73 protein-coding genes and 1 tRNA gene (1 of these 74 only partly in view) are annotated in these 52,152 nt (G+C 60.0%); 15 read left to right on the top strand and 59 right to left on the bottom strand.

The window, feature by feature from the left end; genetic code table 11:
- Nucleotides 1–1,181 carry the 3' portion of an O-antigen ligase family protein gene (locus tag JYP46_RS19460; RefSeq protein WP_206549064.1) on the top strand. Its footprint begins 97 nt before the window's first position, so only the last 1,181 of its 1,278 coding nucleotides appear in the window; its start codon lies beyond the left edge, outside the window; the stop codon is at nt 1,179–1,181.
- Here the strand turns inward: JYP46_RS19460 and JYP46_RS19455 are convergent.
- The 4 genes from JYP46_RS19455 to JYP46_RS19440 form a co-directional block, all read right to left on the bottom strand.
- The gene (locus tag JYP46_RS19455) at nt 1,154–2,404 is read right to left on the bottom strand and encodes an efflux RND transporter periplasmic adaptor subunit (RefSeq protein WP_206549063.1); all 1,251 of its coding nucleotides are present in this window, start codon (nt 2,402–2,404) and stop codon (nt 1,154–1,156) included. The two genes, JYP46_RS19460 and JYP46_RS19455, sit on opposite strands and share 28 nt — an antisense overlap.
- On the bottom strand, nt 2,401–4,764 hold the full coding sequence (locus JYP46_RS19450) for an ABC transporter permease (protein WP_206549062.1): 2,364 nt from the start codon (nt 4,762–4,764) through the stop codon (nt 2,401–2,403). Before JYP46_RS19450 ends, JYP46_RS19455 begins: the two co-directional genes overlap by 4 nt.
- On the bottom strand, nt 4,764–5,489 hold the full coding sequence (locus JYP46_RS19445; RefSeq protein ID WP_113156254.1) for an ABC transporter ATP-binding protein: 726 nt from the start codon (nt 5,487–5,489) through the stop codon (nt 4,764–4,766). Before JYP46_RS19445 ends, JYP46_RS19450 begins: the two co-directional genes overlap by 1 nt.
- A gap of 105 nt (nt 5,490–5,594) precedes the next feature.
- Nucleotides 5,595–6,212 carry a L,D-transpeptidase gene (locus tag JYP46_RS19440; RefSeq protein ID WP_113154917.1) on the bottom strand — a complete coding sequence of 206 codons (618 nt, stop codon included), beginning with the start codon at nt 6,210–6,212 and terminating at the stop codon, nt 5,595–5,597.
- 538 nt (nt 6,213–6,750) lie between these two features.
- On the opposite strand from JYP46_RS19440, the gene JYP46_RS19435 reads away from it, so the two are divergent.
- From JYP46_RS19435 to JYP46_RS19410, 6 genes are all read left to right on the top strand, one after another.
- Nucleotides 6,751–7,122 (top strand): thermonuclease family protein, encoded by a 372-nt coding sequence (locus tag JYP46_RS19435; protein ID WP_206549061.1) that lies wholly within the window; start codon nt 6,751–6,753, stop codon nt 7,120–7,122.
- 102 nt (nt 7,123–7,224) lie between these two features.
- Nucleotides 7,225–7,665: a YybH family protein gene (locus JYP46_RS19430; RefSeq protein WP_206549060.1), complete on the top strand. Its 441-nt coding sequence runs from the start codon at nt 7,225–7,227 to the stop codon at nt 7,663–7,665.
- A 568-nt stretch (nt 7,666–8,233) separates the two neighbouring features.
- On the top strand, nt 8,234–8,500 hold the full coding sequence (locus JYP46_RS19425; protein WP_206549101.1) for a hypothetical protein: 267 nt from the start codon (nt 8,234–8,236) through the stop codon (nt 8,498–8,500).
- Between the two features lie 43 nt (nt 8,501–8,543).
- Nucleotides 8,544–8,810, top strand: a complete 267-nt coding sequence (locus tag JYP46_RS19420; protein WP_206549059.1) for a hypothetical protein — start codon at nt 8,544–8,546, stop codon at nt 8,808–8,810.
- Between the two features lie 9 nt (nt 8,811–8,819).
- Nucleotides 8,820–9,476, top strand: coding sequence for an SOS response-associated peptidase (locus JYP46_RS19415; protein ID WP_206549058.1), 657 nt, complete (start codon nt 8,820–8,822; stop codon nt 9,474–9,476).
- 192 nt (nt 9,477–9,668) lie between these two features.
- Complete coding sequence (locus JYP46_RS19410) at nt 9,669–10,919, top strand: outer membrane protein (protein WP_206549057.1); 1,251 nt, start codon at nt 9,669–9,671, stop codon at nt 10,917–10,919.
- Nucleotides 10,920–11,056: 137 nt separating this feature from the next.
- Here the strand turns inward: JYP46_RS19410 and JYP46_RS19405 are convergent, their stop codons facing one another.
- The 3 genes from JYP46_RS19405 to JYP46_RS19395 form a co-directional block, all read right to left on the bottom strand.
- Nucleotides 11,057–11,365, bottom strand: coding sequence for a hypothetical protein (locus JYP46_RS19405; RefSeq protein ID WP_206549056.1), 309 nt, complete (start codon nt 11,363–11,365; stop codon nt 11,057–11,059).
- A 172-nt stretch (nt 11,366–11,537) separates the two neighbouring features.
- Complete coding sequence (locus tag JYP46_RS19400; protein WP_206549055.1) at nt 11,538–11,801, bottom strand: hypothetical protein; 264 nt, start codon at nt 11,799–11,801, stop codon at nt 11,538–11,540.
- Nucleotides 11,801–12,724, bottom strand: coding sequence for a peptidoglycan-binding domain-containing protein (locus JYP46_RS19395; RefSeq protein WP_206549054.1), 924 nt, complete (start codon nt 12,722–12,724; stop codon nt 11,801–11,803). Before JYP46_RS19395 ends, JYP46_RS19400 begins: the two co-directional genes overlap by 1 nt.
- Before the next feature lie 1,364 nt (nt 12,725–14,088).
- Here JYP46_RS19395 and JYP46_RS19390 point away from each other — a divergent pair.
- Complete coding sequence (locus JYP46_RS19390) at nt 14,089–15,174, top strand: stealth family protein (RefSeq protein WP_206549053.1); 1,086 nt, start codon at nt 14,089–14,091, stop codon at nt 15,172–15,174.
- A 57-nt stretch (nt 15,175–15,231) separates the two neighbouring features.
- Nucleotides 15,232–15,372: a hypothetical protein gene (locus JYP46_RS19385; protein ID WP_206549052.1), complete on the top strand. Its 141-nt coding sequence runs from the start codon at nt 15,232–15,234 to the stop codon at nt 15,370–15,372.
- Here JYP46_RS19385 and JYP46_RS19380 read toward each other — a convergent pair.
- The 31 genes from JYP46_RS19380 to JYP46_RS19230 all read right to left on the bottom strand — a co-directional run bounded on the left by JYP46_RS19380 (nt 15,369) and on the right by JYP46_RS19230 (nt 37,500).
- Nucleotides 15,369–17,963: a tail fiber domain-containing protein gene (locus tag JYP46_RS19380; protein ID WP_206549051.1), complete on the bottom strand. Its 2,595-nt coding sequence runs from the start codon at nt 17,961–17,963 to the stop codon at nt 15,369–15,371. The genes JYP46_RS19385 and JYP46_RS19380 overlap by 4 nt on opposite strands.
- Nucleotides 17,964–18,028: 65 nt before the next feature.
- A complete protein-coding gene (locus JYP46_RS19375; protein WP_206549050.1) occupies nt 18,029–20,206 on the bottom strand; it encodes a phage tail protein in 2,178 nt (725 codons plus the stop codon).
- A gap of 1 nt (nt 20,207) precedes the next feature.
- Nucleotides 20,208–20,609 carry a DUF6950 family protein gene (locus JYP46_RS19370; RefSeq protein WP_206549049.1) on the bottom strand — a complete coding sequence of 134 codons (402 nt, stop codon included), beginning with the start codon at nt 20,607–20,609 and terminating at the stop codon, nt 20,208–20,210.
- Nucleotides 20,602–21,177: a transcriptional regulator gene (locus JYP46_RS19365; protein WP_206549048.1), complete on the bottom strand. Its 576-nt coding sequence runs from the start codon at nt 21,175–21,177 to the stop codon at nt 20,602–20,604. The genes JYP46_RS19370 and JYP46_RS19365 overlap by 8 nt, the downstream gene beginning before the upstream one ends.
- Before the next feature lie 5 nt (nt 21,178–21,182).
- Nucleotides 21,183–21,917, bottom strand: coding sequence for a hypothetical protein (locus JYP46_RS19360; RefSeq protein ID WP_206549047.1), 735 nt, complete (start codon nt 21,915–21,917; stop codon nt 21,183–21,185).
- Nucleotides 21,917–23,602, bottom strand: a complete 1,686-nt coding sequence (locus tag JYP46_RS19355; protein WP_206549046.1) for a phage tail tape measure protein — start codon at nt 23,600–23,602, stop codon at nt 21,917–21,919. The genes JYP46_RS19360 and JYP46_RS19355 overlap by 1 nt, the downstream gene beginning before the upstream one ends.
- 2 nt (nt 23,603–23,604) lie before the next feature.
- Nucleotides 23,605–23,889 carry a hypothetical protein gene (locus JYP46_RS19350; RefSeq protein ID WP_206549045.1) on the bottom strand — a complete coding sequence of 95 codons (285 nt, stop codon included), beginning with the start codon at nt 23,887–23,889 and terminating at the stop codon, nt 23,605–23,607.
- Between the two features lie 26 nt (nt 23,890–23,915).
- Nucleotides 23,916–24,284, bottom strand: a complete 369-nt coding sequence (locus tag JYP46_RS19345) for a hypothetical protein (RefSeq protein WP_206549044.1) — start codon at nt 24,282–24,284, stop codon at nt 23,916–23,918.
- A complete protein-coding gene (locus tag JYP46_RS19340) occupies nt 24,284–24,745 on the bottom strand; it encodes a phage tail tube protein (protein WP_206546006.1) in 462 nt (153 codons plus the stop codon). Before JYP46_RS19340 ends, JYP46_RS19345 begins: the two co-directional genes overlap by 1 nt.
- Nucleotides 24,746–24,811: 66 nt before the next feature.
- Nucleotides 24,812–25,222: a tail completion protein gp17 gene (gene gp17 / locus JYP46_RS19335; RefSeq protein WP_009452923.1), complete on the bottom strand. Its 411-nt coding sequence runs from the start codon at nt 25,220–25,222 to the stop codon at nt 24,812–24,814.
- An 85-nt stretch (nt 25,223–25,307) separates the two neighbouring features.
- Nucleotides 25,308–25,784, bottom strand: coding sequence for an HK97-gp10 family putative phage morphogenesis protein (locus JYP46_RS19330; protein WP_206549043.1), 477 nt, complete (start codon nt 25,782–25,784; stop codon nt 25,308–25,310).
- The gene (locus tag JYP46_RS19325; RefSeq protein ID WP_222474268.1) at nt 25,784–26,134 is read right to left on the bottom strand and encodes a phage head closure protein; all 351 of its coding nucleotides are present in this window, start codon (nt 26,132–26,134) and stop codon (nt 25,784–25,786) included. Before JYP46_RS19325 ends, JYP46_RS19330 begins: the two co-directional genes overlap by 1 nt.
- Nucleotides 26,134–26,400, bottom strand: a complete 267-nt coding sequence (locus JYP46_RS19320) for a hypothetical protein (protein WP_206549041.1) — start codon at nt 26,398–26,400, stop codon at nt 26,134–26,136. Before JYP46_RS19320 ends, JYP46_RS19325 begins: the two co-directional genes overlap by 1 nt.
- Nucleotides 26,400–26,855, bottom strand: a complete 456-nt coding sequence (locus JYP46_RS19315; protein WP_222474267.1) for a hypothetical protein — start codon at nt 26,853–26,855, stop codon at nt 26,400–26,402. The genes JYP46_RS19320 and JYP46_RS19315 overlap by 1 nt, the downstream gene beginning before the upstream one ends.
- Nucleotides 26,856–27,028: 173 nt before the next feature.
- Nucleotides 27,029–27,604 (bottom strand): hypothetical protein, encoded by a 576-nt coding sequence (locus JYP46_RS19310; RefSeq protein ID WP_206549039.1) that lies wholly within the window; start codon nt 27,602–27,604, stop codon nt 27,029–27,031.
- A 41-nt stretch (nt 27,605–27,645) separates the two neighbouring features.
- Complete coding sequence (locus tag JYP46_RS19305) at nt 27,646–28,020, bottom strand: head-tail connector protein (protein WP_009452915.1); 375 nt, start codon at nt 28,018–28,020, stop codon at nt 27,646–27,648.
- Nucleotides 28,017–28,865 carry a collagen-like domain-containing protein gene (locus JYP46_RS22245; RefSeq protein WP_206549038.1) on the bottom strand — a complete coding sequence of 283 codons (849 nt, stop codon included), beginning with the start codon at nt 28,863–28,865 and terminating at the stop codon, nt 28,017–28,019. Before JYP46_RS22245 ends, JYP46_RS19305 begins: the two co-directional genes overlap by 4 nt.
- Nucleotides 28,865–30,220, bottom strand: coding sequence for a phage portal protein (locus JYP46_RS19295; RefSeq protein ID WP_206549037.1), 1,356 nt, complete (start codon nt 30,218–30,220; stop codon nt 28,865–28,867). The genes JYP46_RS22245 and JYP46_RS19295 overlap by 1 nt, the downstream gene beginning before the upstream one ends.
- Before the next feature lie 4 nt (nt 30,221–30,224).
- Nucleotides 30,225–30,452, bottom strand: a complete 228-nt coding sequence (locus JYP46_RS19290; protein ID WP_206549036.1) for a hypothetical protein — start codon at nt 30,450–30,452, stop codon at nt 30,225–30,227.
- Nucleotides 30,449–31,120 carry a hypothetical protein gene (locus tag JYP46_RS19285; RefSeq protein ID WP_222474266.1) on the bottom strand — a complete coding sequence of 224 codons (672 nt, stop codon included), beginning with the start codon at nt 31,118–31,120 and terminating at the stop codon, nt 30,449–30,451. The genes JYP46_RS19290 and JYP46_RS19285 overlap by 4 nt, the downstream gene beginning before the upstream one ends.
- 10 nt (nt 31,121–31,130) lie before the next feature.
- Nucleotides 31,131–33,152 (bottom strand): phage major capsid protein, encoded by a 2,022-nt coding sequence (locus JYP46_RS19280; RefSeq protein ID WP_206549035.1) that lies wholly within the window; start codon nt 33,150–33,152, stop codon nt 31,131–31,133.
- Nucleotides 33,153–33,189: 37 nt separating this feature from the next.
- On the bottom strand, nt 33,190–34,830 hold the full coding sequence (locus tag JYP46_RS19275; protein ID WP_206549034.1) for a terminase large subunit: 1,641 nt from the start codon (nt 34,828–34,830) through the stop codon (nt 33,190–33,192).
- Nucleotides 34,831–35,028: 198 nt separating this feature from the next.
- Nucleotides 35,029–35,352 carry an HNH endonuclease gene (locus tag JYP46_RS19270; protein ID WP_206549033.1) on the bottom strand — a complete coding sequence of 108 codons (324 nt, stop codon included), beginning with the start codon at nt 35,350–35,352 and terminating at the stop codon, nt 35,029–35,031.
- On the bottom strand, nt 35,352–35,600 hold the full coding sequence (locus JYP46_RS19265; RefSeq protein ID WP_206549032.1) for a twin-arginine translocation signal domain-containing protein: 249 nt from the start codon (nt 35,598–35,600) through the stop codon (nt 35,352–35,354). The genes JYP46_RS19270 and JYP46_RS19265 overlap by 1 nt, the downstream gene beginning before the upstream one ends.
- Nucleotides 35,601–35,620: 20 nt before the next feature.
- Nucleotides 35,621–35,887: a hypothetical protein gene (locus JYP46_RS19260; protein ID WP_206549031.1), complete on the bottom strand. Its 267-nt coding sequence runs from the start codon at nt 35,885–35,887 to the stop codon at nt 35,621–35,623.
- Nucleotide 35,888: 1 nt separating this feature from the next.
- Entirely contained in the window at nt 35,889–36,098 is a 210-nt protein-coding gene (locus tag JYP46_RS19255; protein WP_206545989.1) for a hypothetical protein, read from the bottom strand.
- Nucleotides 36,092–36,349, bottom strand: coding sequence for a hypothetical protein (locus JYP46_RS19250; RefSeq protein WP_206549030.1), 258 nt, complete (start codon nt 36,347–36,349; stop codon nt 36,092–36,094). Before JYP46_RS19250 ends, JYP46_RS19255 begins: the two co-directional genes overlap by 7 nt.
- Nucleotides 36,349–36,501 (bottom strand): hypothetical protein, encoded by a 153-nt coding sequence (locus tag JYP46_RS19245; RefSeq protein WP_206549029.1) that lies wholly within the window; start codon nt 36,499–36,501, stop codon nt 36,349–36,351. Before JYP46_RS19245 ends, JYP46_RS19250 begins: the two co-directional genes overlap by 1 nt.
- Nucleotides 36,502–36,595: 94 nt before the next feature.
- Complete coding sequence (locus tag JYP46_RS19240; RefSeq protein ID WP_206549028.1) at nt 36,596–36,835, bottom strand: hypothetical protein; 240 nt, start codon at nt 36,833–36,835, stop codon at nt 36,596–36,598.
- Nucleotides 36,835–37,110, bottom strand: a complete 276-nt coding sequence (locus JYP46_RS19235) for a hypothetical protein (protein ID WP_206549027.1) — start codon at nt 37,108–37,110, stop codon at nt 36,835–36,837. The genes JYP46_RS19240 and JYP46_RS19235 overlap by 1 nt, the downstream gene beginning before the upstream one ends.
- An 84-nt stretch (nt 37,111–37,194) precedes the next feature.
- Nucleotides 37,195–37,500, bottom strand: a complete 306-nt coding sequence (locus tag JYP46_RS19230; RefSeq protein WP_206549026.1) for a hypothetical protein — start codon at nt 37,498–37,500, stop codon at nt 37,195–37,197.
- Between the two features lie 148 nt (nt 37,501–37,648).
- On the opposite strand from JYP46_RS19230, the gene JYP46_RS19225 reads away from it, so the two are divergent.
- Entirely contained in the window at nt 37,649–37,864 is a 216-nt protein-coding gene (locus tag JYP46_RS19225) for a hypothetical protein (RefSeq protein WP_206549025.1), read from the top strand.
- 29 nt (nt 37,865–37,893) lie between these two features.
- On the opposite strand, the gene JYP46_RS19220 is transcribed toward JYP46_RS19225, so the two are convergent.
- The 20 genes from JYP46_RS19220 to JYP46_RS19125 form a co-directional block, all read right to left on the bottom strand.
- A complete protein-coding gene (locus tag JYP46_RS19220; RefSeq protein ID WP_244974890.1) occupies nt 37,894–38,124 on the bottom strand; it encodes a hypothetical protein in 231 nt (76 codons plus the stop codon).
- A gap of 74 nt (nt 38,125–38,198) precedes the next feature.
- Nucleotides 38,199–38,273 (bottom strand) — tRNA-Met (locus JYP46_RS19215).
- Nucleotides 38,264–38,779 (bottom strand): DUF305 domain-containing protein, encoded by a 516-nt coding sequence (locus tag JYP46_RS19210; RefSeq protein WP_206549023.1) that lies wholly within the window; start codon nt 38,777–38,779, stop codon nt 38,264–38,266. Before JYP46_RS19210 ends, JYP46_RS19215 begins: the two co-directional genes overlap by 10 nt.
- 68 nt (nt 38,780–38,847) lie before the next feature.
- Nucleotides 38,848–39,564, bottom strand: a complete 717-nt coding sequence (locus JYP46_RS19205) for a hypothetical protein (protein WP_206549022.1) — start codon at nt 39,562–39,564, stop codon at nt 38,848–38,850.
- On the bottom strand, nt 39,561–40,013 hold the full coding sequence (locus JYP46_RS19200; RefSeq protein WP_222474264.1) for a hypothetical protein: 453 nt from the start codon (nt 40,011–40,013) through the stop codon (nt 39,561–39,563). The genes JYP46_RS19205 and JYP46_RS19200 overlap by 4 nt, the downstream gene beginning before the upstream one ends.
- The gene (locus tag JYP46_RS19195; protein ID WP_206549021.1) at nt 40,010–40,339 is read right to left on the bottom strand and encodes a hypothetical protein; all 330 of its coding nucleotides are present in this window, start codon (nt 40,337–40,339) and stop codon (nt 40,010–40,012) included. The genes JYP46_RS19200 and JYP46_RS19195 overlap by 4 nt, the downstream gene beginning before the upstream one ends.
- On the bottom strand, nt 40,336–40,608 hold the full coding sequence (locus JYP46_RS19190; protein ID WP_206549020.1) for a hypothetical protein: 273 nt from the start codon (nt 40,606–40,608) through the stop codon (nt 40,336–40,338). Before JYP46_RS19190 ends, JYP46_RS19195 begins: the two co-directional genes overlap by 4 nt.
- Nucleotides 40,605–41,510: a toprim domain-containing protein gene (locus JYP46_RS22285; RefSeq protein ID WP_206549019.1), complete on the bottom strand. Its 906-nt coding sequence runs from the start codon at nt 41,508–41,510 to the stop codon at nt 40,605–40,607. Before JYP46_RS22285 ends, JYP46_RS19190 begins: the two co-directional genes overlap by 4 nt.
- Nucleotides 41,507–43,087, bottom strand: coding sequence for a DEAD/DEAH box helicase (locus JYP46_RS19180; RefSeq protein WP_206549018.1), 1,581 nt, complete (start codon nt 43,085–43,087; stop codon nt 41,507–41,509). The genes JYP46_RS22285 and JYP46_RS19180 overlap by 4 nt, the downstream gene beginning before the upstream one ends.
- Nucleotides 43,084–43,434 (bottom strand): hypothetical protein, encoded by a 351-nt coding sequence (locus tag JYP46_RS19175; RefSeq protein WP_206549017.1) that lies wholly within the window; start codon nt 43,432–43,434, stop codon nt 43,084–43,086. Before JYP46_RS19175 ends, JYP46_RS19180 begins: the two co-directional genes overlap by 4 nt.
- Nucleotides 43,427–44,311 (bottom strand): hypothetical protein, encoded by an 885-nt coding sequence (locus tag JYP46_RS19170; protein ID WP_206549016.1) that lies wholly within the window; start codon nt 44,309–44,311, stop codon nt 43,427–43,429. The genes JYP46_RS19175 and JYP46_RS19170 overlap by 8 nt, the downstream gene beginning before the upstream one ends.
- The gene (locus tag JYP46_RS19165; protein ID WP_206549015.1) at nt 44,308–44,673 is read right to left on the bottom strand and encodes a hypothetical protein; all 366 of its coding nucleotides are present in this window, start codon (nt 44,671–44,673) and stop codon (nt 44,308–44,310) included. Before JYP46_RS19165 ends, JYP46_RS19170 begins: the two co-directional genes overlap by 4 nt.
- Nucleotides 44,673–45,305: a methyltransferase gene (locus JYP46_RS19160; RefSeq protein WP_206549014.1), complete on the bottom strand. Its 633-nt coding sequence runs from the start codon at nt 45,303–45,305 to the stop codon at nt 44,673–44,675. The genes JYP46_RS19165 and JYP46_RS19160 overlap by 1 nt, the downstream gene beginning before the upstream one ends.
- 88 nt (nt 45,306–45,393) lie before the next feature.
- Nucleotides 45,394–46,038, bottom strand: a complete 645-nt coding sequence (locus tag JYP46_RS19155) for a hypothetical protein (RefSeq protein WP_206549013.1) — start codon at nt 46,036–46,038, stop codon at nt 45,394–45,396.
- Nucleotides 46,039–46,173: 135 nt separating this feature from the next.
- Entirely contained in the window at nt 46,174–46,593 is a 420-nt protein-coding gene (locus JYP46_RS19150; RefSeq protein ID WP_206549012.1) for a hypothetical protein, read from the bottom strand.
- A gap of 178 nt (nt 46,594–46,771) precedes the next feature.
- Nucleotides 46,772–46,954: a hypothetical protein gene (locus tag JYP46_RS19145; protein WP_206549011.1), complete on the bottom strand. Its 183-nt coding sequence runs from the start codon at nt 46,952–46,954 to the stop codon at nt 46,772–46,774.
- A complete protein-coding gene (locus tag JYP46_RS19140) occupies nt 46,951–47,142 on the bottom strand; it encodes a hypothetical protein (protein WP_206549010.1) in 192 nt (63 codons plus the stop codon). The genes JYP46_RS19145 and JYP46_RS19140 overlap by 4 nt, the downstream gene beginning before the upstream one ends.
- Nucleotides 47,139–47,858, bottom strand: a complete 720-nt coding sequence (locus JYP46_RS19135; RefSeq protein WP_206549009.1) for a hypothetical protein — start codon at nt 47,856–47,858, stop codon at nt 47,139–47,141. Before JYP46_RS19135 ends, JYP46_RS19140 begins: the two co-directional genes overlap by 4 nt.
- Before the next feature lie 232 nt (nt 47,859–48,090).
- Nucleotides 48,091–48,657, bottom strand: a complete 567-nt coding sequence (locus JYP46_RS19130; protein WP_206549008.1) for an HNH endonuclease — start codon at nt 48,655–48,657, stop codon at nt 48,091–48,093.
- Nucleotides 48,654–48,875 carry a hypothetical protein gene (locus JYP46_RS19125; protein ID WP_206549007.1) on the bottom strand — a complete coding sequence of 74 codons (222 nt, stop codon included), beginning with the start codon at nt 48,873–48,875 and terminating at the stop codon, nt 48,654–48,656. The genes JYP46_RS19130 and JYP46_RS19125 overlap by 4 nt, the downstream gene beginning before the upstream one ends.
- An 83-nt stretch (nt 48,876–48,958) precedes the next feature.
- Between JYP46_RS19125 and JYP46_RS19120 the strand changes: the two genes are divergently transcribed.
- The 5 genes from JYP46_RS19120 to JYP46_RS19100 all read left to right on the top strand — a co-directional run bounded on the left by JYP46_RS19120 (nt 48,959) and on the right by JYP46_RS19100 (nt 51,093).
- On the top strand, nt 48,959–49,615 hold the full coding sequence (locus tag JYP46_RS19120) for a helix-turn-helix domain-containing protein (RefSeq protein ID WP_206549006.1): 657 nt from the start codon (nt 48,959–48,961) through the stop codon (nt 49,613–49,615).
- A gap of 31 nt (nt 49,616–49,646) precedes the next feature.
- Entirely contained in the window at nt 49,647–50,135 is a 489-nt protein-coding gene (locus tag JYP46_RS19115) for a hypothetical protein (protein ID WP_206549005.1), read from the top strand.
- Nucleotides 50,136–50,140: 5 nt separating this feature from the next.
- The gene (locus tag JYP46_RS19110) at nt 50,141–50,335 is read left to right on the top strand and encodes a hypothetical protein (protein WP_206549004.1); all 195 of its coding nucleotides are present in this window, start codon (nt 50,141–50,143) and stop codon (nt 50,333–50,335) included.
- A complete protein-coding gene (locus tag JYP46_RS19105; RefSeq protein ID WP_206549003.1) occupies nt 50,328–50,612 on the top strand; it encodes a hypothetical protein in 285 nt (94 codons plus the stop codon). Before JYP46_RS19110 ends, JYP46_RS19105 begins: the two co-directional genes overlap by 8 nt.
- A gap of 157 nt (nt 50,613–50,769) precedes the next feature.
- On the top strand, nt 50,770–51,093 hold the full coding sequence (locus JYP46_RS19100; RefSeq protein WP_206549002.1) for a hypothetical protein: 324 nt from the start codon (nt 50,770–50,772) through the stop codon (nt 51,091–51,093).
- Nucleotides 51,094–51,470: 377 nt separating this feature from the next.
- On the opposite strand, the gene JYP46_RS19095 is transcribed toward JYP46_RS19100, so the two are convergent.
- Entirely contained in the window at nt 51,471–51,797 is a 327-nt protein-coding gene (locus JYP46_RS19095; protein ID WP_206549001.1) for a helix-turn-helix domain-containing protein, read from the bottom strand.
- Nucleotides 51,798–52,152 lie beyond the last annotated feature (355 nt).

The raw sequence follows: 52,152 nt of genomic DNA, 5'->3' as shown, positions 1-52,152 counted from the left end.
TTGGCGTTTTTCTGTCCGGCTTCGTCATCCGCGAGCCTGCGCCTTATGAGCTCTACATGGTGGGGCTCATCGCCATCTGGGCGCTGGCGGGCCTGAAGATTTCACGCCGCATCGCACCGCTTCTGGCGCTTCTGATCGCCTTCAACATTGGCGGGCTCATCTCCATGTCGCAGCTGGCGAGCCTTGGAACGATCCCGCTCTATATCGCGGTCTCGCTCTTCCTCGCGCTGACATCGGTGTTCTTCGCAGCCGTCGTGGAGGACGATCCGGACCTGCTCGCCGTCGTGTTCCGCGCCTGGGTGGCGGCGGCCTCCGCCACGGCCCTGTTCGGCATTCTGGGCTATTTCCACGCCTTTCCGGGCGCGGAGATGTTCACCAAGTTCGAACGCGCTGCCGGTGTCTTCGAAGACCCGAACGTGTTTGGCCCGTTTCTGACCCTGCCAGCGGTCTATCTGCTCTATCTGGTGCTGACCGCACGCCCGGTTACGGCGTTTCTGTGCGTTCCGCTGTTTCTGATCGTCGCCGGCGGCATCTTCTTCTCCTTCTCGCGCGGCGCGTGGGGCCTGCTCATCATGACGTGCGGGTTACTGGTGCTGGCGGTTTTCCTCAATGCCGACACGGCCGCCGCGCGGCTGCGCATCGCGGTCACCGCGTTTCTGGCGCTTGTGGGCATCGCGCTGGTGCTGTTGCTCGCACTCCAGATACCGGCCGTTTCGGAGCTTTTCTTCCAGCGCGCGCAGCTTGTGCAGGATTATGACGGCGCGCGTCTTGGCCGGTTTGCGCGTTTCGGCATCGGCTTTGGCTGGGCGACCGAGCACCCGCTCGGCATCGGGCCGTTGCAGTTCGGGCAGATTCTCGGCGAAGACACGCACAATATCTGGCTGAAAGCGCTGCTCGATTACTCGTGGCTCGGCTTCGCAGCCTATCTGACGCTCATCCTGTGGACGCTGGCGGCGGGCTTTCGCATTCTCTTCCGCCGCCGCCCATGGCAGCCCTACCTGATCTGCGTCTACATCGTGTTCGTCGGCCATGTGGCGCTCGGCACGGTGATCGACACGGATCACTGGCGGCACTTCTATCTGCTTCTCGGGCTCCTGTGGGGCATGATCGCGCTGGAGCAGAGGCACATGGCGCAGCGCTTCGGCTTTGCCCGCTACGCCCCTTCCATGTCCTGCCCCTGACCCTCATCCAGATTGCGCGGCTCAAGGCGCGTTCCGGTCTCGATGGCCGATCCGGGATAGGCGACGACGCGCTCGCCGTCGCTGAGGCCTGAAAGGATCTGCGCCCATTCGCCCGTCATCCTGCCCACATCCACCTGCCGGAGCGCTGCACGGCCCTCCTCTTCGACGAACAGCGCCCATTCGCCGGCACTGCGGAAGAGTGCGCTCTGCGGCACCTGCAGCACGTCCTCTTCCTCCCATGTGACGAGGTTGACGAAGACGCGATACTGGTCGCCCAGCCCTTTGCGCTCCTCAAGCGGCGTCAGCACATCGAGCACCAGCGGAACACGCTGTTCCTCGATGCCGAGCGCGGAAACACGGGTGAAGGCGGAGGGCTCGACCTGCCGCACTTCCGCTTCAAGAACGCCCTCGCCACCCCAGCGGTCGATGAAGGCGCTTGTGCCGCGCACCACGCCAACGGCATCGCTGGAGAGGAGGTCGACCCTGATTTCCAGATCTGCCGGATCTCCCACCGTCACCAGGGGGCTGCCCGCCTGCACCAGACGCGCGTTCAGATCCGTCACATTGAGCACGACGCCCGAGCGCGGCGCTTTGAGCTCGGTGCAGCACTGGGCTGGCGGCGCATCGACAATCGGAACCTCCGGCCCTGAGAGCTGCGCCTCCATGCGCTGCTGCGTCGCGCGCTTCAGTTCCAGATCGGCCTGCGCCGCATCGCGAAGGGCCTTTGCAGAGGCCACGGCCTGCTGCGCGTCGAGAAGCGTGGTTGCGGGCAGCGTTCCACGCTCGGAGAGCTTCCTGTAACGCTCCACCTCTGCCTCCAGATGGGACAGTTCGGTTTCCGCACGTACGAGATTGGCCTCGGCCACATGGATGGCCGCCTGCGCCTCGGCGACGGCGGCCTCCGCCAGGCGGCGCGCACGCGCATCGAGAAACGCCGGTTCGGCGGGCTCGATCAGCGCGACGACGGTCTCACGGGCGACAACCTCGTCACCGACCTGAACCGGTGAGCGCATGACATTGCCGGTCACCGGCGCGGTCACCGTCCATGTTTCGCGTATTCGGGCGATGCCCTCGGCCGAAACGATGACCTGCATCGGCGCGCGACGGGCGGCGACGAGGTCCACCAGCACGGGCGCCGGCAGGAGCGCCCAGACCAGGGCGGCGATGAGGGCGATGCCGACAAGGGCGGCGGTCGCCATGCGGAGATGCCTTGTGTGGGTCATTCTTTCTGCTTCAACGCGCTAACGATATCGATACGATCAAGCCGCCGCCGCACCAGAAGCGCGGAGGTCAGGGCCGTGAAAATGACAATCAGGGCGGCAGCCGCAAAGGTGCGCTGCGTGACGACCAGCGGGATGCTCACCACCTCGGTCGAGAAGCCTTGCGCCATCAGGGCGCACAATGCGTAGCCACCCAGCCAGCCAGCGGGGATGGCGATGAGCGTCAGGAGCATCTGTTCCGCCACCAGAACATAGCCGACCTCGCCGCGCCTGAAACCCAGAACCCTGAGCGAGGCAAGCTCATGCGCCCGTTCGGCAAGCTGGATACGCGCCGCATTATAGACGACGCCGATGGTGATCAGCATGCCCAGGGCCGCGAAGATGATTGTCATCGTGACGAGGCTCTCATTGAGCGTGGTCTCGAATTCCTTCTGCACATTCGTCCACAGGGTGAACCCGGCAATGGCCGGCGTTTCCTGCACCCTGGCCTCCAGCTCGGTCAGGGCATTCCGGTCGATGGCCAGATGGATCATATTGACCTGCGGGGCCTGTCTGGCGAGCCGGAAGAAGGCGTCGCGGTCGATAAAGGCGTCCTGCCCGAGGCTTTGGCGGATCACCGCCGACACCGGGATGTCCCACGTCTCGCGCGGCGGGCTCAGCACTTCAACCCTGAGCGGATCGCCCGCGCCCACATCGAGCCAGTCGGCCAGTCCCTCCGCCAGCACGATGCCGGAGCTCGGCATGGCGACGGTTTCGCCTTTTTCGTCCAGAAGCACGGCCAGCCGCGCCTCAGGCGGCCGCCCCTGAAGACTGACCAGCCGGGAGCGGGTTCCGTTGATGAGACGGACAGGCACGGCGAAAATGCCTTCGGCGGAGAGCACGCCCGGCAGCGCCAGCGCATCCTGCTCGGCGCGGGCGTTCACCGCGCTTGTCAGGGTCAGCGTGGCGTCCTGCCGGTTCGCATGTTCGAAGATCTCCAACATGATGATGTCGATGGCGTCAAAGGTGAAAAAGGAGGCGACCAGAACGGCAACGGAACCACTGACGCCGAACAGCGTGACCGCCGCCCTGCCCGGCCAGCGCACGATGGAGCGCAGGATCATCATCGTGGTCTGGCGAAGCCGAAGCGCCAGGCTGACGCCATCGAGCCAGCCGCGCTGGAACACCGGTGGCGCGGGCGGCTGCATCGCCACGGTGGGCGCAAGCCGCACCGTGGACAGGACCGCCCTGAGCGCGCCCAGAACGACACAGCCAATGCCCAGAACGCCGGAGATCACGAGCGAGCCTGCACCGGGCCGATAGATGAGCCAGGGAAACCGGAAGAAGTCGGCATAGATCTTCGTCAGCTCATGTCCCAGCCACCAGCCGGACAGCCAGCCGATGGCGACGCCGGCAATGCCGATGCCGATGGTCATTTTCAGATAATGCACCGCGATGGCGCGGGTCGAGTATCCGACCGCCTTGAAGAGACCAATCTGAGCCCGGTCGAGCGCGACAAGGCGGCCAAGCACCATGTTGACCAGAAAGGCCGAGACAATCAGGAAGATCGGCGGCAGCACCGTGGCCATGGCCCCGAGCTGTTTCAGTTCTCCGTCGATGAAGACATTGGACGCCTGTCGGTCGCGTCCGAACGCGCCGGTGCCGCCATAGGGAGCGAGAATGCGGTCAATGGCGGCGATGACCGGTCTTTCATCGGCCCCGCGCGACAGGGTAAGCGACAGATCGTTGAATGCGCCTTCGAGATCGGTGGCGGCGGCAGCCGCGCTTTCCCCCATCCAGATCAAACCAAAGTGCCGGTCGTCGGGCATCATCGCCCCTGCCCCGATCGTGTAGATGTATTCCGGTGACAGGACGAGGCCGGTTACGACAAGCTCCTTGAGACGCCCGTTGAGCACGGCGCGAAAGTGATCGCCTGGCTCCAGCCCGTTGGCCTGTGCGAAAGGCTCGGAAATGGCCACTTCGCTGGCGTGTCCCGGTTCGGGCAACCGGCCCTGCCGCACTTCGGGAACATTGAGGATGGCGCGGCCCGTCTGTGGCAGGGAAATGACACGCGCGGAGGCCGGCTCCGTCATGCCCTCCAGATTGACCATGGCGGTAAACACCACGCGCCCCTCCACGCGGGCCACGCCATCGATCCGGGCAATATCGTCAAGCAGGCTGCGCGGGGCGCGGGTAAGGCTGGCAAACACATCGGCGAAGCGGTTGCGTTCGTAGTAGGCTTCGCGTGTTTCCGACAGCGAACGCTGCGTTCCGCTCGACAGGATCAGCACCATGACGCCGCAGGCAAGCACGAGCGCGATGGCGAGCGACTGGATCCAGATGTGCCGCAGATCGCGAACGAGTTTCAGGTCGAGCGCGCGCATCACCAGCTCACCTCGGCCGGCGCGAGGCGGTCGGCGTTTTCCTCCGCCCGAGCGATCTCTCCATCCGCCATGTAGATCACCCGGTCGGCGATCCGGCGAATGGCGACATTGTGGGTGATCAGGGCCGTTGTCGTGCCGAGCGTGCGGTTGACCTCGACAATCGCCTCAAGAACCGTGACGCCGGTCTTGCTGTCGAGCGCGCCGGTCGGTTCGTCGCACAGAAGAATGTCCGGACGCTTGGCGATGGCCCTGGCGATTGCGACGCGCTGCTGCTCGCCACCGGAAAGCTCGGCTGGAAAATGATCCATCCGCGAGGCAAGCCCCACCCGGTCGAGCGCTTCCTCGGGCGTCATCGCGTCTTCCGCAATTTCGGTGACGAGCGCGACATTCTCGCGGGCCGTGAGGCTTGGCACCAGATTATAGAACTGGAAGACGAAACCGACATGCCGGCGGCGAAATTCCGTCAGCCCGGCATCGGACAGGGCCGACAATTCGCGGCCGCGATAGAACAACCGCCCGTCAGTGGGCAGGTCCAGACCGCCAAGAATATTGAGAAGGGTCGACTTGCCGGATCCCGAAGCGCCCAGAAGAGCAACGATTTCCCGCTCGTAAAGGGCAAGATCAACGCCCTTGAGCGCGTCAACAGCCACCGTGCCGCTGCGATACACCTTGGTGATACCGACGGCTTTGAGTACTTCCACCCGAGATGACTGCGTTTCGCTCATCATGCCCACCCGACCTTACGGGAGGGTGCGTCGGTTGGGACAGATCGTCAACTGCCTGAGTTGAGGCAGGACGGGCGCGCTGAAGCGAACGCGCCCAAAAATCCTCTAGGCCTGAATGACCACGACTTTTGCGCCGGGCGTCACGCGCTCGTAAAGATCGATCACGTCATGATTGGTCATGCGGATGCAGCCGCTGGAGACCGCGCCGCCAATGGTGGACGGCTGGTTGGTGCCATGGATGCGGAACATCGTGTCGCGGCCGCCACGATAGAGATAGATCGCGCGCGCGCCCAGGGGATTGTTCGGTCCGCCTGGAACGCCGCCGGCATATTTCCGGTAGCGCGGCGTGTTGCGCATCATGTTGGCGGTCGGCGTCCAGCTCGGCCACTCCGCCTTGCGGCCAACGGTGGCGTTGCCACGAAGGGCAAGCCCCTGCTTGCCCACGCCAACGCCGTAGCGCATCGCGCGGCCATTGCCGAGGACGTAATAGAGGCGGCGCTCCGGTGTGTTCACAACGATTGTGCCAGCCGGGTAATCACCATCGAAAGCCACTTCCCTGCGGCGCAGCTCGGGATCGAATTTGGACAAGGGAAGTGCAGCAACGGGAAACTGCTCATCGCGAATGGACGCGTAGTTCAAGGCGTCGGATCGGATCGTTGTGGTGGAGCAGCCCGCGACAAAAAGCGGAAGCCCCATAAGAAAACTGCGGCGGGAGATCGACATCGACACCTCGAAACTGAATCACGGCAACGAGCAACTAGTAAACAGTTATGGTTAATGAATTACTGCCACAGTCATTCGGCCCTTGTGAGAAACGCCTTGCATGCGGAATTGGTCGCGAAAGCGTGTACGCGTGAGCCCGATGGGGGATTCGCCTCAGGAATGGCTCTGGTCATTTTTTTGGAAAGAGAAGAAACGCGCGATGCGTCCTGGCAGACTGGCTGGTAGCGAAGCCAAAAATGCGAAGGAAAAAATGGTCGGAGCGGCGGGATTCGAACCCACGACCCCTTGACCCCCAGACTTGGCGGCGAAGCGATTTCCCTCGTGACTTCAACACCTTACTGGAGCGCAGTTTACATCAGCCACCACCTAGCCCCCATCAAAACCAAGGGGTTCCGCCGTCAAGTGTAAACTGAAACGCGCCATCTAGTAGTGCTTTGCAGGCATACAGGCGACGTGGAGGGCTGAGCCAAATTACGCTCTCGCCCCATTGAAGAGGGAGCCCCGACTTGCTCACATGCGGTGTGTTTTGGAGCTCTGAATGATCGCTTTCGCAGCCACCCTCATTTCCTGCCTGTCCCTGTCTGCCGTCGATGGAGACACCATCAAGTGCAACGGGCAGAACATGCGCATCATGGGACCGGGCGCGCCGTTCAAGTCCGGGATCGACACTCCAGAGATCCGCAACGCGAAATGCCCGCAGGAGAAGCTACTGGGCAAGCAGGCCAAACTACGGCTTGCCGAGCTTCTGCGGGAGGACGTGAAGATCGAGGACAGCGGCGAGCGTGATCGCTGGAAGCGTCCGCTCGTTTGGGTGCGGATGCCAAACGGGAAGACTGCGGGGGAAATCCTCATGGCGGATGGCTATGCCGTTCGCTGGAAGCCAGGGTACAGGTCAGCATGGTGCGAGTAGAAAACGCGCTCGCTGAGCTTCGAGACGGCGTGTCTGGCCGCCCCATTAGCGGGAAACTACGCCACAGATAAGCTTCGACTGAAGGACCGAGGAGAAAGACAAGTGAGTGACCTTCGAGGCAACCCCGATGCTACCGCAATCGAAACAACCTTGCGGACTTTGCTGGCGGCGTTTCAGGAGCGCGATGCAAGCATCTTACGTGAGGTTTATGTCGAGGACGCAGATTGGACCAACGCTTTTGGCACCGCTCTTTCCGGGCGTGATCGCATAATCGACTATCTTACCGGCTTGTTTGCTGATCCAAATTTTTCGGCCGGGAAGATGCTGGGCCAACCGGATATCAATATCCGTTCCATCGGCAGTGATGTGGTCGTCGCCAAGACGCAGGTCAAAGTTGAGGGACAACAAACCGTGGACGGAGAAGCTCTTCCGACCCGCCACAATCATTCGCTCAAAGTCCTGCATCGTCAAGCGAGCGGTCGTTGGCTCATTGTTTCCGAGATCTACATGGATGCGCGCACTGAGGCCACTTACTTGGACTAAGGGGAGTTAAGCGACATCTTCGAGCAAATAGAAAAAGCCCCGCCGGCCGAGAACGTCGGCGGGGCTCTTTTTTTGCACCTAAACGCCGCCTCCCTGCCCTTCATCCGCGTGAATGAGGCGACTCGGCAGGCACTCTGTCCCAAAACCGCTTCCGATCCCCCTTCCCCCTGTCTCGCTTCGGATCGAATGGAGTGCCGTCAAACGCGGATGCGAAGCGCTCCGCATCCTCCTTCTCGGCAAAGCAGAAGATGCTGAAGTAGCCGCCTCTCGGCTCGGCCCACTGCGCATAGACGCTTTGCGTCCGGCGATGGAGCGACAGACCTTTGCAGAAGCCGTGAACGACATCGTAGTTGGCTCCCATTACCCGATCCTCCGGGAGCGCCACCTGGTGCGGATACGCGCGGTCAATCTGAGCCCCGGTGGGCTCTCCTTTGCGACGTGACATCGTCTGCTCCTTCTCAATTTCACCCGTCACGTCGCCGCATGCGTAACATGAACAAATGTGGAACAAACGCTAGACTCGTCAAGGGCGATTGGATTACGATCTGCGCTTCTGATGGAGAAAAGAATGACCAGCGAAACCGCCCTCAAGACGGATGGCGGCGGGCGCCAGCATTGCCGACGCCCACCGCACCAGCAGCACGCATCAAGAAATGCAGATGGCGAACCTGATCCCTATGAGCCAGCGGCCGAGGCGATCATAGAGGCCTGCGGCGGCGATCCTCGCGAGGCAGTCATCGCGCTCTTGGGCGAGCGGGATTACCTCGCCGGGCGCGTGGAAGCGCTGGAGCGATCTGTCAGTTGGGGATTTGTGCGCGCTGGGACGGCGCGCTGATGAAGGAAACAATGGTGCGGCACATGTTTTGCGGAGCCGCCAGATGCGCCAGTTCAAGCCACTCCACCTGTCAGAGGTCGTTTTCTTCACACGAGATGGCCAGATCCGGCTGAAGGACATTCAGCCCTACTATGTGCTTGGCGCGATCTGCCGGCACTGCAAATCGATATCAGAGCTGGACCGCCGCGCGCTTGAGCGGCGCTACGGACGGGACGCAACAGCCATCGATCTGGAGAAGCGTCTGCGCTGCCGAAGTTGCCAAAACGCCCGTGGCAATACCATCATGGTCATAAATCAATGGCCGAGGTGATCCCGACCAATGTGCAATCTCTACAACATGACGACGACACGCCAGGCAATCCGCGACTTCATCAAGACGACACGGGAATATGCCTTCAACGAGCCGTCACTGCAGGTCTATCCGAACCGCTATGCGCCGATCATTCGCGTGGGAGAGGATGGAGAGCGGGAAATGGTGCGCGCCCGCTGGGGCATGCCGACGCCGCCCATGTTCATCAAGGGAAAGCACGACAGCGGCGTCACGAACATCCGCAACACCTCATCCGCCCACTGGCGCAAATGGCTCTCACCGGAAAGCCGCTGCCTTGTGCCGGTCACGAGCTTTGCCGAGCCCGCCCCCGCCAGCCGGAAGGAAGGCGACAGGCGCACACCGAACGCATGGTTCGCGCTGAATGAGGATCGGCCACTCTTCGTCTTCGCCGGCCTATGGACGCAATGGCACGGCAAGCGCATGGCGCGCGAGGAGCCAGAAGACCATGAGGTCTATGGCTTCCTGACCACCGAGCCCAACAGCGTTGTCGAGCCCGTTCACAAGAAGGCGATGCCGGTCATACTGACCACCGAGGACGAAATGGCTGCATGGCTCACCGAGCCATGGGAAGAAGCGAAGAAACTGCAACGCCCCCTGCCCGACGACAAGCTGATGATCGTGGATGCGCCGGACCTGCCCGAGTGATTACACCGAGACCGCACCGTTAAGCCGGTGAGTTTCGAGCATTACCACCGCCCCAGCTACTTCTTCCCCTAAGTAATGTTGCACAAAGAGCACAACCTATCCGTTTTCACAATTTGGCAACACGACCATATGGACTCTCTGCAGGACAACTGTATTAAGCCAACAGACTACATCTCAGAGAGTGGGGGAAACATGAAAACGAGTCTCATCGCATTAGTTGCCGCAGGCTGCGGACTGGCGCTTGCCACGCAGTCTGCCACGGCAGCTGATCTCACGGAAAACGCAACGTCCGGCTACAACTGGTCCGGCGTCTATGTTGGCTTTGGCGGCGGCGCAGGCGCGCTCGTCGGCGAAGTGGACATCAACCCGCTTGCCGCCTCGGCAAACGGCATCGGCGGCGAAGGTGTGTTCGGCGAACTCACCATCGGCTACGACTACATGATGTCGCCGCGTTTCCTCATCGGTGCGTTTGCTGACGCTCGGATCGGCAATATCGGAGCGAAGCTGTCGATGGGTCCGGGCTCCATTGACGCCAAGGCCGACTACGGGTTCGACGTGGGCGTGCGCGCCGGCTATTTGCTTACGCCGTCGACGCTGGCATATGTTCTCGGCGGCTACAGCTGGCAGCATTTCGACGTTTCCTCAAACCCGGCCGGCCTCGATTACAGCTGGGACAGCAGCGGCTTCGTGGTTGGTGCCGGCATTGAAACGGCAATCGCGAGCAACTGGACCCTCAAGTCGGAATACCGGTATTCGCACTTCGGCTCGGAAGACTTCGGTTCTGCGGGCGTGATCGAGGTTACGCCGTCGATGCACACATTCCATGCAGGGCTGAACTATCGCTTTGGGATGAACTCCGGCGGTGCGGGCTTCGATGCGCCTTCGTACAGCTGGAATGGCCTGACAATTGGTGCGGCAGTGGGTGCCGGTGGCCTGGTTCATGATCTCAAAGTGCCTGGCCTCGGCCTCGGCTTCAACGGGATCGGCGCTGAAGGCATCTTCGCGGAAGCCTCGATCGGCTACGACATGGAGTTCAGCGGTAACTGGGTCGCTGGCGTGATGGCCAACGCGCGCTATTCCACGATCTCCAGCGAGCTTTCCGCGCCTGGCGGCAACGCCTCCGTTGACGCAGACTACGGCTTCGACGTGCTCGCCCGCCTCGGCTACAAGGTTGGCGCTGGTACACTCATCTACGGTCTCGCCGGCTATAGCCACCAGCATTTCGAGGTCAATGTCAGCGGCCTTGGCAATCTGTATGATTGGAACGCAAACGGCTTCTCAGTTGGCGGCGGCATTGAAACGGCCGTTACGGACCGCACAACGCTCAACCTCGAGTATCGCTACTCTGACTTTGGATCCGAGGATTTTGGTTCGGCCGGGCTGTTCAAAGTCGATCCGTCCTCGCACACCGTGCGTGCAGGCCTCAAGTTCAAGCTGATGTAGGTCTGCGGCTACGTCCGAATATCACCGACGAGAGAGCCCGGACTTGATGTTCGGGCTCTTTCTCTTTTGCGGGCATAGAATGCAGAAAGCCCCCGCCAGCCGAAGCCAGCGGGGCAGTTGGGGAGGATGCGGAAAGATCAGGGCGCGAAACCACCTTTGATCAGGAACGCCACCACACCAGTGATGATGCCCCCAATGATCAGCCAGTTGATGTGCGACAGGGTTTTCTTGATGTCTCCGACCGAGGTCTCAAGACCGGAAAATCGGGTATCGATCCGAGCTTCCATCGCGTTCCACTTTTCATCGTGCCGCGCGCTCTCGATCTCCCGCTGAGCTTTCCACGCTTCAAGCTCAGACAATCGCCGTTCCTTGTCCGCTGTTGAATGCTCGAGCGTGACAACGCGAGCTCTGATGTCGTGATCCATGTCTGGTGCCTTTTCGGTCACGCCCCGCTCCTGTTCCAATGCGTTGCCTGTGGGGTGGGTTCACTTCCCGCAGCGGTATTTCTGATACCGGCCACGATGCTGCGCGATGGCGACGGCGGTCACGCGGTCATTCGCCACCAGGTAAGAGTTTGTGGCCGGCGCCGGATTCATCGGCACCAGCACGTCGCAGGGCTCAGTGATTGCCGCCGTCTGGCAGCTCGCAGCCGCCAAGAAGGGCACACAGGCCAGTGTCGTCAGCGCCAAGCGCTTCCTCATCGATCTTCCTTCCATCTTTCAGGATTGTGATGCGGTCGGATTGAAGGCGCTGCAGGACCGACGCAGCGCCCCGCTGGTGGCCGTAGAGGTAAATCCCGCCGGCGATGACGGAGACAGCCACAACCGCAGCCAGAGCCTTCCCCAGCGGCGAGAGCAGGAAGCTGAGGACAACGCCGAACATCAGGCGAGCCCCTCACGAATATCGCGCACGGCCGCCACGATCTGCCTGCGCAAAAGCACGATCAGCAGCATCACGAGAATGGCCGCGCCTGTGATCACCAAAAGGGTTTGCCAATCGACGCCCCAAAGCAGCCCGCCACCCACGCTGCCCGCACCGAAGAAGCCGGTGACATTCTGCCACCATCCAGTTTTCCGCTCGACCTGTTCCGCAGCTTGTTCCTTGGCGTTTTCGCGCGCGGCCTCGATCTTCGGCTTCGATGCCAGTTCGGCAATAGCGCGGCCAACTGCATCCAGCGTGCGAGGCCCAGCCCAGCCATCAACCTTCAGGCCCTTCTGCCGCTGGAACATGCGGACGACGCGATCAGTCTCGTCACCGAACCGACCGTCTGCCCGGATCACATATCCAAGGCGGGCGAGGTTCTCCTGAAGCTCCTTCACGAACGGGCCACGTGAGCCGATCCGCAGCACACTTTCTGACGGCGCGAGCTCGGCGATCTCCGCAGTGTCGAAACGCCAATCGCGTTCGTCGTCATAGAGCGCCTTGCTCGCCTTCACGGAAATATGGATATGGCGGCTATGTGGGTTCGAACCGCCATAGGCCCGCCACTTCCACGCCGGCTGCTTCTGCCCGGCCCCGGAAACGATCCGGCCATTGCAGATGATGTATTTGATGCGACGATCCTTCGAGGCCACCAGCGCGTCGGCCAGCTTCTGAATATCGACGCCAGCGGCGGGATCATGCGTGATGTCGAGCGCCGTCACCACACCGGTGGCGCCATCCTTCACCCAAGGATTGTGATCGGAGGATCGGGATGCATGAGCCGCATCACCAATCGTGCCATCGCTGGCCTTGGAACGAAGCGGCGCAGCCGCGTTGATTTGCTCACGCAGCCGTCCGAGGCTGCGCGCGAGACGCCATGTCATGTCGTTTCCTTTCTGGTGATGAGCCCATGCGAAAGCGCCGCGCCGGCGGGCACGGTTCAGTCCAGCGGACTTCCCTTTCAGATTTTCAGTGGTAGTCTGTTGCTGCCCTTCCCGGGGCCTGGCTTCCTATTGGCTATAACCTCGGACCGTCATACGTCCGCCTTGGGGAGCCAGTTCGCCCCTGCTGGTTCTGCGGCATTCCCACCCGTCCTCACACCAGCAGGGGCTTTTCTTACTGTCGATTTTCGATATGGTCGCGCCTGCTGGCGGGCGCTCTGAACATCCCCGTTTCGAGCATATGAGCCTTCCCCCAAAGCAGGATCACCCGCCAGCACCTTCACTTTCGCAGAGCTCTGATGTTACGGTCAGCACGCCCTTCCCCGGGGCACGGCTCTCTGTTGACTGTCACCTATGGCAGGTTTTCGTCCGCCAACAGGAAGCCAATTGCCTCTGCCGGTGAATGATCCTCACCCGTTCTTAGCCGGCAGGGGCTTTCCTTTATTAGTATCCGGCCTATTTACCCATATGCTGGCGGGATACCCGGTTCTTCATCACGCCGGACAGTCACGAACCACCCTCGCAAGCACCCGCCAGCGCCGTTTCAGAACAGCACAGTTCTTTGAGGCGACCAGCGAGACCTCCCCAGATTGCGACAGAGCGCTCCCAGCGTTAAAATAGCCTGCCGACGGGCCTTAATCCGGATGGACATACGGATTGTCGAGAACGCCACTCCGCCCGACGGTACCTAGATTACGCGATCACACCAATGGCGCGATCAGATCATTTCGATACCGTGAACTGCCGGCGAGCGAGGTTCTGCGCCTTGGCCCCCTAGCTTAGGACGTGAATTAGAACGCCCTCGCTCGTCGGCACTCAAAGCCATGATTTGCCTTTAGCGAACTCCCGTAAGCCGACGCCGATGAACCGACTTGATAGAGCACTGCTGTACTGCTTCATGCTAGGCGTGATCGGCGCGGCGGTCATGCTGCCTTTGGCGTTTGTCTTGATGCGTGGGAGCTGACGAGTATTTGAACCGCAAAGCGGAATAGGTCCATTTCTCCGGTGCGCTATAACACCATTCTTCGGCGCATTGCGATGACCTACCCTTTTTACGCGGTTACGCGCTGCCTCCCAGCCGTGGAACCGCATCCTGCTTACCACTCACTGCCGGATTGGCCCTAAGCCACCGGCAGCTTTTTTTTTGAGAACTGCCTCGTTCGCCCTCGGCTAAACAGACAGCATCAGAACCAACGCTGCGAGCATCCGGCGAGCATGGATGTTGCTTGAGATGGTGCGTTATCGCACCATGTGGAACAGGGGGCTTATTTGAGAGTTTGCCTCCGGGGCGAAGACGGAGGAATGCCTTGTTCAAGAACTACGCGAAGAAGATTATCCGCAAGGTGGCGAAGGTCGCCCGCGAGCCGAAACGCTCCGATCTTCCGAGCCGCGCCATAGTCCCCGTGCATGAACTGGCCGATCCGGCATTCCCCATCGATATCGTTTACACATGGGTTGACGGCAGCGATCCAGACCATATTGACGCGATGAACCGGTTTCTGCCGCCAGATGCGAAGAGGGAGCCGGAGCGGTTCCACAACCACGACGAACTGATGTTCAGCCTTCGCTCCATCGAGAAGTACGCCCCGTGGGTCAATCACATCTATGTCGTGACAAATGGTCAGCGCCCGCATTGGCTTGTCGAGGGGCCTAAGCTGACCGTCATTTCGCACGATCAGATCCTTGATCCGGAATATCTGCCGACCTTCAACAGCCACGTGATCGGGAGCGCCCTTCACCGCATACCTGGCTTGTCGGAACATTACATCTATTTCAACGACGACATCATGCTCTCCCGTCCGATGGAAGAGCGTGATTTCTTCACGGCTGGCGGGTTGCTCTATGGCTTCCTGTCAAGCGCCTCGTTGCCGAATAGATCATTGCGCCAGAGCGATGCCATGAGCGTGTGGGCCCAGAAGAACGCTCAGGCCCTTATCTACAAGGAATGGGGCGTCTGGTTTGATCGCCGCTTCAAGCACTCCTATCATCCGCAACGGCGGTCTGTCGGAGAAGATGTTGAGCGGCGCTTTGCGGACCAGATCCACGCCACCCGCCTGAACAAATTCAGAACCCGCGACGACCTTGTGATAGGCTCAACGCTCAACACCGTCACGGCCTATATGACCGGCAAGGGGTTGTTCAGGGGTAACCGGACCTTCTACGTTCCGGTTCGTGACCAGATCGCGCCGTCAGTATACGAAGAAATCCTGGCCTCGCGTGGCACGGGTAAGGCCAGCGACGCCATTTGCCTTAATGACGCTCATAAGGGCAGCGCCATAGATGGCTATGAGGATGAGCTTTTGCGTTTCCTCGAACTCTACTTTCCCGGCCAATCCTCTTTTGAAATCCAGTCACAGACCGACGCGCAGAAAATGCCGGAACAAACTTCCTAGTTGCATTCCTGACCCGTCCAGACGCATAATTGACGCTAGGTAATCTGGGAGGACCCTATGGCGTATTTCGTTTGGTATTTGCTCGGCGCGGTCAGTGGCGCGGCCTTCGTCTTCGCCTTATCGCGCCAAGGCAAGAAAACAAACGAATGCGTAGAGGATGAAGACGAGTTTTTCGAATATATCGAAAGAGACTTCTAGGAGGTGGGGCTGCTGCTCGCCCCCTCCTGCAACTCCCTAACCTTTGCCTCAAGCTCCTGAATGGCTTTGACGAGAATGGGGATGTATTCAGCGTATCCAAGAGACCAAACGTCATTCCCACCGTTCTTGGCATGGTGCTGAAGCCCTGCGAAGTCGATGCCCATATCTTCGCAGATGGCATTGACTTCCTGCGCAATGAAACCGTTGTGCTTTCGATTTCTCTTTTTCGATCCATCTTTCGGAAGGCGGACGATCTCGAACAGCGGCTGGCCGTCTTTATCCTCACCCGACGAGATGAATTCTACGTAGTCTTCGCGGTAGTCCCACCGGTATTGCACGGCTCGGTGGCGCAACAGGAAATCAAGCCCAAGCGGGCTGTCTTCAATATCAGCCTTGTCGCGCTCGTCAGAGCGATCCTGAACCGCGCCATAAGCGTATGTTGTGATGGCCGAGCCACCAAGCTGGCACTGGTTATTCCCGGATACGCGCGACGTGTTCCCGATGCCGATAGCGTTGGTGAGGCTGGTGGCGGGCGAACTATCCTGCATGACGGACAGAGCAAGTTGGCCGAATGCATTGTTGCCGTTACCGCTTGTCAGATTATTGAGCGCGGATGCTCCAACCGATGTATTGTTGTCGCCAGTCACCCTGACAAGCGACTGCTGGCCAATGCCTACGTTGTTTGTGGCATCACCCTTTACCAGCTGCATGGCCTGGCGACCAATGGCGACGTTGCCGCTTGGTGTGTCCGTAATCGCTCGATCCGCAGCGCCCTGAAGCGCCTGCGAACCCACCGCCACATTCTTTTCTGCATGGACAAATCGAGACATGGCATTGATGCCGACAGCAACATCATTCGTGCTCTCAAGCGTTTCACTCAACGCCCCCTTGCCGACTGCCGTAGTTTGGAAAGCCTTAAGCGTCATCTGCATGACGCGATCACCCACAGCGGTAACGCCGTTCGCATCAAGTGCGCTCGTGGCGGCATCATAGCCGACCGCCACACTATCAACCGGTACGATTGCATAGCCGAGCGCATTCCGACCGATGCCAATGCAATGCGTTGCCTTGGACAGATAATCTCCAACCATCATCTCAAAATTCGGCGAAGCAATGGAGCCAGCCCAGGTGCGCCACGTAGGCCAATTGATGTCGAAGAATGACGTGTCTGCCCCAGTCGTGAAATACTGGTGACGCTCAGAAACGTCCGTATTGCCGACATTCTTGCCAGAGTTGTCTCCGATGAATGTCAGGCGATCACCGTACCCGCAGTATTGAAGGGAGTTCGTCCCAAGAGCCGTGGTGGAATAGAGCTTAACGCCCTCGCGAAGCGTGGACTCACCAATGCCCGTCGCCCGGATGGCAGCAGTGACCAACTCACCAGAAGACGTTCCAAGGAAAATGTTGGCATAGCTGGTGCTGTCATTCTCCAAAGAAGGGGCTGCATCCTGTCCGTCAACGTAGCTGGAATACCTGACTGTACGGCCATCCACCTCTGTCTGCTCATAGCTTGAGATGACCTGCGGCACTTTCCCAAGTTTATAGGTTTCGGTGCCAATTTTAATCGCGCCGCCACCATTGGTGAAAACGGGGTATGGGGGAACAACCGTTGTGAAATAGACCCCGCTGGGGAACTCAACAGCAACGCCCAGATCGGCGGCGGTAATCGCTGCCGCATTGTCCGTCACCCCATCTCCGTTGCCGCCATGTTCCTTGATATTGACAGCAATTGAGGGCGACAAGTCAGCGTCAAGCTTCTCCCTCGTAACGACCCCATCGGCAACGGTTGCATAAGGAAACGTCTGCCACGCGCTGCCATCCCAATAGCGCCAGACATCAGCCGTGGTGTTGAAATAGATCGTGCCCTTCTGCTTGGTCAGGCCTTCAGCGGTCAGAAAGGCGTCTGCAGAAGCATTGTCCGGGAACGCGCCAACGGATTTCTCACGCATCTCGGCCAGCGCGGCCTCTGCCGCAACCTGCGCGGCCTCGGCAGCAGCCTGAATGCCGGCGCTCGCCTGATCCGACAAGAGGCGGAAATCTCCGCCCTGCACAACGCCCAGCATCACCGAGCCCGCAGGAAGACCGCCGGCAGCCACGTCATTGCCCGAGACGGTCTTCACCGTCAGCGCCGCCCCGCCATTGAACGCCACGGTGACCGGCGAAGCCGTGTTCGCGGCCGTGATGGGCAGAAGGATGAGCTGCGTTTCGTTCACGGCCACAGGCGTGGTGGCGGCAATGGCGTTTGCTGTCCCTGCCCCCGCATTCGTGGCCTTGACGAAGCCCTGCCCCGGAACGTTGCCGATCTTCACCCACGAGCCCGAGCCGGACGCGCCCTGCTTCATATAGAGGCCATCGTCGGCAATGCTCTCGCCGATGAGGATGGCGCCGGTATTGGCTGCATGGTCGAGGTCAGCATTCAGCGCGGACAGGCTGCTATAGACCAGCAGATCACCGCCCTCGAGCGCCACCTGAATGATACGCTCAACCTCTGTCGACCAGACCTGAGCATCGTGGTTGTTGACCTGGCGCGAGTTACCGGCTGCATCCGTAGGCGCAAAGATCAGCGCGCCGAGCTTGGAAAAGATCGACATGGAGTATCTCCGATTTTGGATAGGCTTCGCCGGCCGAGGCGCGCTGGCTGCGGCGGCTGGAAGGGTTAGTCCGGTACGTTCGGATCCTGCGGGATCACATAGGTGAAAATCGCAACCGGGCTCGGGGTACCGTTCGATGAGTAAGCCCTGGCGGCGATCGTCACCGTTTGTTCGACAGGGCCATACGAATATGTCGCGCTCGCATTGAACGTCTGGCCCGGACGGGCATCACCATTGTAATTCGCCCCTAGGCCCGTAAAACCGAAGCGAGCCATGTTCATGGCAGTCGAGTAGGCAACAGCACTGAAAGTAAACTCTCCTGTGCCATTCGGCGTGACCTGGACATAAAGATACGGCTTGGGCGGCGCTGAGTTGTCGATCTGCATGTCCGGCACGTTCACGACATCCGAGAAGTAGGACGCCTCGTCTTCGCCATTGAACCAGCGTGCCCGGAAGTCCGCCTCTTTGCCGACGGTGTTTGCCGCCACATAACCGTAGTGGCCGTGCTCGCTGTACTCGATCATGGGAAGCCAGAGATCTGGCAGACCATCCGTGTAGGTCCGGTAATTCGCCTCCGCTGTCGCGCCACCAGACACCCCGGAAAACTTCACCCGTGTCTCATAGGCTCCGCCCGGATACTGCACCACCGAAGTTGCCAGAACGTCTGGAGTGTCCAGATCGCTCTCGAACTGCATATCCGGTGCCGGATCAGGCGGGTCGGCCTCCATGGTGGCCGGGTTCCACGGCTCGTCAATCAGCGCCTGCGGCCAAACAATGAAGGGAATATCCACGCTGCCGCTCTGCCGATCCTCGCGCGGGCTCGCAAGACGGCACAGCATCTGCTCTTCCGCGTCTTCGTCTTCGACAAGGGCGTAGTAGCGATCCCACGCCGCCATGCCGAGCTGCGTGGTTTTCATGCTGCCGGAATCCGCCCTCGCCTGCATGAACAGCCTGCGGCCGATCCGCTGCGCCTGGCTGGCCGATGGGCAGAACGGCAAATCGATATCGAAGACCTTCTCGCCATAACGGGCGATCTCATCCTCAACCCGCGCCCACGCCATGCCGGTCAGGTTGATTTCCGCCATGTCATAGCCGCGCTCCGGAGAGTAATAGCGGATGCGGCAGACATTCGGGCGCTCCACCGCCTCGGGGCCGGATTTTAGGGCCAGCTCATACTGATGCAGCGATGGCAGTGTCAGTTCCGGTTGCGGCGCATCATCGATCAGACGAAGGCGGATCAGCCCCGTTTCGCTCATGATGACTTCGGAGCCGATGGAGTCCAGCACCTGCTGCATCACCTCGCCGCGCTTGCTCTCCGAAAGCCAGACACCCCAGCAACGCGCGCGCGGTTCCGTCCCGCCCTTGGTGGCGACAACCGCATCGGCCCGATCAGCCTCATCGGCGATAAAGGCCCAGTCGAAATCAGCGGCGGTAAGATCGGGATAGGCCCGCATGATGTGGACAGCGCACAGAATGCCGTTGTCGGTCCATTTCCATGTCGCCTCATCGTCCGGATCCTGCGCCGGGTCTCGTGGATCGTAGACGACACCGACACGTGCGGTGATCTCGATATCGGGTGCGCCACCCTGATAGAGCTTCTGGAACTTCTTGTTGCCGCCCTCACTGTCGAGATCCGGCGTCTGGAACCGCACGAGAGACTGGAACACGCCCCTGCAGCGATGGGCAGGCGTCCACAGAGAGGGGAACTGCGACATCAACTCCGGCCATGCGGTTTCGCTCCCATCACCGGCCTTAGTCTCAATCCGCATCCACGAGCCCCAACTGGCAGCCCACGGCGGCGAAGAAACGGCACCACCCGGATCAACCGTCACCTCGCGCCCGCCGACATGGTAATTCTCGATGCCGGCGGCCTGACCGCGCGAATGCCAGATCAGGCGATAGATCTTGTCATGCTTTGTGTTGCCGAAGGCCTTGAGCCCGCCAAGCCGAACGCGACCGACCGCACGAACCTCAGAGGATTCCGCTTCCTGATAGGTGGTCTTTGCCTCACCGGGGTCGATCTTCTGCTGTCCGCGCCGACCAAGCGCGTACTGCGCGCCGTACAATGCCGCCGCTGCCGCAAATGCTGTCCCATAATACAGGGCGGCAAAGCTGAACACACCGCCCAGCGGCCCGGCGAACAGAGCAAAGGCAATCGGCGTGATGATGAAATCCGCACGCGCATGCGCCGTCATCGCCAGCAGCGAAGCACCGCCGGCCAGAAACAGTTTCAGGAGCTTCATGTCAGGTGATCGCCCAGGTCTTGATAAAGGTGCGCGGCTTGAGCCACAGGCCGCTTGTCTTGAGCCGCCAGCAGGCAAGGCCGTTGTCTGCCCAGATAACGCCGACCGGGCCAAACCGGTTTGTGGGGATGATGCCGACATCACCGATCTGAGGATCACCGATGCGCTCACAAACGCCCGCTGATACACAGACATCGTCCCAGACATTCACCAGCCCGCCGGCTGCATCGATCAGCGCACGTGCCTCATCCTCGCTCGCATAGGCCGGCAGATGCACATCATGGCCGCAATCGCGCGCCCAGGCGGCACACCACGCCGAGCAATCGTCAACGCCCCATTCCACCGGCTTGCCGTCGAACGGCTCCAGAAAGGCCCACAGGCACGCGGTCATGTCGTCAGCCATTGAACGTCTCATGCACCTTCACGCCGATGAACTGCCCGCCCATGTCACCGGGATATCGCTTCTGCTGACCGGTGGATGACCACTCACCGCCGAATGGATAGTTCTGCGACTGCCACACGCTTTCGATGGTGAAGGTCGCATAGCGCACGCCGATGCCCTGCCGGTGCAGCGAGGGTGCGCTGATCTTGCCCGGAAAATACTTCTTGGGGCTGATCTCGACCTCGGCATATTCCGGGTTCCACGCCGACCAGTAGAGGTCACAGCGCCGCCCCTCGATCTCGCGCGCCATGGACTTGATCTCTTTCCAGGCGCTCGCAGTGATACCGCCAAGTGTGATGACCACGGATGCGGCCTGTCCGAAGCGCGGATCCTCGACCATCTCCATGTCAACGAGCTGCAGGCCGCCGGGCGTCGTTATCCCAAACCACTCATGTCCGTTGACCGAGATCCGCCCGACGCCCTCATGCAGCCGATGCAGACCGGACGGCAGATCAATTTCTGCCAGCCGCGTGGGCGCCACATGCGGGCCAGAGAGGTATTCGGCTTCCTGAGCAGAAAACAGAGCCATGACCGCTACCCCGTAAACCAGTCGCGCACGTCATAGTCGAACACCTCGACCATGCTTACTGAGAGCCCATCCGCAACCACGAGACCGCGAGCAGCCGTTGCTGCATCTTCCCCATCCAGCCGCATCGCGAGTGTCGGGCAGAGTGTCGCCATATCGCCCAGTGTGAGGGCTTTGCGCAGAGGCGGCCATATCCGGTATTGCCCCGGCGCGATGACTTCGGTGACGACGTAGAGTCCGAAATGAAAAGGGAAGAACCCGATGTACTCGCCCCTGCGGAGCAGATGCCCCCAATAAGCAGGAGCCAACTGGATTCTGGTGCCCCCAAGCGCAGTCGCAGCAGAGACCGAAACGACTGGCGGCGAAACTGCCCACGCCTCACCATTTGACCACGGCTCATCGTTCGACCAGTTCTGCCCCGGAATGTTGTCCCACCGAACATGAGGCGACACATCAATGCCGCTTTCGAAGGGATTTCGCATATCCGGGTCGTGGAACACCCAACGGGTCGCATTCGCGCCGCCCTGCATCGATGTCACCCAGCCGCGATAATCCCGAAACTCAGCGTCACGCATGGCGTGGAATGCAAAGCTGAAGTGCCACGCCCCAAACGGCGATGAGACCGTCTGCGTGAAATTGCCAATGGTGCCTCCCTTCGCTGCACCGATGGTACGCGGGCTGCTAAGAGGCTCCACGCTCACCAGCCCCAGTCCAAGCGGCGGAGATACCAGCCTTCCGGTCATTACGCCCTCGTTTTTCTGGTATTGCGGATGTCGTTGCGACGATCCACCATTCCGGGCACATTGCGAGCGAGCTTACCGGTCGTCGCTGCGCTTTCCTCTCGGGCCACTGAGGTCACGAAGGGCAGCAGATTTCCGCTCTTGTCGACGTCGGCGGCAAACGTCACACGCATTCCACCGCCGCCGGCATCCTGCCCCGGCTTTCGGATATCAACGGTTTCGTTCGGAGATGCCTTGAACGCGACCAGCTGGCTATCGATGCCGCCAGAGCCGCCAACGCGGAACGAGCCGCCATTTGCAAAACCGACCAGACCGCCTAACAAACCCTTGAACAGCCCGCCGAAGATGCCGCCACCAAAGTTCATGTTGGAGAGGATCGAGGTAGCGACAGAGCGGATCGCGTCGAGCGCCACGTCCTTCCACTCCTTGGTGCCCTTGATCGCCTCTGCGATGCCGGTGCCAATTCCCTCGAACGAGCCGGTGATGCCATCGGCCGCCGAGCTCGCTATACCCTTCACGCCATCGGACATGCTGGTCATGCCGTTGTGCAGGCCCTCCATGATGTTGACGCCGATCTCGTACATCACCCGTGACGGGGACTTGATCCCAAGCACGGACCGGAAGCTGCCAGCCACATCAGAGGCGAACCCCGTCACGCTGCTTTTGACCGTTTCCCATTGCGCTTTCAGGCCGTTCCAGAGGCCCTGAACAATATCGAGACCGATCTGGTACATCTGACCTGGCAGTGCCGTGAAAGCGCTGAGAAGCTCCGCTGCAAATTCCTGCACCACACTGATATTTGCGCGAAGGTCATCACCGAAGCGGCGAATTGAAGCGTCAAGATCATCAAACCACTGAATCACCTGCCCGATCTTCTCAATCAACCATGCGAAGCCCTCCACTGTGTCTGAAGCAAACTGCGCGATGGCTGGACTGTTTTCGACAAGCCAGTTTGTGAAGCGCTCCAGATAAGGAAGCAGTCTCTCTGCCACATCGGCTGCCAGCGCCCCGAAGGCTCCTGACAACCGGGACAGATTGTCGTTAAAGGCCTCCGCGCTAGCCCCCATCTTCTCGGTGAATACCTGTCCGAACTGATCGGCTTCCGAGGTGAGTTTGTTGATCCCTTCGGAGCCTCCAGCCAGAAGCGACGCGAGTTGCGGGCCGTACCGCTCACCAAAGATCTTGCCCGAAAGCGCCGCCTTCCGCGTTTCGTCATCGACATTCTTCAGCGCGTCCGCCACTTCTCCCATAAGCTGGGTGGCTGATTTGAGGCTCCCGTCAGCGTTTTCCACACTGACGCCGAGCTCGGAGAACGCATCTTTGGCCGCACCGGTCCCGTTCGACGCATCAAAGGCATTCTTGTTCAGAGTGCGCAGAGCGTTGCCGAGATTGCTGAACGACACCCCGGAGAGATCAGCCGCATATTTGAGGCGCGAAAGCTCTTCGATAGGGACACCGAAGCTCCTGCTGGCCTTCGCCATCTCATCAGCGCTGTTGATGGTGCCTTTTACCATCACAGCGAGCCCCCCAGCCGCAGCGGCCGCAGCAGCTCCAGCGGCAAGCAAACCGGTCTTCGCAAGCTTTCCGAACCGCTGGAGGCCGGACTCTGCACTCTTCAACCCCTTGGAGAAAGCAGCAGTATCGATGCCGAGGTTCACACGGAGCGAACCGATAACGCCTTGCGCCATGTCTACCTACCTTGCCGCTTCATCTTCGGAGCTTTCGAAAGCCACGCCTTGACCTCATCCACCTGGACGGGCCTCATGTGGCGGCTTGCGCGCTTCGGACCTTCATCGAGAACGTTTTTGAGCTTCGGCATCTTCTTGATGCGTTGAAACGCCGCCGTGTGCCACGCCTGTGACATCACGAGATTGCTGTCGCGCCTTCGCTTTTCGTTGTGGCCGGCGAGAACGTTTTGAATTTCGCGGAGAGACAGGCCCCAGAAGTCCTGACCGTTCCCGCCGACGACGCTCACCCAGTCCTGTTGCAGCGAAAGCCAATCTATTCGGCTTTCGCCTTCGGAGGGTTTGCCTTGCCCTGATCTACCTCCTGCGAGGGGAACGCGCGCTGGAGCGCCGTGCCAACCTTCTCCATGAGCGTGTTGACATCAACAGAAAGTGAAATCCGGCCGGCATCCTCGACCGTCATCTCTGGATGATGATCGATGAGCGCTGCCCAGATCAGAGTTCTCACCGTCTTGATGCTTGGGGCAGCGCCCTTCGTGCCGACATTCTGGAAGTCCTCGATGACCTCCATAACCGGTTTTCCGAAAGCATCCTCCAGCTCGCACATCGCGTTGATCGAGAACGAGAGCGTGTAAGAATTTTCACCGGCTTTGAGCGTCACGCCGCCGCGATGAACATTCGCCATTACACGCTGCCCGCAGAGATCGTGTCCCAGACCTCGGAGCCGGACGGCGCAAGCGTGATCGTGGCCGTCATACGGTCATCCACGGGGATCGTGCGCTCGTAGCCGGTCACAGACGCCTCAAAGGTCACACGATGCCGGTCCGTATCGCCCTGCTGGAGCGGGAACGTGATACGCCACTGGATGACGTCGCCGCTGTTCAGAAGCGAGAGGATGAGCTGATCTTCAGGAGAACCTGGGATGTAGTTCGCCTCGAAGCTCGCCTCGCCATTGTCGATCAGGCCCGGAATATACTCACGGCGCCGATCCGGGCTGCAGAAGTGCGTGACATCAATGCGGTCCGCTTCCTGAGCGCCGGGCGACAGGTTGAAGACCTCACAGAGTTGAACGAAGCCGGGTGGCGAACTGGCGTCATCATACGCCTCAAGGATCGTATCCCAGCCGATGGTTGCTTTGCTTGCCATTTTACGGCTTCCTTTTCAGAGAATGCCTTGCCCAAGGGCGATTGCGGGCAGACCGGCCGGGCCGGATCAACCGGCGTGGTGGATGCGAAAGTCCACGGCCACGCCAAAGAGCTTTGAGCCTGCGTCTGAGGTATTCACGCCACCGGGAGCGTCTTCGGTGAGATCGCGCCCCTCCCCGTCGACAAAGACCCCGTAGATGCCGGCTGCCGGGTCACTGAACATGTCGAGAGTGGTCACCACGGCACGTGCTAGGGCCTTCACAGCTCCATAGGTCTCTGCGATGCAATTCACCTGCACGCGGCTCTCCACGGTGCCGCGCCCGCAGAAGTGATAGTTCGGCAGGCCGTCGACGCGGTGAAGAACGAGATAGGGAGGCGTGACAGCGAGCGAGCCATCGTCCCGGCGCGGTGCCTTCACCCAATACCGCTTGCCATCAGCCACGCCGCTTAGGAGCGCGGTTATCCGTTCTTCGATCATTCGGCTTGCGTCCTGTTGGTAGCTGTGAGCGCTCGATCAGACGGGCCAGCGCGGCGCGGGCCATTTCACACACTCGGCAGGTCATCTATTTGCCCTTGGCAGCGGCCTTTGCCTGCTTCTTGGCGAGGCGTTTCGCGGCTCTCATGATTTCGTCACCAAGCTGATCACCGATCACGTCCAGCACCTCCATTTTGTTCGCATCCCAGGCTGGGCGCATGAAGGGCTGCGGGCCGTGCTGAACCGTTCCGAACTCCTGCCAGTGCCCATGAGGGTGCGGGACCGAAACGTCAGGGCCGACATACATCTCGACGAACGATTTATCGGTGCCGCGCGTGGCCTTTCGCTGGTTCTTGTTTAGGCGTGTGGAAATGGTGATCGAGGTCGGCAGATCGTTCCGTGGGCGGCCGGGGCGGTCAGGAGCCAAGCGCTGCGCATCGTTGATGAGCGGCTTTGCGGCTTCCCGCAGCGTGCGCCGGAGGACGTTCTTGCCAGTTGATTTGGGCAACTCCGCGAGCGCCCTTTCAAGCTCGCGCAGCCCCTCAATCCGGACATTGGCCGCCATCAGTCGTTGCTCCGAACCGCCGTGATCTCAATGAAGCGCCCGTGCATATCGCCTTGGTCGCCTTCCTTCACACCCTCGATGTTCCAGATGCCGCCGTCATAGGACAGGCGATCCACTGGCGAGATCGTTTTCGATTTGGTTGAGGCCCGGATGACGAACCGGCTGCGAAGCGAGGAACCTGTTTGGCCGGCGGCGAACTTTTCACCGTCTGACACGTCGCGGCGCGCGGCACGGACCGTAATGAACCCGGCCCATTCCCGGATATCCTCGTTGAAGTCGTTCGTACCCACGACCTGGTACCGCTCAACCGTGATTGTCCGGTCGAGCGAACCCGCTGAGCGCTTTGCCATCAGACCCGAGCCCACCATGTGAAATTCAGATCGGTTTCCAGCGTGCGGCCGGTTTCCTCGATCCATTCATCTACTGCGCGGTCGACGCCGAAACAGAAGCGTGCATCCGGGTTTTGATAATCGTGACCGCCAATCCAGCCGCCAGACTTCACCTTCGGGAACCAAGCCTCAATTACTTGCCCGCGCAGGACGCCGATTTCGGCAGCCAGCGCGTGGGACGGCAACCGGCGAATAATCGTCTGTGCTCGCTGTTCAAAGGGGCGCATTACCATCCGTTTTCCCAAGGCCGAGGCTTGCCGTGAAAGATCACGACACGCGAGTTCTCCGGCAACGTTCCGTCACCGAACTCTTTGTCTGACCGCGTTTTCTTGCGGACATGGCATTTGTACGAAACCACCTGACCGGGCAGCGTGTTTTGCCAGCGCTGCGCCCGGCCCTGCCAGAATTGGCCAAGGAACCCTTGATCGCCCCATTTCTCGCGCGTCACGCATTCGCGCATGTGCCGTGAAGGATCAGCTATCCATGCATCCCAAATCTCCTGTCGATCACGCTCTGGAATGAACATGAGCGACGATTGAATGCGCCCAGTCGTTGGCCAATAGAAATCCGACAGCACCGTGAGGCAGCCGACAGACGCAACGTCTTCAATGCTGCCGACGATTGACGTGTCCAGATCCATGAACAGAAGGTCGCCCCCAATATCAGGGCGAAACAGCTCCATCTTTGACCACCAGCCCGGCCAATCATATCGAAGCTCGAGACGAGGGCACGGAACCTCGACATCGGACAGGCAGAATATCTGAGCGCCGGGAAGGTGGTCTGTCACCTGTCCGTGAAGTCGGGCGATATGGGAAGCATCGAAGTCACCCCCTGACCGCAAAACCAGCGCGACCCTCATGCGGCAAGCGCCTTGTCCAGTTCCATCTTCGGGTAGCTGGTCAGGGCCGAAACCTTGCTGCAATTGATTACCTGAATTCCGAGCGGGGAGATCACCTTGCTCGCGTTGTCGACAGCGCGCCGCCACCGTGCCGCGCTTGCCTCTTTCGGATTGTGCAGATTGCCCGGATGCGCCCCATGCCAGTGAAGCCCGTAACGGGTGGTCATGTCATAGCCGACCAGAATGATCTTCCTGCAACCGAACTGCACTGCGAGGTTCAGTGCATGAAACCCACCATTGCCGCCCCAGCCCACGGTGCCGAGAGGTGACAGAAACAGGCGATCATCCGGCTTCCGGCATTCCACCTGTTTGAGTTCTGGGAAGTCCTTCACCGCGGCCCTGTCGACCGTGAGCTTGAGACCAGTGAAGCCCGGACACCCCTCTACGTGCCGCCACCATGCAAAGTCGCAGCCGTAGAGAATGTCGGCCCATGGCGCCAACTCCCATGACTTGTTGATCGCAATGAACTTCGCTTTGCCCTTCGCGACATGCAGCGGGGCGTTCTTTGCGCTCGGCCCGGATGCCACGATCACGACCGTCTCTCCCTCCCATGAGGGCCACCACTCAGGCTTTGTCATCGAAGCGCAGGGTCTCGGAGCGGATAAAGCAAGGCGGTGACGGGCTTCGGGAGATACCCTCGGTCGAAGGCTTCTTCGGTGTCGCCGTCCGGCTCGCGATAGAAGTGACCGACGAGCAGGATTGCCGCAGTTTCGATTTCCTTCGGGATTTCGGTTCCTGAAGGAACGTCGCCGCCGCTGTCCAGGTTCAAGATGACTTCGGCCTGATCCTTCAAGTAATTGATGATCGCGGCAGATGCGGCCTCGATATAGGCGTCGAGCAGCGTGTCATCCTCATGTGGGAGGACATTCCAACCGCCGCTCGTTTCCTCGATCTCACCGATGCGCAGAGCAAGCTTCACGGTGTCGAGAGAGACCAGTTTGACCATCATCCCACCTTCAGAGGCTGTTTCGGCTTCTCGGCCTTCATGATGCCGTCCTTGCCGTCCCTGCCCTTCTTGACAGCGAGACGCCAGCCGTCGCCTTCACCGGGCTTGTCCGTGGTGTCTTTCTGGGCGATCCAGAAGGAACCGCCCCAGGTCACACCGTCGCCGCTCGAATAGGAGTTGCCAGACTTGAACACCCCACAGTCCAGAACGACCGGAAGTGTGAAGGGGAACTCTTTCACCTTCTCGCCCTTGGCAAAGCGGAATGTGAAGGTGCGCAGGCCATCGTGAACAACTTCGAGATCATCGAAGCCGATCCCGTCCGCACCGTCCACGCCATCTTGACCGGGCTCGCCTTTCTGACCATCGCGCCCGACCACAAGGCCAAGCTCGCGTGTGGTGCCATCTGTCAGCGTGAGGATAAGACCGCCGGAACGATCGATAACCGCACCGGCCAAGCCCACGCCATCGGCGCCGTCTTTACCGTTGGTCCCGTCCCTGCCGGGATCACCTGCCGGGCCGGGGTCGCCCGGATCGCCCTTTTCGCCCACGACACCTGGAGCGCCATCCTTTCCGGGCGGACCTTCTGGACCGGGATCACCGGTCTCCCCCTTTTCACCTCGTTCGCCGCGCTCGCCCTTCTCGCCGGGTTCTCCCTGTGGACCGCGCTCACCGTCAGCCCCATTTGCACCGGGATCGCCCTTGTCTCCCTTCTCGCCGCGCTCGCCTTTCTCAGGTTGGCGCTTTTCGATGGCATCAAGGCGAACCAGTATCGGCGCAATCGTATCGCGCACATACTCTTTGACCACGCCAACGATCTCTTTGCCGAAGGCCTTCCCGTCGAACGTCATCAGCGCAGTCCTTTGTAAATTTCGACCAGTGCGGCGCGGGCCTCGGCTTCGGCATTGTCGTTTGCAGCGCCGTCATCTGCTGGCGGCGTGGGAGGCGTCGGTGATCCGAACGGGTCTTCCTGTGCGTCCCGCTTCGCCAAGGCCGCCAGCGAATAATTCTGCTGCTGGAGGTAGGGAGTTTCGCCACCCGCCACTTTCTTCAGATCGAGGCGACGGCGCGCTTCGTTGGGCGACATGATGCCGGCGCTGATACCTTCCTTCAGGGCCTGCATTTGCGTCACGCTGTCCATCCGAAGAAGGCCGTCCAGATCGAACTCCGTGCCGATCTTTTCGCCGGTCATGCCTAGACCCTCGTCAAGGCAAATCTCAATATCTTCAATGAGTTTCTGGAGGCACTGAGAGTAATACTCGGTGTTGAGCGCCTGCACGTTGTTGTAGCTGGGCATCTGCCCAACCCCGATCTTGTACGGCGGGACGTGATAGACCGAACACACCACCTCAGCCGACCACTTCAACTGCTCGATGAGCTGGGAATCGATGGCCTTGGCCGCCATGGCCTCATACTTCAGACCGTCGCCGAGAACCGCCACCTTCCCGGCTTTCTTGCCGGTGAAGTTGTTGTCCCAATATTCCTTAAGGCGACCGGCTGTTTCGTCCGAGATGGCACCCGGAGCCACAAGCACACCACCCGGCTGCGCTCCGTTTTCAAAGAACCTCGTCGAATTGCTCTGGATCGCCAGCCCCTGCATGGCAGCCAGCCCGCCGGCATAGATCGGAGACATGCCGACCAGCGGATGAAACATACAGTTGAAGCGGTCATGAATGATCTCACGCGCCGGCACAATCACACGCGCCGGTAATCCGCTCAGTTCATCGGTATTGAGCTCGTAGAAGACAGACCCGTCATCCGCCACCAGTGGCTTTACACGAAGCGGGTCCAGAACGAACATCTGGCGGACACTGCCACCATTGTCGCGCTGCTTCAGGATGTATGTGTTGCCACGCTGGAGCTTCGACAGAACCCATGTCTCAAAGAACTGAATGCGGTTCTGGAAGTGGTTCGGTTTGCGCAGGACGGGCGAATAGGCCGGGCTGCTGACTTCCGTCCAGATGCCGTCATCGTCTTTCTTGACGAGCTTGACCCGAAGCTTCGAGATATCTGAAGCGATCAGAGTGCGGCATGCAAAATCCGCGTGGAACGACAGGACCGAGCTGAAGTCCACCTCGACATTGTTCTGCCAGGCTCCGGAGAAGCTTTCGAGGATCCGAAACCAGCCACCCCGGTTCGGGTTCACCGGTGACAGGTCTTTCTTGCCCTCGCCTGTAAAGGGGACCGGCATGCCGAGAACACGCATAGGCTTAGCCCTTCGCTTCCGCGATCTTGGTGCGCAGCGTGTCCGCGTCCCAACCATGATAGGGCTTCTTGCCCACGACTTTGACATAGCGCGCACGCAACGCCTTCATGTCATCGACCGGCTTGCGCGGCTTCGCCTGCACGTCGCGGCGGCCATAACCAAGCTTTTCAGCGATCTTTGCATAGCGCGGATCGCGGGCGTTCATGGCGCGCGTCAGATAGTTGGATTTCATTGGGTCTTCTCCGTATGGAAGGGACCACGGACACCAGCGCTGAACCGCTCGGCGGCTTCAAGTGCCAGCTTCAACCGCTCGCGAGGTTTCATGCTCGCAGTGGAATAGAGTGAGCCCCGCGCGATCTGCTCCCCGCATCCGACAGCATCGAAACCGTCCACCGCTTCACCGACCTGATAGTCGTTATCGATGCGGAACAGCCGACCGGCGTATCCGACGAGAAACACTCCGCCGAGTTCGGCCTCGTTGTGCCGCTCCGCGTAACCGCCCGTTTTCAGGCAATCCCTCACAGCGTCTATGAACGTGGTCACCATGAACTTGTCGACATCTGTGTCTGGATGCCGCTTTGGAGGCACGAACGCATGTTGAAGTAGCTGCCCCATGCGAAAGCTCGTGGTGAAGCCCATCACAAAGTCACCGTTGCGAAACACTTTGCGATCCGCGCGCACCGTGAGCGAATATCCGCCAACTCCGGCGCTGTCGCCTCCGATATGGACTGTCTGGCCGTCCACGAGCCCTACAATGCAGGTCATGTTCGTTCCTGTCGGGTTCGCGCGTGTGCGGCCCGCCACGACCCGACGAAGTGACGAGCCGCTTCCCACGCGCAGGAATTTGAGAATGTCGGGTGAAGGGAACCGGCCGCAGTTGCCCGCGGCCGGCAATGTCATTCAGGACTGCTTAGACGGAAGCCGCCGGCAGGCCCCAGTTGACCTCATCCAAAAGGGCCACAGCCGATGCGCGGCGGCGAGCCCAGTTGATGGTGCGCTCGGCGCGGAAGCCGACAGCATTGGTCTGCCAGAGCGAGACGAGCGATGTACCGGTGCCGGTCGTGGCGTCTTGCGTCGTCGGCGCATCGTTCATCTGGAGCGAGGCTTCACGGCTCATGTCGACAGCAACGCCGCCCTCATCTGCGAGATAGACATCCTGCGCATTCACCAAAGCGACAAAGCCACCAGCGGACACCGGCGCGAAGTACTCCGACACGATAACCGGAAGGCCCTCGAAGTCACCGCCGGTCATGCTGATGCCAGGGAATTCACGCTGACCGAGCGGATTGCGCATCAGAGAGAGCGCAAGCGCTGTGGTGGCCGACATGATCCACACGCCACTGGTCGGCGCGTTGTTCGCAGCAATGAACGTGCCGAACAGTGCCCGAACATCTTCACGGATCGCATCAGCGTCGTTGCCCGAAGACGTGATCGCAACAATGCCGTTGGTGATGGATGCCGGCGAAACACCAGCAGCGGCAGCTTTGGCCGGATTGATGAAGTCGGTATCCAGTCGGGCGCGCAGTGCGGCCGCCAACTGGTCGCGAACAATCATCTCTGCCGACGGGCTGGAGTCGCGGAGGGTTTCTTCCGTGACAACGGCGATGTTTGCCACCTTCAGCGGATCGAGCGTAGTGCGGCTGAAATCGAAATCCGTCAGCGGCTTCGGCTTTCCTTCACCCACCCAGTAGCCGTCGCCGCCACTGGTCTGCCCGATAAGGGCAGTGCGGAACGGTACGCGGCGCAGGGATGGAACACCATTGGCACCGAACCGGCCAAGGATGGTCTGGGGGCGCAGGAACTCAACGAAATCCGCGAAGGCGGACGTTTCATCGCCGACCAGCGGGCCAGCCCAGGTCGCGTCCGTCGTCGTCGCCGCACTGACAGCCGCCTTGGAGACGATGCGATAGACGGTCGAATCTTCGCCGTACATCGCCTTTGCGACTTCGCGCTGCGGCTCATTGTCGAGACGAGAGATGGCCTTGACGCGGGCGAGCCGTGCGAACTCGATACCGGCATCCAGCTTCGGTGCCTTGACGGTGACAGCCGCACGAGCCGGCGCGTCAGCGGACACAGGTGCCGGAGCCTTGTTGACCGGCTTGGCCTCGACAGCCTTTGCCCTCTCCATGCGGCGAAGGTCTTTCAGCTCATCGTCAATGGTGTCGTTTTCGTCGGCGAGGGTTCCGAACTCTTCGCGTTCGGCCTCATCCTTGGTGCGCCCTTCTTCAGACGCCTTGGTCTGGATTTCCTCCATGCGGGCCATATTCGCGGCACGCTTGGCTTCCAGAGCCGTGATCTGCTCAGCGAGCGTTTTCATGTCTTTGCCCTCCTTCGGGCGCAAATTGACGGGTTTGTGAGATTTTCCCGAAGCGCCGGGAGAGGTCTTCGCCGGACGCTCAATCGTGCCAGTCGCGGCGGGAGCGTTCGGATCGAAGGACTTGATGAGCGCGACACCGGCCGCGTCCATGTTCTTGATGCTCGTCATGACTGCTTCCGGCTGGGCCGGGATCGTGACGGCGGAAAGCTCGAAGACTTCGCTTTCGATGAAGCGAATGCCGTTGGTGCCCTCGATGAAGGCGTACTCGATGGCCTTGAAGCCGATGGAAACGGCGCGGACCAAGCCCAGCTTGATCGACTGCCAGGCTTCATCAACGCGATCTTTCAGCGTCCCGGCTTCTTCAATGACGGGGAGCTCAGCTTCGAATGTGATGCCATCCTCGGTCGGCTCGTCAAACTTCACCGTGCCGATGGGTTTCCCGGAATCGTGCTGCCACAGGAACGGCATGGGGTTCTGGAACTTCACCCCCATGGGCTCGACAACATCGCCAACACGATCAACCGCCGGCGTCGTCGCGACACCGCGAATTATGCGCTTATCCTCGTTCACTGCCTTGATGTGCAGATACGAGTATGCGCGGCGCGTCACAGTCATGACGGACCTCCAGAGTTTTGATTTTCAGGGAGCGATGTCAGCCGAAGGCGAACATCTGATATTTGGGCTCGGGCTTCGTCTCAGGAGCGAACCGCTTTGCCGTGCCAAGTGCCATCAGGGCCGCCTGCAATCCGTCGATCCTGACAGACGAAGATCGGTTCGATTTTTCCTTGTCGACCTTCATGTTACCGGCCGGGTCTTTGACCGTGATCGCATTGGCGACACACGAATTCATGACCGGATTGCCGTCGTGTCGAAGCCTGCCAGACAGTGCCAGCTCGACGAAAAACTCGATGGCCGGCGAGATGTCCTTGAACCCCTGCCCGTACGGCTCGAGCGGAAGGTCGACACCCTCATCAGCCATATCGACCTTGAAGTCATCGATGCGCCAGCGATCGAATCCGATAGCCTGGATATCGAAAGCCTGCATCAGGTCGCGAAGTTGGGCCGCCATGTATCGGAACTTGATCACAGGTCCGGGCACCGCAGCTATGTGGCCTTTGCTGATCCAGACCCGAAACAACTCACGCTCGCGATCCCGGCGCGCCTCCATCTGACCATCCGGCGTCCAGAAGAATGACAGGAGGTCAAATCCCGGTTCCGGGTCATCATCCGGGAATGCCAGAACAAGCGCCGATAGATCGTGCTTGCCTGACAGATCGAGGCCGCCGAAGCACTTTCGCCCTTTCAGATCGGCCACGTCGATCTCCGCTTTGCAGGCCTCCCAGATCGGACGGGTCACGATCCTGTTCTCGGCATTGCCATCGATCCGCTGGTTGAGGCGCAGGTTCCGGTATCGCGCCTCGAACATAGGGACGCGCCGGGCCTGCTCGGCTTCCTTCACCACATCATCGAGATCGAGAAACACCCCGGCAGCGGGGTTACACTGCTTGATGGTCTCTCGTGAGAACGGATCCGCATCAAGTGGCGCGCTTCGGAGGTCAATCACGATACTGCTGTCATGGCCTTCAAGCGCATCGTCAATCAGCATCGACAGCGGATGATCGTCTGTCGGAGCCTGGGTAGAGATCACCATCCCCAACGCGGCCTTCCGCTTGCCCATCGCAGTGCGCAGGTTCTCGAGCAGCTCGCCGTCGCGCGCCTGCGCAAGCTCATCATAGACCCAGAACGACGGCGCCAGACCATGAGCGCGCCGAGCATCAGCCGACAGTGCTTCATAGATCGAACCCGCCCCGTCACCGTCCAGAACCTCCATTCGCTTATGGAAGCGCTGCGGGTTCACACGCGCCGCAAACTCAGGCACCGCGAGAATTATTGCCTCCATCTCGTTGAAGATCAGACCGGCCTGCTGCCTGTCGATGGCAGCCGAATAAACCTCGCCGCGCTGCTCGCTCTCAGGACCAAGCAGATGACACAGCGCCAGCCCGGAAATCAGACCAGTCTTGCCGTTGCCACGTGGCTCCGACTTGATCGCAAGACGGACCCGATTCGCACCTGATCGCCCATAAACCTTCTTCACGAACTCCCGCTGTTCCGGCAGCAGCTTCATGCGCTTGCCGGCGAGCTTGCCCTTGGTGATGGGCAGGAATTCGAGGAAAGCAATCACCCGCCCGACGCGGGTAAGGCCTTTCTTCTTCCATGGGAGCCGGCGCTTCGACTTCTCTGCCTGTTCCCGCGCCAGCCTTGCCCGAGTGGCACCTGGCCCGCGAAGTCCCATGCATCAATCCTTGTGATTGGAAGCGGCAAAACCATCACCGCAGAGAAACTAATTCTGTTTTGAATTACCGAGGCGGTCTAGAAGGGGCACCCGATCCCGATTTCCCGATACCCCCGCCCCCTTTTCGCGCCCACAGCGGGCCATGGAAGGCCATGGAGAGGCGCTGATCATTTTACCGGGGCGCCGACCGAGAAACCCCTACCCTTCGTCTATGGGCCAGCCATCCAGTCCTATGAGGGCGCGCTTCCGTCCGGTCTTCTCGAACGACTGCTTCGCGCTGTCATGGCAGTGCTTGCACAGGCTCTGGAGATTGTCGCGGTCCCAGAACAGGCGCTCGTCTCCCTTATGCTCTTTGATGTGGTCGGCAACGAGCAGGCTAGTGTTGGGCTCGACGCGCTTGCACCTCCTGCACGTAAAGCGGTCCCTCACAAGGATGCTCCATCGGAGCTTCTGCCATCGGGCGGTGCTGTACCATGGCCGATAGGCTTTGGCCTCTAGAGACCGTGGGTCTGGGCGAGGCATCAGATGCGAACGCGGCGGACCTCACGCGCTGCGATGCGCCTGTCGATCCTTACGTCGATATCCCTGCGGAACGCTGCCTCCACCTCCTCCGACCAGATATGAACGTCTTTGGCATCGAATTTGATGAGCTTGATGCCTTCCGGCCATTTGATAGTGCGGGCCTGTGTCGGTTCTGGCATTGCAGCAACGGCCGCCACACCAGCGAGAGGTGCCGCGCCAAGGAAGCGAAGGAAGGATCGGCGTTTCATGTCAGAACCTCGCTTAATCATCAGTCATACGTCCCTGTCTCGGCCAGCACGCCAATCACTTCCTCACCAAGACCGCGACCGAACGCGATTTCCTCAGCGTGAGGCCATGACGTTGCAATGATGCATCCGCCATACGGACGACCATTGGCCTTGAACTGGGTGCAGAACACGACGCCACGGGATGCGAGCATGTTGCATTGTTTCGTGTCGAAGCCGTCGAGATCGTTGAAGCAGATGCCGTCAGCAAGGGGGCGTGATGGGTGGATGCGGGGGCCAGCATCGAGCATGTCAGGTGTCCCGGATGTCGTCATAGCTGCGCGCCCTTGGCTCCTGATCCGCCGTACCCTTGGCGAACACCACGATGTCACCGTCAGCGATTTCACGCTGGGCGCGCCGGTCCCAACCACGATGGATGAAATCGGGAGGCCCGAAGGCCCTGACCGCTGAGTGATATTCCTCGCCACGGAAGCCGACGAAGTGGGTGCATGCCCTCACCACGACGCATGCCCCTGGCTTGCTGCAGTTTTCCAATCACCGGCTTGGACATTGCCCACGGCCTGAACAGCGAACGCGACCGGCGCGAGCTTTCCGATTGGGCTTCGCCTTGCTTGACCGGGCAGCGGCCACCATGCGCAGCCTTTGCCGCGAAAACCATAGACGGCGCGATAGACCCGGCCCGACGACATCTTGAGATCAGCGACCGTTCCATATCGGATGTCGCGGGCCTCGCTGATCGGCTGCGACTGCATCAAATCAGCCCCACCACCCACAGGGCGATAAGGCCGATGCTCCAAAAGGGAGCGGTGACGACGACGAACATGAAGAGCGTGAAGGCCAAGCCGGCGAGCGCCATGAGGCTGCCCAATAGGATCAATGCCGCGTTTTCGAGCCGTTCGCGCATACCACGTCTCCAAAATACGAATGGACGGGCGCGCCCTAAGAGCTTCAACCGGCAAATGCCTGCGGGTCTTTCGGGCTCACTCGTTTGGCGCGCTCTACTGAAGAGCCTTGTTCGATGCCGTCCATTTCAGGTGATTGCGGGCATAGACAACCCACAGTGCCAGGTTCATGGGGATCAGTCCCCACGATGCGGTCGATACGATCCAGATGAGCCAGAGGCCTTGGTTGACGAGACCCAGAAGCCACGCATGGCGCGCTCGGTTCCCGGCGAGGATCGTCATGTAGATCGTGATGGCTGAGAGCAGCCATGGAAGGTACTCAGCAATCAGCTGCATCAGAAGATCAGCGCCCAAACGAGCCAAGCCAGAAGCGAGCCGATCACGGCTGCGCCAAAGCGAAGCAGCGGCATGATGTCGAAGCCGTAATCACCACGGTTCTGCGGCGGTATCGCGATTGCCCGCCCAAACAGAAAGACGGTGACGAGCGCCGGAACTGCCACCAAGGAAAAGCTATGGTCATACCATGTCTCCACATACGAGAAGCCCCAGCGCATGGCCGGGGCGTTCTGTGCATTTTTTGCAAAGAAGTCAGAGGGCGTTCCCTCGATCAATCCGTTTATGGAAACCGCGCCGTGCGCAGCTTTCAGAAGCGGAACGGGCCGGCTCCGCTGTAGGATACCGGCCCAATAACGATGTCAGACGGCCAGAATGTGCGGATCGATGCGCGAATAGGCGTCGACTGCGAAGCGCCAAGAGGTGTGAGGCTGGTTCTGACTGGCGTAGGCGATGGCATCGCGGTTCATGCTCGGCGCGGGCAATCGCTCCGCTTCCGCAATCACGGCGGCCGGCGCGGGGTCAGGAACTGTGCCCACGACATACAGTTCGAACGGGGATGCATAGACGCCCGGGTCGTAACCCGAGGCACTGGCGGGCGCGGACAGGAACATGACGGCCGCAAGCATGGCGAAGCCGCCGAAGAAGAAACTTCGGATCATGCGCATGTGGTTTCCTTTCTCATAGAGGCTCAGCGATTTCCCGCGCTGCCGGGATGCAATAGCAGCCGTGTGCATTTGTCGCAGCGTGCGGCCATTTGTTCGCCGTTTATTAGGTCCGTTTGCGCGAGACCAATAAACAACCGGACATAAACTCATGCTGTTGCTTGCATGGAGGGCGCTTGTCCTCGGCTTTCTGATCGCCGCTCTGGCACACGTTGCGGCGGCGATCACCGTCATGCTTTTCGAAGACCATCACACGATGGCTGCGACACTCGTGCGATCCATCCTGATCACAATCATATCCGCGCCGCTGATCTTCTATGCCCTGTGGCTGCAGGGCTCTCGGGAGCGGGAACGAAACACCTACTGACCCCTGCCACTCCCGCCAGAGGTCGCCGGCTACCATTTCCGATTGAACTCGGGGTAGTGGTTGCGAGACCTCAGCATGGGGGCGAGCCACCACGCCAGCGGAACGGTCAACGCGATACTTGTCACGATCACGACCGGCAGCAGATATTCAGCCATCGAGAACAGCGCCGGGACTGATAGAACCAGCACGGCTCCCGCTCCGAAGAGCATGGCGTTGATCGGAAGCGCGAGCATCCCTGTCATATACGTTCGAGTGCGCATCATCACCTCCTGTGGTGGTTGGTGTGCTGCATGGAAAACGTATCGCGGAGTGCCAGGTTCCAAGTTGTGATCGGTGGTTGCACCGGCGCGGATCGAACGCGCGACCTCCAGGTTATGAGCCTAGCGAGCTACCACTGCTCTACGGTGCTGTTGAAGCCAATCCCTCGTCTGTGGACCGCGCCGGCAGATCGGGCGCGCCATCCGGCACAGGGTCCTTCTCAAGATCCGCGATCAACGCCTTCATCTCGCCAATCTCGCGAACCTGCGCCTCGATGATCTCATCGGCCAGTTCGCGAACGCGCGGGTCTTTGATGTGCGCCCTTTCACTCGTCAGAATGGCGATGGAGTGATGCGGGATCATCGCCTTCATGTAGGAGACGTCATCGACCGTCTCCTGGCTACGCACCAGCCAGAGCGACAGGGCAAACGCGACAGCGCCGGCTGCCAGAATACCGATATTGGCAGTTCGGCTGTTGTACATGGCCCACATGAACGAAAGCATCACCACGGCCATGGTTGCGCCCATCAGGAGGGCCATCCAAGCACGTGTTTGGCTGAACCAGATATGATCGACAGCGTACGTGTTGAGGTACATGAGCCCGAACATGACGAGCGTCGAAGTGGCGATCATTGCGCCGAAGCGGACATAGCTCATTCTCTCCTCCACATCTCTCCACGAATGTGGGGGCAAGTCGTGAGCCGTTCGATTGTTCCAAGTTTGGTCTAAGCCGCTTCCTGCTTCCGCTTCTTGGCCTCTCTCTGCCTCCGGCGCTCATTGCGTCGATCAGACCAGGAGAAGTCCGCTGGATCGTTTGAGAAGTAGCTGGTGAACGCCTCGTCTGAGGCCCATGACGTGACGCCCCTTTCGTCAGCGCGCTCGTCTTCGATGTTGGGCTCAATATGCCCGTTTTCCGGGGGAACAGGGAACCCCTCATATTCGAGGTTATTGCAATTCTGTACACTCCTGCGAGCCAGATGTGCAAGAATTGACGAAAGAGCGCGATTTTTCCGCGCCCTTCCCGTCTTCGCCGTAATGTACTGACCGGCGCACCAGTCCTTGAAGAACAGCCGCTTGTGGTCGGCCATGCACCGCACCCAGGCGGCGAGCGCGGCTCTGTTGGCCTCGTTGTCGACCAGAGCATACCAGCCCTGCGCCTCCTCGGCTTCCGAGATGTCTCGCGCCGTGTATTCGGTTTTCTCGAAGAACTCCCGCCGATAGAGCGCATGGGCGTCCTCGTCCTCGCGGAGAAGGCGGCAGGCATCGGCCAGAGGATCGCGGCTGCGGCGCTCCCCTCGCCTGTGGCCCCAGTTCCTCATGTCGTCGTCGGAATGGACGTAGGGAAGCTGCTGGGCGCGCAGCGGGGCCGGTCCCACGCGGTTGCCCACGTTCTCGATCTCCGCCGCCCTGATAAGGCGCTCTGCGATCTCTTCGATGTTCATGTCATCCTCCGACGATCATCCAGCATGTCGAGTTGATCCGAGTTCGGACCGAAACGGCGAAACAGCCGCTCATAGACCATCCCGCCAAGGGCGAAGCGTGTCGGGACAACGCTCCTCAGTTCCTGCGCCACAAATTGCAGCTCACCGCCGGGGATCATGTCCCAGGTCTCGAGCCATGCGCTTGCGTCACGTTCGATGATGCCCTGACAGGCCCTCACCATATCCGAGACCATCCAGAAGCCGCTCTCATCCATCAAAAGCAGGTTGTTGCCGGCTTCCCTGATCGTGGTCAGCACCAATCTTACATGGGCCTCTCCAAATTTGCGGTAGATCCGATCCAGCGTCACCACTGCTCGCGTTTCTCCCACTTCGGGATAACGATGGCCATCGATGACTTTGATGCCGAATTCATCGCAAAGGCGTTGGATATGAGCTGGGATGGCTGTCACAGGCCCATCTCCTCTAGAAACGCGTCGAGACCTTCGGGCTTCTCAGGCGCAAGGAACAGTGTCTTGATCTCCCTGTCCCAATGCCTGCTGAGTTGCCATGAGAGCCGCGTCACGATGTTGTGCATCTTCACGATCTTCATCTCATCGCTGGTGCGCGTGATGCGTCGCTCCCACTTCCTGATCTCGCGCCACAGCCGTCGATGTTCTCTGCGCACGCCCTCCGGCAATGACCGGAAGCACTTGCCGCAGATCATTTCTCCGGGAAACTCATCCGCCGGGCCTGTGCGCCGGCAACGCGGGTTGATGCAGGGAGTGCGATCGCTCACGCCTTGACCACCTCCACCGGGCGTTTGCCGGCGCGATGAATGGTGCCAGCGCGCCATTCGTGCTCGGCCTTTGCTCTCGCGCTGACATAGTTGCCATTCATGTAGGCGATCAGCGCGGCCTGCGCGGCAATCTTTGCTGACCGGGCATCTGGGAAAGGCTGGGGCTCGCCCTTTTGGCAGACCGTCTGCCAAGCGCCATGCTCCCCTGCTCGGAATTGACCGATCCAGTCCATGCCAGAGCGTTTGGCGCGGGTTGCAAAACAGTTCATTTCCCGGCCCTCCTGAGAAAAGTCGCCACAAGCTTCTGCAATGCGAATATCCCCTTTTCCATATGGAAGTCGTTGATGTCCGTTCCCTCATCGGGTGGCATGAAATACGGCTTGCCGGCGGCTTCCGCGTAGTACTCGCCGGTCCCTTTCCAGCCGAACTGCTCGACGGGATTGTCATGATCGGCAGCAATGAACGTCCGGTCTTTGACCGATCGCGCAACCTGGGCAACGTTGGAGGCTGAGAAGCAGCAAAGAATGGTGTCCGCCCGGCGCAGCCCCTTGAGAGCGGCGCGAAGGGAAAGGCCGGTAGCAAGGCCCTCGCACAGCCAGGTATCAGCCCCCTTCCCGATCCGGTCGCAGGAACCACCGATCTCTCCGCCAGCAAGGAACTTCTTGGTTCCATCTTCCCAGATCAGTTGAACGCTGGTGACGCGCGACCCGAAGCGCGCCGGCATCACAATCGCTCGCTCACCGCACACCAGATAATCTCCGACATGACGCTTGAGGTATTCAGCATCGATCACCAGTGCCTTTTCGCCTGGGAAGCCTTTGCCGACCAGATACGGGTGCTGCGCTGGTTGGGCGGCGTCGACAATATTGCTTGCCGTTCTGGCTGCCCGTTCAGCCCTCGCCTTCTGACGCTCCTTTTCCGCGCGAACGTCATGGGCGATACGCCGCTGCTGCTTCACGTCCATCTGCCCCGTGAGGCTCACGGTTGCCTTTTGTCCGGTCTTCCAGTTGAAGGCGGTCACATAATGATCGGTCATCATGACGCGGCCGTCGCCCTTGCCACGCTTTCCATCCAACGTGTCTGCGAGAATCCACTTGCCGTAACCAACTGTACGCGGTGGGCGAATGCCGACCTGATCACACGCCTGAGAAAGCGCATCTTCGATATTCACGCCGCTTTCCTCCTACCTGTTTTGCGAAACCGCTTCACTTCCCGCTCGACAAGGCCCCATTGGTCTGGCTGCACCTGATCGTGAGCGCATGGAGCATCGAAAAATCCCCGTGGGAGCTTTGAGCCGGGATAAACCCCAGACCAGATACCATAGGCCCACCTGCGGGCCGCTTCCTCGCCCTTGCGGCTATTCGAGAGACAGAAGGCGAGAGCCGCATTCCAAACCCCGCGCGGGTCATTCAGACATTCTGCCCTCAGCCCTTGCCTCGGCTGGAAAGCGCCCTTGGTGCTGATCTCCAGATCAATAAGCTCGCCCTGAACAACCTGGATTTCACCGCGCTTTGGCCTCTCCCAACCGCATGCCTGACAGACATCGGATCGGGGCTCCATCTTCATCCCGCATTCACCGCAGAAGTGCGTGGCTTTCTTCTGCTCGGACGGCTCTCGAACCTCGCTATCGCGCTTCTGCGCATCCGACAGGCTGTCGACACCATACTCAAACAGCCATGCCGTATCGTCCGCAAAAGAAACTGAATTGCCGGAATGGTCGAGCCAGAGGCCGAACTCCTTGCCCGAAGAAATCCGCATTACGCGGCCCATCTCCTGAACATGGCTGGAAAAGCTCTTGCGATATGGCCGGCAGGAAATCCCACACAGCACGTCAGGCACGTCGAAGCCTTTGGTCAGAACCGCGCATGACACCAGCCCATCAATGGCGCTGTCAGGTTTGCGGAACTCTGCAATCTTCGCCCGCCGATCATCGTCGGATACGTCGAGATAGCTGATTTGCTGGAAGTTGAACCCGGCATCCGCGAACTGGCGGCAAAGCTCTTCGCCGTGCTTCACGGAAGGGGAGAAGACGATGGTTTTCACGGGTCGCCCGAAGTGCTGCCGGGTCTGCTGAACCCACGTCTTCACCACATCGCCTATGATGCGCGTACCGCGCGCGCCGGTCTCTTCCTCGTCGTATTCCCCGAAACGCGTGGTCTTCACGCCCTGCATGTCTGGCGTCACGCAGGCCTTTATCTTGAGCGGTGCCAGAGCCTTCATCTTGAGAAGCTGGTTCACGGTCGCGCTGTTGACGAGACCGTCCCAATCATCGGCCATACCTGGGGTGAAAGGCGTTGCGGTCAGTCCGATCACTTTGGCATTCTGGAGCTTCTCCACCAGATCCCGGACCGACTTATACCGGCAATGCGCTTCATCAACGATGATGAGGTCTGGAAGGTCATTGATTGAGCGTCGCGCAAGCGTCTGCGCGCTGGCGATCTGCGTCTTCTTCTCCGGTGCAGTAAGGAAGTGCTGCGCCTGAATGATCCCGTGATCGATCCCATAATCCGCGAATGAATCGCTGGTCTGGTCGATCAGCGCCACACGGTCCACGATGAACCAAGAGCGCGCGCCCTTCCTCTGGCTCTCCTTGACCAGATGCATCGCCATGACGGTCTTGCCGGCCCCGGTCGGCGCCACCAGTATCTGGCGGCGGCAGCCACCACGAATGCCATCGCGCAAGCGTTCGACGGCATCTTCCTGGTATCCGCGAAGCTCAATCTCTCTGGGTTCGGTAAAGAGGTTCAAGCCGCCCTCCTTTCCGGTGCTTCGTCAATGATCCTCCCGCACTGCGAGATGAACCATGACCAGTCCACATCATCGACGCCATCAGGCCGATGCTGGATGCAGAAGGTTGCGAATTTCTCAGCCCATTCACGTGGTACGCCACCATCGAACTCGATGATTGCTGCGCGCTCTTCGAATGCAGCTTCCTGATCGAGGTACTCGGCAATCGCCTTGCCATTGCGCTTGATGAACTCCATCGCTCCCTCTGGAAGCTTTCGGGCGTTCACAAGTTTCAGCTTGCCGCTATCGATCATGATATTCGAACCATGGGAGCGAATGCGGGCGATGAGGTCTTCGACCTTAGCCATTGACGACCTCCCCCGTTTCGATGTCGAACACGACGTCATTGGAATAGCCAAGCTTGATCGCCTCGGCCTTCCAGAACTTCGATGATTTCATCCACGAGGCTTTGTCTTCGCTCTCGCGATAGAGCCTCGTTTCGAGAACACGGATTTCTTCATCCTTGCCGGCAATGATTTCCTCGAAACCACCGGCCTTGTATTCGGCCTCCATCTTCGAGAACTTCGCGACAGTCTCTTTCAGCGCCGCGTTCTCTTCCTCCAAAAGACGGTTCGCTTCTTCAAGCTCTGTAAGGCGGTCCTCCGGCGAAAGGCCATTATCAGAACTCTGCCTCTGTCTGGCGGCTATGGCCTCCTGCTTTCTGGCCTCGTGCTGCTTGATGCTGTCTGGGAGTGCCGCCGCGTTCTGCTCGCGTTGCCGGTCGAGCTCGGCCTGCTTCTCTGCCTTCTCGGCCTTGGCCTTTTCCTTCTCCGCGCGCTTCGCTTCTGCGATGGCCTTCTCGGCCGCCCTGTCTGGCTCCTGCCCCGCCTCGACGCGACTGCGGATTTCTTCCTTTATTTCCGGCAACTTAGACTTTATTTCTCTAGCGTCACGTTCGGAAATTTGTGTACCATGGTTCACATTTCCGCCTGCCGCTTCTTCAATCGCGCGGATCACCCGCCCCTGATCGAGAAGCTGGTATGACCGCCGCCGCGACATATCGAATTCAGTCTGCACGTAGGCTTCCCAGGTCTTGTAGCCCAAAGCCTTCCATGCCTTGCGCTCGTAAGCCCGCAGGACCAGTTCATAGGTCTTCTCAATGGAATCCCTGATCCGGTCGGTGATCTCCTTTGCTTCCTGCTTGGTGAGGTCGGCAGACACTGCCCCGCTTTTCATCTCAATCACGCTGCAATCTCCTTGATCTCAATTCTGACGTTGCCGCCCTTCACCGGTTCGGAAATCACTGGCGGCATTGTGCGGAACATCCGGTCATCAACTCCAAGCGCATCGGCTATGCCGTCGCGGTAGGCCTTGATCGACGCCATGAGGTTGTCGTCGTCGTACCGGTATCGGGCTGGCGGCGAGAACGTGGCCTGAAAGGACAGAGCGTCAGCGGTGATCGGGCCGATCTGGCGGGCATGGGATGACGTGACCGCCCTCGCCTCGCGTCTGGCCTTCTTCACCGATGCGGCTTTCACCATGCGATGAGGTCTTCCGTTCGGGCTGAGGTTCTTGCTGGGCCATGGAAGGTCGAGAATGAGTGCCATCACGCTGCCTCCGTTTGATAATCTTCGGGGCGTTCAAGCCGTTTCCGGCATGGCGGGATCCACTGGAACCGAGTATCCGTTTCACCATCGATCCAGACCAGCCAACAATAGGCTGTGGCCGTTGAACCTTTCGGCTCCAGCCGACCTTTGACCATGACGACGCGCTCAGTGAATTGCGCGATGATCGATGGTGGATTGACCGAAAACAGGCCGTTGAAACGTCCCACGCCTTCCAGAAAGGCGCTGCGCACGATCATCGCGAACCCGTGCCGCGCGATCTGCGAAGACCGATCAATGAACTGCTGGGCCAGCCGGAACGGCGGATTGGTGATGATCCAATCGACCTTCCTGACATCACCCGGGAAAAGGAAATCGAGGATCACATGCCCGGTGCCATAGTCGTGGACATCGGATGCCACCACTTCTCGGAAGAACTCGCCAAGAGGCCGCGCCATATGACCGCGATTGCAAGCCGGCTCCCAGCACGATTGATCCGACACAGGACCGGTCATCGGCATAATGACGTGTTTCAGAAGCGCTCGCGTTGCCCATGGTGGTGTCGGGAAATCGTCAAGACTATCGTTCGGCTCTGAGCGCTGCTGCATGACTGCGGAAGACGTATTCTGCGCCATCACTCCCCTCCCCACATAGCCGCGCCAAGGATGAGAATGCCCGCAATGGCGATGGTCCAGTTCACGATCATGAAACGGGTGCGCTCGGTCATGCTGCGGCCCTCGCTTCTTCAAGGGCATACCCGCCCCACTGATCGGCCATGGCGGCCGCGATGCCGGGGAAGAAGCGAGAACGCTCTTTCTGCCGGTCGGGCCCGGGCGGCATCCGCCAGACGCGATGGGTCAAGTTCTCCGGTTTCTTGTGGTGTAAAGGGACCAGCGACGGCAGGCCCTTCAACCAGAGACAAGTGCGCTTGGCCTCTGGATCACCGAACTGCCACGGCTGGACGGATTGCGTATGTTCCTGAAAGCCCTTGATCCGCTCTTTGGCATGCTTGTGCATGACCGGGTTCTCGACTGCGATACGATCGATTGGAGCATTCCAGAGATCGGAGAACAGCGCCGCGCCTTCATCAAGCTCTGCCCACATCTCTTCTCGGGTGCGACCGGGCGGCGGAGTATGCAGCCAGCGGACTCCGCTATTGCAAAGCCGGGTGCATGGCGGGTGTGCGACAATGAGCAAGTCCCATCCGTCATTCAGGATGTCCCGAACATCGCCCCGGATATGCCGGTTGCTTCCATCCTCAGAAGGGAGAAGGTCGCAGGACCAGGCATCGTGGCCGCGCTGCAGAAAGGCATTGCGGACGGTCCCAGAGAACTCGCACGCGATCAGAACTTTGAGTGGATTGTTCATTCCGTCCCCATCCTCGATTTAAGGGGGTTCGCCGATAACCCCGGCGCAACGGTTATCGTCTGACGGACCAGACCATCAGGGCGACCGCGAAGGCGAAGCCAACGGCAGCAAATGCCTCCGGCCAGTTCATTTCAGTCATGTCTCTTCCCTTTCCGGCGATGCCATTTCAGGCACACCCATTCCGACACCCTCCAGAGGGCGCTCTTGATCCACCGCATTGGTTTGTCCCGTAAGTCCCAGCCGCTCGGCCCTCATGGAGCGGGCGGCTTCCTCGTTGCGCTCGCAAGCGCGCTCGTAGGCCGCACGGAGGCGCATGTACGCCTCGCCCGACACATCGTTCATGGTCTGCCAGCGGTCCCAAATTCGCTTGGCATATGAACGCTCGATCCCTGCCGAATGCGCCGCCCTGTCGCGGGCCGCGCCCCAGGTATCTCCCCGGCCTCTGTGATGAAGCTGGGCGAGTGCATTCAGGAAACTCGCACTCTGTTGAACAGCGGTACTCATGACGCCTCCGCCACGTTTTGTGTCGTTCTCGACACATCTTTTGTCGGACATGGAACACCTTCACGCGTACGTTTCTTTGCGTGGAAGGCGGTTTCATCCTGCCTCCATGGGGCGAACGGCCCCTTGAAATCGAAAGCAGGAATGAAAGAGGTGAAGGATGCGCACTCGACGGAATAGCCAAACTCAGACGGATGCGCGTCAGCTTGATTTGTTCGAAGGTGAGCGGAGGTCATTTGCGCCCCCGCTGAAACGGGCTCATGGCAATGGCGGCGGCAACCGCCAGAAGCCAGAGCACACAGACGACGATTTCGCGCGGGCCCGTGGGTACATTCCGCCCATAGGCGTCCCGGCCTACAGAGGCCACCGCGCCAATCACGCCTAGGATATAGAGGGAGATCGCGAGGATCGTCATACGGACTGCTCCGCGAACGGGCCATCAGCGTTTCTCAGAACGCGCTCAACATCATGGGGAGCGCAGGGCTTGCCGGTTTCGCGCCGGATAGTTCTCGCAATATGCGTGGGCGTCTGACCGCGCCGCGCAGCCGCGAGCATCAGGTCGGTATCGGCCACGGTCCATTTGAGATTGAGGTACCAGGTCATGACGCCTCCGCAAGGATCGGCGCCAACCCCTCGGCGGTCCGGAACTCGTCGACCAATTCCAGCACCTGCCGCCATGCAACGACCTTCGGGCGTCCGCGCCCGTTGCTGATGCTGTACTTGGCCCTCTGGAAATTCAGGCGATAGCCCCATTCCTCCAAGTAGGCCTTGATCGAGAGGTAGTCCGTATTGTCGCCTCTCTCGAACCTGCGAGGCTCGCCATGCTTTGCCTTCCAATCCGCGATCAGGAAATCAACATCATGAGAGAAGACGCGCGGGGCCGGCTTTGCAGTGCTCTTCGGTTTGGCCGGACGCACAGGCTGCACCTTCACCGGGCGCAATCTCTTACGCGGACCACCAGTGGCGGAGAACTTGACACCGGTACGGGTGGCGCGGCCAAGGACGGCATTGCGCGACCGGCCAAGGGCATTTCCCACATCCGTGGCAGATCGACCGGCCAGCGCCATCTCACGCATCAGGCGATCATCTTCCGTGGTCCAGCCTTTGCGGATGGGTGCCGGAGAGTCAGTGAATTCGTTGGCGGCGCGCAGCGATTTGCGGTGATGGGTAACGCCTTCGGCGTCCCGGCCTCTGACGGGAATTCCGGTCCCGTCAGATTTTTGCGCCCGCAGAGCATCGCTGCTTGGTGTGCCCGGTATGCCGCCGGATACCGTGGGAGAGTGCGGGCCGGGGAAATTCGTGAGGTTCTCGAAAGTCATCCCGCAATCCTCTCGATCCAGTCGATAACGCCAGAAACCGCAAGCCAGATCGCAGCCCAGCCCGCCAACGAGCAAAGGCCAACGGCGAGTAGGACAACCCAGGCAATGAGAAGCTGGGGAGAGATCAGATGACGAATGGGTGCCGAGGGGGCGTCATGGGGGGACCGGGTAGCCCCCTCGGCTGTAGCCGCGCGGAGGGGAAAAGCGCGGCGTTCTTGTGTCTGGTGGGAGGTCATGCGGCGGCTCCCATGATGGTGCGCGCGTCGAAATCATCCCAAGGAGCGATATCTTGAACCGCAGCCCGGATCTGATCACGAACAACCAGCTTCTCGACAACGGGCTTGCTTCCGACTGCCAGGTTGCAGGGCTCGCAGGCGATGCCGAGGTTGAACTCGTGGTTCGGCCCACCCTTCGAGATCGGAACGAAATGCTCGAGCGTCGAGCTTTCACGCGTGACGAATTGCCCGCAGTAGCAGCAGCAGGCGTAGCCAGTTTCCCGCTCCAGCCGGTCAATGATCGAATTGCGCAGAGCCGCGCCGTTCTGCCGGCGCATCTTCTGGATGGCCTGTTCGCCCCCTGCCCCGGTCTCATCGAGGAACTGGCGATAATCCGCCCTCGTTTCGTCGGAGACCGTCAGCTTCCCCTTCTTGTTGCGGTAGATGATCAGGGGCGACTTGCCGGTGAGACGGTAGCGGAGAACTTCCCACTCGCTGGTGGGTGCATCGACGCTGCCGCCCTGTGCTTCGATCCATTCAGCAAAAGCGCGGAGCTTGAACGTGGTGGGCTGTATATCGCTCATGCCGTTGTCTCCGCGTCTGCGGACACGGCCTCGGCCAAAGCCTCAAGCGTCACGCCCTCAAAACCGCGATCGCCCGCTTTCCGAACGATGCAGGTCCAATACATCGGCGGGATCGATGCCCGCCTGCGCATGGCTTTTGCTGTCCCGTATGCAACCGAAAGGTCGTCCGCAAACTCGGAAAGCGATGGCCAGAGATTGATGATGTCCGCGTGTGTCATGCCGCATAGGGTACATAACATACCCTCACTGTCAAGCAGGAAAGGCATTACTTGTACCCGATTGAGCGGGTATTTTTTGCACCATGGCGAGTAACGAAGAAAAACGACTGAGAGAAGAACGCGCGCAGCGCTTGGTCTGGGCACGGAAGCGCGCGGAATATTCGGGGCCGACCGCTGTAGCGAACAAGCTCGGGATCAACGTCAACAGCTATAAGGCTTATGAGCAGGGGCGAAACGGGTTCGGGCTGGATGACGCCCGTAAATTCGCTGCGCTGTTCAACGTGTCACTGCAATGGCTGAATTACGGAACAGGGAATCCGGATGATGACGACATCCCTGCCGAGACAGCATTCGTTCACGCGCCGCTGATTTCGTGGGTTAGCGCGGGTGCACTGTTGCAGTCGGATACCGTCACCCACTTCGATGACGAACCGATGGTTTACGCCCCCGACCTAGATCCAAGCGGCGATTGGGTTGCGCTTCGTGTCGATGGCGATTCCATGAACCGCATATCGCCTCACGACAGCATCATTTTCGTGAACCGGAACGACAAGCGCCTTGTCCCGAACGCCTGTTACGTCATCGGAGACGGGAACGGCGGCGCGACCTACAAGCGCTTTCGCCCGCCAAATAGGTGGGAGCCTGTTTCGACCAATGAGGAACATAAGCCGTTCGAGCTTCCGGTCGGCGTTGAGCCGGACATCATCGGACGTGTGCGCAAAACGATCTTATCGATGTGAATGGGAGAGATAATTCATGCGGGGGATTGCAATGAAGCGGCTTATCTTAGCCGGCGCGCTATTCGCGGCATGCACAACAACAGCCATCAGCGAAGAGATGAAGGAAGGCTGGGGCCTTCAGTTCCGCCAAGACACGTTCGACAAAAGCGTTTTGCCGCTTGCGATGATGTCTGAATCCGGTGACGGGTTTGACAAAGCACTGATCGCTTTCGCATGCGCCTCGTCGGGCGACTTGGTGTCGTTTTTCCAGCCCGAGCGCTTCATGATGTTCGTTCAAACCGCGAAGGCGACATTCCGCCATGGGGACCAGACCTTGGATTTCACATTCACGGCCGGCGAGGTTCCTCACTTTGGGAAGAGGCTTATCGCCAGCCCCGAAGATTCCGTCTCAATTGTCGAGATATTTGAAGCGGCGAGCGGTGCCGACGTACCATTCCGGACCGAGAAGAAACAGGGCGTCTTTACGTCGGTCGGCTCAAAACAGACCTTCGAGATAATGCGCTCACTCTGCGGAGAATAAGCGTCATGAGAAAACCCAAGCCTCCCCGCGAACGCGCCGCCCGCGCCTTGTGCACGTCCCGTGGACTGCCAGAGAACACGAAGTTCGAAGGCCGGCCAATGTGGGAAAGTCTCCTGCCGGAGGTCGACATCGTTCTCAAGGCCGCGCTGACGCCAGAAGAGTGGGAGCGCATCCGAGAGGGAGGCGAGAGCCATGACTGACAAGCTCGCTGACGAACTGCTGAAAGCAGCTGACACGCTGCACGACTTCACGCCTGTCGAGATCCAGGTGCTGTTGCGGCGCGCGGCTCTGCGCCTTCAAGGCAAGCTCGTCAAAGCCGGTGACCTCACCCTGATTTCAGAGGTGGCCGATCTGGCGGATGAGTTCGCGAAGGAAAACGAGATGAGCCGGGATGAAGCCGTTAACGCGATCATACTGGATTGGGGAATCGGAGCCGGTCTGATCGAGATCGATGATCTGGATGAGGAAGACGAATAGGGGGAGCGTCGTGGATCGCAAGAAGCCAAAGCAAGAGCAGAGGGAGATGAACTGGCTCCTGCTCTTCATGTCCGTCGTGATCGCCGCAGCCTTCGTCTGGGTGGTCTATGAGGTTTTCCATCTGGCGCTAACACCAGCCGGCGAATAGGGAGGGGAGATGGAAGACGAACCGCTGCCATCGAGCGATATGGAAGAAAAAACTTTCCGGTTTTGGCAATGGAATGGCGATCTGCCGGCACCGCAATTCACGCACTGGCCCCCTGAAGGAACGATCATTCTTCGCGCAGCGACACCGGGGACAACTTCCGAAGTGATCTGGCGACCGAAAGATGGTCCAGAAGTGCACGCCGGATATGGTGGGCCTCACGCTTCAAGCGCAGCGATGTTGATTGCGAAGGGCGGCCACGACAAGGATGCCGGCTATCCTCTCTCACAGATCGCCCCGCAATACCTGGAGGAATGGAACAATCTAGGAGGATGACACCTGCTCGTCTTCCCACCGCTTGGCCCGCAATTGTTCGAGATCGGGGCACGCAGCCGAATACAACAGATGGCTCGTCACGCCTTGAAGGATGCCGATATCGTACAGCGACATCGTGATTTCGATCTCGCCTTCGTTGCCAGTGAATACCAGACGGTGCGTCCCGTCTTTGCATGGCCCCGCCATGGTCCAATGAGCTTTGGTGAGTGACTTCCTGCTCGTAGCGCCCTTCCCTTCTACGTTTGAGAGGTAGGCCCTAGAGATATAATACTCCCTCTCCAGAGCCCTATAACCCTAATCATAAACTACCGTTATTATGATCTACCGTTATTAGGGGTATCACTGGTGACACCCAGTCTAGGGATCACTGGTGATACTTAGGACGCCCACGGGAAGATCAGAAAATAGTGGTTCACCGCCCTATTCCTTCGACCCCGCGTCACCTTTTCGAGGTCAATCAGCCCTTCCTCTCGAAGCTTCTTGATTGACCGCTTCACTGTCGCAACGCCCAGCCCCAGATCCTTAGCGATTGTCGTCTGCTGGTGCTTCGTGTGGTTGTCCCGCCGGTTCATGTGCATGGCGATGAAGATGCCGACCCGCTGGCAATCGGCAGTCAGGTAATCCCGCCCCAGAACGTGCCTGATCCATTCATCCCGGTTTCGATACCATCGCCCCGCCGGTGTGAGTTCCGTCTCGTCGTTCATTGATTATTCCTGAAATTCTGTCGCTCGCGCCATCGCGAGACACGCCCATTTGTACGGCGCGATTCCTCCCCTGTCAAAAATCGGGTACGATTTGTATCTTTTTAGCTTGACGCTATTGGGTACGATATGTACCTTCACGATACTGCAGCACGAAGAAGCGCTTCCGCGCCGATCTGCCGGACACGATGGAGAGGAAGAGAACGATGAGCCGATACGACTTCTGCCACACGATCCAAGACGAGAAGCTTGGAATTGGCGTCGTCTACGACCTGGAATGCGAGGTTGAGCTTTCCGTCGAACTGGATGCGGGCGTCCCAATGGTTTCGGTGGATGCCGTCTACGTGGACGGAAAGAA

It is taken from the genome of Nitratireductor aquimarinus (genome assembly GCF_017255295.1).
Classification (GTDB): Bacteria; Pseudomonadota; Alphaproteobacteria; order Rhizobiales; family Rhizobiaceae; genus Nitratireductor; species Nitratireductor aquimarinus.
The sequence above is the reverse complement of the archived record's forward strand: the minus strand, read 5'-3'. Positions and strand labels throughout refer to the sequence as shown.

What these genes read in the sequence shown, in the direction of transcription:
- JYP46_RS19455 (WP_206549063.1), bottom strand. Translation starts at nt 2,404, where the DNA reads ATGACCCACACAAGGCATCTCCGCATGGCGACCGCCGCCCTTGTCGGC.
- JYP46_RS19450 (WP_206549062.1), bottom strand. Translation starts at nt 4,764, where the DNA reads ATGCGCGCGCTCGACCTGAAACTCGTTCGCGATCTGCGGCACATCTGG.
- JYP46_RS19445 (WP_113156254.1), bottom strand. Translation starts at nt 5,489, where the DNA reads ATGAGCGAAACGCAGTCATCTCGGGTGGAAGTACTCAAAGCCGTCGGT.
- JYP46_RS19440 (WP_113154917.1), bottom strand. Translation starts at nt 6,212, where the DNA reads ATGTCGATCTCCCGCCGCAGTTTTCTTATGGGGCTTCCGCTTTTTGTC.
- JYP46_RS19435 (WP_206549061.1), top strand. Translation starts at nt 6,751, where the DNA reads ATGATCGCTTTCGCAGCCACCCTCATTTCCTGCCTGTCCCTGTCTGCC.
- JYP46_RS19425 (WP_206549101.1), top strand. Translation starts at nt 8,234, where the DNA reads ATGACCAGCGAAACCGCCCTCAAGACGGATGGCGGCGGGCGCCAGCAT.
- JYP46_RS19420 (WP_206549059.1), top strand. Translation starts at nt 8,544, where the DNA reads ATGCGCCAGTTCAAGCCACTCCACCTGTCAGAGGTCGTTTTCTTCACA.
- JYP46_RS19415 (WP_206549058.1), top strand. Translation starts at nt 8,820, where the DNA reads ATGTGCAATCTCTACAACATGACGACGACACGCCAGGCAATCCGCGAC.
- JYP46_RS19410 (WP_206549057.1), top strand. Translation starts at nt 9,669, where the DNA reads ATGAAAACGAGTCTCATCGCATTAGTTGCCGCAGGCTGCGGACTGGCG.
- JYP46_RS19400 (WP_206549055.1), bottom strand. Translation starts at nt 11,801, where the DNA reads ATGTTCGGCGTTGTCCTCAGCTTCCTGCTCTCGCCGCTGGGGAAGGCT.
- JYP46_RS19395 (WP_206549054.1), bottom strand. Translation starts at nt 12,724, where the DNA reads ATGACATGGCGTCTCGCGCGCAGCCTCGGACGGCTGCGTGAGCAAATC.
- JYP46_RS19385 (WP_206549052.1), top strand. Translation starts at nt 15,232, where the DNA reads ATGGCGTATTTCGTTTGGTATTTGCTCGGCGCGGTCAGTGGCGCGGCC.
- JYP46_RS19380 (WP_206549051.1), bottom strand. Translation starts at nt 17,963, where the DNA reads ATGTCGATCTTTTCCAAGCTCGGCGCGCTGATCTTTGCGCCTACGGAT.
- JYP46_RS19375 (WP_206549050.1), bottom strand. Translation starts at nt 20,206, where the DNA reads ATGAAGCTCCTGAAACTGTTTCTGGCCGGCGGTGCTTCGCTGCTGGCG.
- JYP46_RS19370 (WP_206549049.1), bottom strand. Translation starts at nt 20,609, where the DNA reads ATGGCTGACGACATGACCGCGTGCCTGTGGGCCTTTCTGGAGCCGTTC.
- JYP46_RS19365 (WP_206549048.1), bottom strand. Translation starts at nt 21,177, where the DNA reads ATGGCTCTGTTTTCTGCTCAGGAAGCCGAATACCTCTCTGGCCCGCAT.
- JYP46_RS19360 (WP_206549047.1), bottom strand. Translation starts at nt 21,917, where the DNA reads ATGACCGGAAGGCTGGTATCTCCGCCGCTTGGACTGGGGCTGGTGAGC.
- JYP46_RS19355 (WP_206549046.1), bottom strand. Translation starts at nt 23,602, where the DNA reads ATGGCGCAAGGCGTTATCGGTTCGCTCCGTGTGAACCTCGGCATCGAT.
- JYP46_RS19345 (WP_206549044.1), bottom strand. Translation starts at nt 24,284, where the DNA reads ATGGCGAATGTTCATCGCGGCGGCGTGACGCTCAAAGCCGGTGAAAAT.
- JYP46_RS19340 (WP_206546006.1), bottom strand. Translation starts at nt 24,745, where the DNA reads ATGGCAAGCAAAGCAACCATCGGCTGGGATACGATCCTTGAGGCGTAT.
- gp17 (WP_009452923.1), bottom strand. Translation starts at nt 25,222, where the DNA reads ATGATCGAAGAACGGATAACCGCGCTCCTAAGCGGCGTGGCTGATGGC.
- JYP46_RS19330 (WP_206549043.1), bottom strand. Translation starts at nt 25,784, where the DNA reads ATGGCGGCCAATGTCCGGATTGAGGGGCTGCGCGAGCTTGAAAGGGCG.
- JYP46_RS19325 (WP_222474268.1), bottom strand. Translation starts at nt 26,134, where the DNA reads ATGGCAAAGCGCTCAGCGGGTTCGCTCGACCGGACAATCACGGTTGAG.
- JYP46_RS19320 (WP_206549041.1), bottom strand. Translation starts at nt 26,400, where the DNA reads ATGCGCCCCTTTGAACAGCGAGCACAGACGATTATTCGCCGGTTGCCG.
- JYP46_RS19315 (WP_222474267.1), bottom strand. Translation starts at nt 26,855, where the DNA reads ATGGAGCTGTTTCGCCCTGATATTGGGGGCGACCTTCTGTTCATGGAT.
- JYP46_RS19305 (WP_009452915.1), bottom strand. Translation starts at nt 28,020, where the DNA reads ATGATGGTCAAACTGGTCTCTCTCGACACCGTGAAGCTTGCTCTGCGC.
- JYP46_RS22245 (WP_206549038.1), bottom strand. Translation starts at nt 28,865, where the DNA reads ATGACGTTCGACGGGAAGGCCTTCGGCAAAGAGATCGTTGGCGTGGTC.
- JYP46_RS19295 (WP_206549037.1), bottom strand. Translation starts at nt 30,220, where the DNA reads ATGCGTGTTCTCGGCATGCCGGTCCCCTTTACAGGCGAGGGCAAGAAA.
- JYP46_RS19290 (WP_206549036.1), bottom strand. Translation starts at nt 30,452, where the DNA reads ATGAAATCCAACTATCTGACGCGCGCCATGAACGCCCGCGATCCGCGC.
- JYP46_RS19285 (WP_222474266.1), bottom strand. Translation starts at nt 31,120, where the DNA reads ATGACATTGCCGGCCGCGGGCAACTGCGGCCGGTTCCCTTCACCCGAC.
- JYP46_RS19280 (WP_206549035.1), bottom strand. Translation starts at nt 33,152, where the DNA reads ATGACTGTGACGCGCCGCGCATACTCGTATCTGCACATCAAGGCAGTG.
- JYP46_RS19275 (WP_206549034.1), bottom strand. Translation starts at nt 34,830, where the DNA reads ATGGGACTTCGCGGGCCAGGTGCCACTCGGGCAAGGCTGGCGCGGGAA.
- JYP46_RS19270 (WP_206549033.1), bottom strand. Translation starts at nt 35,352, where the DNA reads ATGCCTCGCCCAGACCCACGGTCTCTAGAGGCCAAAGCCTATCGGCCA.
- JYP46_RS19265 (WP_206549032.1), bottom strand. Translation starts at nt 35,600, where the DNA reads ATGAAACGCCGATCCTTCCTTCGCTTCCTTGGCGCGGCACCTCTCGCT.
- JYP46_RS19260 (WP_206549031.1), bottom strand. Translation starts at nt 35,887, where the DNA reads ATGCTCGATGCTGGCCCCCGCATCCACCCATCACGCCCCCTTGCTGAC.
- JYP46_RS19250 (WP_206549030.1), bottom strand. Translation starts at nt 36,349, where the DNA reads ATGCAGTCGCAGCCGATCAGCGAGGCCCGCGACATCCGATATGGAACG.
- JYP46_RS19245 (WP_206549029.1), bottom strand. Translation starts at nt 36,501, where the DNA reads ATGCGCGAACGGCTCGAAAACGCGGCATTGATCCTATTGGGCAGCCTC.
- JYP46_RS19240 (WP_206549028.1), bottom strand. Translation starts at nt 36,835, where the DNA reads ATGCAGCTGATTGCTGAGTACCTTCCATGGCTGCTCTCAGCCATCACG.
- JYP46_RS19230 (WP_206549026.1), bottom strand. Translation starts at nt 37,500, where the DNA reads ATGCGCATGATCCGAAGTTTCTTCTTCGGCGGCTTCGCCATGCTTGCG.
- JYP46_RS19225 (WP_206549025.1), top strand. Translation starts at nt 37,649, where the DNA reads ATGCTGTTGCTTGCATGGAGGGCGCTTGTCCTCGGCTTTCTGATCGCC.
- JYP46_RS19220 (WP_244974890.1), bottom strand. Translation starts at nt 38,124, where the DNA reads ATGCGCACTCGAACGTATATGACAGGGATGCTCGCGCTTCCGATCAAC.
- JYP46_RS19210 (WP_206549023.1), bottom strand. Translation starts at nt 38,779, where the DNA reads ATGAGCTATGTCCGCTTCGGCGCAATGATCGCCACTTCGACGCTCGTC.
- JYP46_RS19205 (WP_206549022.1), bottom strand. Translation starts at nt 39,564, where the DNA reads ATGAACATCGAAGAGATCGCAGAGCGCCTTATCAGGGCGGCGGAGATC.
- JYP46_RS19190 (WP_206549020.1), bottom strand. Translation starts at nt 40,608, where the DNA reads ATGAACTGTTTTGCAACCCGCGCCAAACGCTCTGGCATGGACTGGATC.
- JYP46_RS19175 (WP_206549017.1), bottom strand. Translation starts at nt 43,434, where the DNA reads ATGGCTAAGGTCGAAGACCTCATCGCCCGCATTCGCTCCCATGGTTCG.
- JYP46_RS19165 (WP_206549015.1), bottom strand. Translation starts at nt 44,673, where the DNA reads ATGGCACTCATTCTCGACCTTCCATGGCCCAGCAAGAACCTCAGCCCG.
- JYP46_RS19160 (WP_206549014.1), bottom strand. Translation starts at nt 45,305, where the DNA reads ATGGCGCAGAATACGTCTTCCGCAGTCATGCAGCAGCGCTCAGAGCCG.
- JYP46_RS19155 (WP_206549013.1), bottom strand. Translation starts at nt 46,038, where the DNA reads ATGAACAATCCACTCAAAGTTCTGATCGCGTGCGAGTTCTCTGGGACC.
- JYP46_RS19150 (WP_206549012.1), bottom strand. Translation starts at nt 46,593, where the DNA reads ATGTCCGACAAAAGATGTGTCGAGAACGACACAAAACGTGGCGGAGGC.
- JYP46_RS19145 (WP_206549011.1), bottom strand. Translation starts at nt 46,954, where the DNA reads ATGACGATCCTCGCGATCTCCCTCTATATCCTAGGCGTGATTGGCGCG.
- JYP46_RS19140 (WP_206549010.1), bottom strand. Translation starts at nt 47,142, where the DNA reads ATGACCTGGTACCTCAATCTCAAATGGACCGTGGCCGATACCGACCTG.
- JYP46_RS19135 (WP_206549009.1), bottom strand. Translation starts at nt 47,858, where the DNA reads ATGACTTTCGAGAACCTCACGAATTTCCCCGGCCCGCACTCTCCCACG.
- JYP46_RS19130 (WP_206549008.1), bottom strand. Translation starts at nt 48,657, where the DNA reads ATGAGCGATATACAGCCCACCACGTTCAAGCTCCGCGCTTTTGCTGAA.
- JYP46_RS19125 (WP_206549007.1), bottom strand. Translation starts at nt 48,875, where the DNA reads ATGACACACGCGGACATCATCAATCTCTGGCCATCGCTTTCCGAGTTT.
- JYP46_RS19120 (WP_206549006.1), top strand. Translation starts at nt 48,959, where the DNA reads ATGGCGAGTAACGAAGAAAAACGACTGAGAGAAGAACGCGCGCAGCGC.
- JYP46_RS19115 (WP_206549005.1), top strand. Translation starts at nt 49,647, where the DNA reads ATGAAGCGGCTTATCTTAGCCGGCGCGCTATTCGCGGCATGCACAACA.
- JYP46_RS19110 (WP_206549004.1), top strand. Translation starts at nt 50,141, where the DNA reads ATGAGAAAACCCAAGCCTCCCCGCGAACGCGCCGCCCGCGCCTTGTGC.
- JYP46_RS19105 (WP_206549003.1), top strand. Translation starts at nt 50,328, where the DNA reads ATGACTGACAAGCTCGCTGACGAACTGCTGAAAGCAGCTGACACGCTG.
- JYP46_RS19100 (WP_206549002.1), top strand. Translation starts at nt 50,770, where the DNA reads ATGGAAGACGAACCGCTGCCATCGAGCGATATGGAAGAAAAAACTTTC.
- JYP46_RS19095 (WP_206549001.1), bottom strand. Translation starts at nt 51,797, where the DNA reads ATGAACGACGAGACGGAACTCACACCGGCGGGGCGATGGTATCGAAAC.